Annotated in this window: 43 protein-coding genes, 1 rRNA gene and 1 pseudogene (1 of these 45 running past the window's edge); 21 read left to right on the forward strand and 24 right to left on the reverse strand. The window is 70.2% G+C overall.

All coding sequences use genetic code 11. The features are described 5' to 3' along the window. A 5S ribosomal RNA gene (gene rrf, locus ACIBK0_RS17365) occupies positions 1–84 on the forward strand; the annotation flags it as partial. A 136-nt stretch (positions 85–220) separates the two neighbouring features. Here rrf and ACIBK0_RS17370 read toward each other — a convergent pair. The 5 genes from ACIBK0_RS17370 to ACIBK0_RS17390 are packed head-to-tail and all read right to left on the reverse strand — an operon-like array spanning position 221 to position 5,822. Next, positions 221–1,531 (reverse strand): DUF58 domain-containing protein, encoded by a 1,311-nt coding sequence (locus ACIBK0_RS17370; RefSeq protein WP_399080454.1) that lies wholly within the window; start codon positions 1,529–1,531, stop codon positions 221–223. Further along, positions 1,531–2,520: an AAA family ATPase gene (locus tag ACIBK0_RS17375; RefSeq protein ID WP_399080929.1), complete on the reverse strand. Its 990-nt coding sequence runs from the start codon at positions 2,518–2,520 to the stop codon at positions 1,531–1,533. Before ACIBK0_RS17375 ends, ACIBK0_RS17370 begins: the two co-directional genes overlap by 1 nt. After that, positions 2,520–3,710, reverse strand: coding sequence for a DUF4350 domain-containing protein (locus tag ACIBK0_RS17380; protein ID WP_399080456.1), 1,191 nt, complete (start codon positions 3,708–3,710; stop codon positions 2,520–2,522). The genes ACIBK0_RS17375 and ACIBK0_RS17380 overlap by 1 nt, the downstream gene beginning before the upstream one ends. Continuing rightward, on the reverse strand, positions 3,707–4,453 hold the full coding sequence (locus tag ACIBK0_RS17385; protein ID WP_399080459.1) for a DUF4129 domain-containing protein: 747 nt from the start codon (positions 4,451–4,453) through the stop codon (positions 3,707–3,709). Before ACIBK0_RS17385 ends, ACIBK0_RS17380 begins: the two co-directional genes overlap by 4 nt. 4 nt (positions 4,454–4,457) lie before the next feature. Further along, positions 4,458–5,822, reverse strand: coding sequence for a glycerophosphoryl diester phosphodiesterase membrane domain-containing protein (locus tag ACIBK0_RS17390; protein WP_399080461.1), 1,365 nt, complete (start codon positions 5,820–5,822; stop codon positions 4,458–4,460). 140 nt (positions 5,823–5,962) lie between these two features. Here ACIBK0_RS17390 and mtnA point away from each other — a divergent pair, with 140 nt between their 5' ends. Continuing rightward, positions 5,963–7,108 carry an S-methyl-5-thioribose-1-phosphate isomerase gene (mtnA, locus tag ACIBK0_RS17395; protein WP_399080463.1) on the forward strand — a complete coding sequence of 382 codons (1,146 nt, stop codon included), beginning with the start codon at positions 5,963–5,965 and terminating at the stop codon, positions 7,106–7,108. A 51-nt stretch (positions 7,109–7,159) separates the two neighbouring features. Here the strand turns inward: mtnA and ACIBK0_RS17400 are convergent, their stop codons facing one another. Then, on the reverse strand, positions 7,160–7,510 hold the full coding sequence (locus ACIBK0_RS17400; RefSeq protein WP_399080466.1) for a hypothetical protein: 351 nt from the start codon (positions 7,508–7,510) through the stop codon (positions 7,160–7,162). A gap of 444 nt (positions 7,511–7,954) precedes the next feature. Here ACIBK0_RS17400 and ACIBK0_RS17405 point away from each other — a divergent pair, with 444 nt between their 5' ends. After that, entirely contained in the window at positions 7,955–8,065 is a 111-nt protein-coding gene (locus tag ACIBK0_RS17405; protein ID WP_399080468.1) for a hypothetical protein, read from the forward strand. 165 nt (positions 8,066–8,230) lie between these two features. Here ACIBK0_RS17405 and ACIBK0_RS17410 read toward each other — a convergent pair whose 3' ends face one another. Next, the gene (locus ACIBK0_RS17410) at positions 8,231–8,983 is read right to left on the reverse strand and encodes a PRC-barrel domain-containing protein (protein ID WP_399080470.1); all 753 of its coding nucleotides are present in this window, start codon (positions 8,981–8,983) and stop codon (positions 8,231–8,233) included. A 652-nt stretch (positions 8,984–9,635) separates the two neighbouring features. Here ACIBK0_RS17410 and mtrA point away from each other — a divergent pair. From mtrA to ACIBK0_RS17440, 6 genes are all read left to right on the forward strand, one after another. Next, entirely contained in the window at positions 9,636–10,325 is a 690-nt protein-coding gene (mtrA, locus tag ACIBK0_RS17415; RefSeq protein ID WP_015659998.1) for a two-component system response regulator MtrA, read from the forward strand. Position 10,326: 1 nt separating this feature from the next. Then, positions 10,327–12,417, forward strand: coding sequence for an MtrAB system histidine kinase MtrB (gene mtrB, locus ACIBK0_RS17420; RefSeq protein ID WP_399080472.1), 2,091 nt, complete (start codon positions 10,327–10,329; stop codon positions 12,415–12,417). Further along, positions 12,407–14,251, forward strand: coding sequence for an LpqB family beta-propeller domain-containing protein (locus tag ACIBK0_RS17425; RefSeq protein WP_399080474.1), 1,845 nt, complete (start codon positions 12,407–12,409; stop codon positions 14,249–14,251). The genes mtrB and ACIBK0_RS17425 overlap by 11 nt, the downstream gene beginning before the upstream one ends. A 275-nt stretch (positions 14,252–14,526) precedes the next feature. Next, positions 14,527–15,465, forward strand: coding sequence for a ComF family protein (locus tag ACIBK0_RS17430; RefSeq protein WP_399080476.1), 939 nt, complete (start codon positions 14,527–14,529; stop codon positions 15,463–15,465). A gap of 314 nt (positions 15,466–15,779) precedes the next feature. Further along, complete coding sequence (gene hpf / locus ACIBK0_RS17435) at positions 15,780–16,472, forward strand: ribosome hibernation-promoting factor, HPF/YfiA family (protein ID WP_399080478.1); 693 nt, start codon at positions 15,780–15,782, stop codon at positions 16,470–16,472. A gap of 205 nt (positions 16,473–16,677) precedes the next feature. Then, positions 16,678–17,424 (forward strand): response regulator transcription factor, encoded by a 747-nt coding sequence (locus tag ACIBK0_RS17440; protein WP_189184664.1) that lies wholly within the window; start codon positions 16,678–16,680, stop codon positions 17,422–17,424. Between the two features lie 47 nt (positions 17,425–17,471). On the opposite strand, the gene ACIBK0_RS17445 is transcribed toward ACIBK0_RS17440, so the two are convergent. Next, positions 17,472–18,662, reverse strand: coding sequence for a winged helix-turn-helix domain-containing protein (locus ACIBK0_RS17445; protein ID WP_399080481.1), 1,191 nt, complete (start codon positions 18,660–18,662; stop codon positions 17,472–17,474). A gap of 191 nt (positions 18,663–18,853) precedes the next feature. Beyond that, positions 18,854–19,438 carry a GNAT family N-acetyltransferase gene (locus tag ACIBK0_RS17450; protein WP_399080483.1) on the reverse strand — a complete coding sequence of 195 codons (585 nt, stop codon included), beginning with the start codon at positions 19,436–19,438 and terminating at the stop codon, positions 18,854–18,856. A 244-nt stretch (positions 19,439–19,682) separates the two neighbouring features. Between ACIBK0_RS17450 and secA the strand changes: the two genes are divergently transcribed. Continuing rightward, on the forward strand, positions 19,683–22,496 hold the full coding sequence (secA, locus tag ACIBK0_RS17455) for a preprotein translocase subunit SecA (protein ID WP_399080485.1): 2,814 nt from the start codon (positions 19,683–19,685) through the stop codon (positions 22,494–22,496). Between the two features lie 124 nt (positions 22,497–22,620). Here secA and ACIBK0_RS17460 read toward each other — a convergent pair whose 3' ends face one another. Next, positions 22,621–23,448, reverse strand: coding sequence for an Rv3235 family protein (locus ACIBK0_RS17460; protein WP_399080487.1), 828 nt, complete (start codon positions 23,446–23,448; stop codon positions 22,621–22,623). A gap of 345 nt (positions 23,449–23,793) precedes the next feature. Here ACIBK0_RS17460 and ACIBK0_RS17465 point away from each other — a divergent pair, with 345 nt between their 5' ends. Beyond that, entirely contained in the window at positions 23,794–24,309 is a 516-nt protein-coding gene (locus ACIBK0_RS17465; protein WP_399080489.1) for a DUF6912 family protein, read from the forward strand. Between the two features lie 113 nt (positions 24,310–24,422). Beyond that, on the forward strand, positions 24,423–25,088 hold the full coding sequence (locus ACIBK0_RS17470) for an HAD family hydrolase (protein ID WP_399080491.1): 666 nt from the start codon (positions 24,423–24,425) through the stop codon (positions 25,086–25,088). 160 nt (positions 25,089–25,248) lie between these two features. On the opposite strand, the gene ACIBK0_RS17475 is transcribed toward ACIBK0_RS17470, so the two are convergent. Continuing rightward, positions 25,249–25,815 (reverse strand): DJ-1/PfpI family protein, encoded by a 567-nt coding sequence (locus tag ACIBK0_RS17475; protein ID WP_399080493.1) that lies wholly within the window; start codon positions 25,813–25,815, stop codon positions 25,249–25,251. Positions 25,816–26,546: 731 nt separating this feature from the next. Here ACIBK0_RS17475 and ACIBK0_RS17480 point away from each other — a divergent pair. From ACIBK0_RS17480 to ACIBK0_RS17495, 4 genes are all read left to right on the forward strand, one after another. Then, on the forward strand, positions 26,547–31,487 hold the full coding sequence (locus ACIBK0_RS17480) for an NAD-glutamate dehydrogenase (RefSeq protein ID WP_399080495.1): 4,941 nt from the start codon (positions 26,547–26,549) through the stop codon (positions 31,485–31,487). Positions 31,488–31,628: 141 nt separating this feature from the next. Next, positions 31,629–32,138 carry a GtrA family protein gene (locus tag ACIBK0_RS17485; protein ID WP_399080497.1) on the forward strand — a complete coding sequence of 170 codons (510 nt, stop codon included), beginning with the start codon at positions 31,629–31,631 and terminating at the stop codon, positions 32,136–32,138. 37 nt (positions 32,139–32,175) lie between these two features. Next, positions 32,176–35,043 (forward strand): CDP-glycerol glycerophosphotransferase family protein, encoded by a 2,868-nt coding sequence (locus ACIBK0_RS17490; protein WP_399080499.1) that lies wholly within the window; start codon positions 32,176–32,178, stop codon positions 35,041–35,043. Next, positions 35,040–36,191, forward strand: a complete 1,152-nt coding sequence (locus ACIBK0_RS17495) for a glycosyltransferase (protein WP_399080501.1) — start codon at positions 35,040–35,042, stop codon at positions 36,189–36,191. The genes ACIBK0_RS17490 and ACIBK0_RS17495 overlap by 4 nt, the downstream gene beginning before the upstream one ends. A gap of 46 nt (positions 36,192–36,237) precedes the next feature. On the opposite strand, the gene ACIBK0_RS17500 is transcribed toward ACIBK0_RS17495, so the two are convergent. Together ACIBK0_RS17500 and ACIBK0_RS17505 are read right to left on the reverse strand one after the other, a co-directional pair. After that, positions 36,238–37,062 carry an ABC transporter ATP-binding protein gene (locus ACIBK0_RS17500; RefSeq protein WP_399080503.1) on the reverse strand — a complete coding sequence of 275 codons (825 nt, stop codon included), beginning with the start codon at positions 37,060–37,062 and terminating at the stop codon, positions 36,238–36,240. Continuing rightward, on the reverse strand, positions 37,055–37,975 hold the full coding sequence (locus ACIBK0_RS17505) for an ABC transporter permease (RefSeq protein ID WP_399080505.1): 921 nt from the start codon (positions 37,973–37,975) through the stop codon (positions 37,055–37,057). Before ACIBK0_RS17505 ends, ACIBK0_RS17500 begins: the two co-directional genes overlap by 8 nt. Before the next feature lie 159 nt (positions 37,976–38,134). Here ACIBK0_RS17505 and ACIBK0_RS17510 point away from each other — a divergent pair, with 159 nt between their 5' ends. Next, on the forward strand, positions 38,135–38,770 hold the full coding sequence (locus tag ACIBK0_RS17510) for a TetR/AcrR family transcriptional regulator (protein ID WP_399080507.1): 636 nt from the start codon (positions 38,135–38,137) through the stop codon (positions 38,768–38,770). 257 nt (positions 38,771–39,027) lie between these two features. Continuing rightward, positions 39,028–39,213: pseudogene (locus tag ACIBK0_RS17515) on the forward strand (response regulator); the annotation flags it as partial. 1 nt (position 39,214) lies between these two features. Here ACIBK0_RS17515 and ACIBK0_RS17520 read toward each other — a convergent pair. Both ACIBK0_RS17520 and ACIBK0_RS17525 read right to left on the reverse strand, forming a co-directional pair. Next, entirely contained in the window at positions 39,215–39,904 is a 690-nt protein-coding gene (locus tag ACIBK0_RS17520) for a class I SAM-dependent methyltransferase (RefSeq protein WP_399080509.1), read from the reverse strand. Positions 39,905–40,086: 182 nt separating this feature from the next. Next, positions 40,087–40,680, reverse strand: a complete 594-nt coding sequence (locus ACIBK0_RS17525) for a TetR/AcrR family transcriptional regulator (RefSeq protein ID WP_399080932.1) — start codon at positions 40,678–40,680, stop codon at positions 40,087–40,089. Between the two features lie 109 nt (positions 40,681–40,789). Between ACIBK0_RS17525 and ACIBK0_RS17530 the strand changes: the two genes are divergently transcribed. Beyond that, entirely contained in the window at positions 40,790–41,713 is a 924-nt protein-coding gene (locus tag ACIBK0_RS17530) for an oxidoreductase (RefSeq protein WP_399080511.1), read from the forward strand. A 34-nt stretch (positions 41,714–41,747) separates the two neighbouring features. Here ACIBK0_RS17530 and galE read toward each other — a convergent pair whose 3' ends face one another. The 3 genes from galE to ACIBK0_RS17545 are packed head-to-tail and all read right to left on the reverse strand — an operon-like array spanning position 41,748 to position 45,729. After that, complete coding sequence (gene galE / locus ACIBK0_RS17535) at positions 41,748–42,740, reverse strand: UDP-glucose 4-epimerase GalE (RefSeq protein ID WP_399080513.1); 993 nt, start codon at positions 42,738–42,740, stop codon at positions 41,748–41,750. 57 nt (positions 42,741–42,797) lie between these two features. Next, entirely contained in the window at positions 42,798–44,393 is a 1,596-nt protein-coding gene (locus ACIBK0_RS17540; RefSeq protein WP_399080515.1) for a glycosyltransferase family 2 protein, read from the reverse strand. 55 nt (positions 44,394–44,448) lie between these two features. Beyond that, positions 44,449–45,729, reverse strand: a complete 1,281-nt coding sequence (locus tag ACIBK0_RS17545; RefSeq protein WP_399080517.1) for a glycosyltransferase 87 family protein — start codon at positions 45,727–45,729, stop codon at positions 44,449–44,451. Between the two features lie 93 nt (positions 45,730–45,822). On the opposite strand from ACIBK0_RS17545, the gene ACIBK0_RS17550 reads away from it, so the two are divergent. Beyond that, positions 45,823–47,397 (forward strand): hypothetical protein, encoded by a 1,575-nt coding sequence (locus ACIBK0_RS17550; RefSeq protein ID WP_399080519.1) that lies wholly within the window; start codon positions 45,823–45,825, stop codon positions 47,395–47,397. Between the two features lie 228 nt (positions 47,398–47,625). On the opposite strand, the gene ACIBK0_RS17555 is transcribed toward ACIBK0_RS17550, so the two are convergent. Continuing rightward, on the reverse strand, positions 47,626–48,147 hold the full coding sequence (locus tag ACIBK0_RS17555; RefSeq protein ID WP_399080522.1) for a MarR family winged helix-turn-helix transcriptional regulator: 522 nt from the start codon (positions 48,145–48,147) through the stop codon (positions 47,626–47,628). 125 nt (positions 48,148–48,272) lie between these two features. On the opposite strand from ACIBK0_RS17555, the gene ACIBK0_RS17560 reads away from it, so the two are divergent. Next, positions 48,273–48,686 (forward strand): organic hydroperoxide resistance protein, encoded by a 414-nt coding sequence (locus ACIBK0_RS17560; protein ID WP_399080524.1) that lies wholly within the window; start codon positions 48,273–48,275, stop codon positions 48,684–48,686. Positions 48,687–48,787: 101 nt separating this feature from the next. Here the strand turns inward: ACIBK0_RS17560 and ACIBK0_RS17565 are convergent, their stop codons facing one another. The 5 genes from ACIBK0_RS17565 to ACIBK0_RS17585 all read right to left on the reverse strand — a co-directional run. Beyond that, on the reverse strand, positions 48,788–50,368 hold the full coding sequence (locus ACIBK0_RS17565) for a hypothetical protein (protein WP_399080526.1): 1,581 nt from the start codon (positions 50,366–50,368) through the stop codon (positions 48,788–48,790). An 84-nt stretch (positions 50,369–50,452) separates the two neighbouring features. Next, the gene (locus tag ACIBK0_RS17570) at positions 50,453–51,787 is read right to left on the reverse strand and encodes a hypothetical protein (protein WP_399080528.1); all 1,335 of its coding nucleotides are present in this window, start codon (positions 51,785–51,787) and stop codon (positions 50,453–50,455) included. Next, complete coding sequence (locus ACIBK0_RS17575) at positions 51,784–54,006, reverse strand: CDP-glycerol glycerophosphotransferase family protein (RefSeq protein WP_399080530.1); 2,223 nt, start codon at positions 54,004–54,006, stop codon at positions 51,784–51,786. The genes ACIBK0_RS17570 and ACIBK0_RS17575 overlap by 4 nt, the downstream gene beginning before the upstream one ends. A gap of 1 nt (position 54,007) precedes the next feature. Then, complete coding sequence (locus tag ACIBK0_RS17580) at positions 54,008–56,170, reverse strand: CDP-glycerol glycerophosphotransferase family protein (RefSeq protein ID WP_399080532.1); 2,163 nt, start codon at positions 56,168–56,170, stop codon at positions 54,008–54,010. Positions 56,171–56,293: 123 nt separating this feature from the next. Next, positions 56,294–57,671: the 3' portion of a CDP-glycerol glycerophosphotransferase family protein gene (locus tag ACIBK0_RS17585; protein WP_399080535.1), read on the reverse strand. It continues 890 nt past the right edge of the window; the window shows 1,378 of its 2,268 coding nt (coding positions 891–2,268); the start codon falls outside the window, past its right edge; its stop codon occupies positions 56,294–56,296.

Genomic DNA, 57,671 nt, shown 5'->3' on the forward strand with positions numbered 1-57,671 from the left:
TACATTCCGAACCCGGAAGCTAAGCCTTACAGCGCCGATGGTACTGCAGGGGGGACCCTGTGGGAGAGTAGGACGCCGCCGAACTAATTGTAGAGAAAACCCCCTTGCCATGCGGCAAGGGGGTTTTCTGCGTTCGGGATCATTCTCGAGATCACTTCCACGGGATCACTTCCAGGGGCCTCTTGTTTCAAGAGGCCCTTTTTTGCGTCCGCTCACAGCTTCACAGCTGTCCGGCGGCCTTGAGCGCCAGATACGCGTCCGCGAGAGCAGGGGCCAGGTCGTCAGGAGTCGCGTCGACGACCGTGACACCGTGGCGCCGAAGCTGTTCGGCGGTGCGATGGCGTTCCGTCTGGGCCTGGGCCGCGGCGGCTGCTTCGTACACCGCTTCGGTGTTTCCCCGGCCCTTCGCCATATGGGCAATGTGCGGATCGGCCACCGATGCCACCAGGACCGTATGGCGCTGAGTGAGGAGGGGGAGGACGGGAAGCAGGCCCTCCTCGATGGGGGCCGCGTCGAGGCTGGTCAGCAGCACGATCAGGGAGCGGCGTGGGGTCGTACGGAGTGCCGTGGCGGTGAGACCGCGGGCGTCCGTCTCGACGAGTTCCGGCTCAAGGGGCGCCATTGCGTTGACCAGGGATGGGAGGACGTCGCCCGCCGCGCGGCCCTGGACGAGGGCGCGTACTCGGCGGTCGTACGCAAGGAGGTTCACTCGGTCGCCGGCCCGGGAGGCCAGGGCCCCGAGGAGCAGAGCCGCGTCCATGGAGGCGTCGAGGCGTGGGGCGTCACCCACGCGGCCTGCCGAGGTGCGGCCCGTGTCGAGGACCAGAAGGATGTGGCGGTCGCGTTCCGGGCGCCAGGTGCGTACGGCGACCGTGGTCTGGCGGGCGGTTGCGCGCCAGTCGATGGAGCGAGTGTCGTCGCCGGGAACGTATTCGCGAAGGCTGTCGAATTCCGTGCCCTCGCCCCGCGTGAGGACGCTGGTGCGCCCGTCGAGATCGCGGAGCCGCGCCAGTTTGGAGGGCAGGTGCTTGCGACTCGTGAAGGGCGGCACGACTCGTACCGTCCAGGGGACTTTGTGGCTGCCCTGCCGGGCGAAGAGGCCGAGTGGGCCGTACGAGCGGATGGTCACGCGGTCCGCCTGGCGGTCGCCGCGGCGGGTGGGGCGCAGACGAGTCGTGAGGCGTCGGCGTTCGCCGGCGGGGACCGTCAGGCGATGTCGGGAGGCGGCTACCTCGGTGCCGGGTTCCCAAGTGCTCGGTGGCCAGGCGTCGCGGAGGTGGGCGCGCAGGGGGCGGCCGGAGGAGTTGGTGACGGTCAAGGTGACATCGGCGGTTTCGCCGAGGCGTACCGAGGTGTCGCCGGACCGGGTCAGGCCGAGGCGCCGCACGGGAGCCGCGAGGGCGGCGTCGCAGGCACAGGCCAGGGCCAGCGGCACGTTCACAGCGAGGATGCCCGTCCAGCTCGGCTCCCAGAGGCCTACGGGAAGTGTGCCGAGGGCCGCCAGGAGGGCGGCGCGTCCGGTGAGTGCCATCAGCGGGGGACGGGGACGTGGGCGAGGATCGCGTTGATGACGGAGTCCGCCGTGACGCCCTCCATCTCTGCCTCGGGGCGGAGTTGGATGCGGTGGCGGAGGGTGGGGAGGGCCAGGGCCTTTACGTCGTCGGGGATCACGTAGTCGCGACCGGTTAGCCAGGCCCAGGCACGGGCCGTGGCAAGGAGCGCTGTCGCGCCACGGGGGGACACACCGAGGGTGAGGGACGGCGATTCACGGGTGGCACGGCAGATGTCGACTACGTAGCCGGTGATTTCGGGGGAGACGGCTGTCTTGGCGACGGCGGCGCGTGCGGCTTCCAGGTCGGCGGGGCCGGCAACGGGGCGTACGCCGGCAGCGCGCAGGTCGCGCGGATTGAAGCCCTCGGCGTGGCGGGTGAGGACGTTGATCTCGTCCTGGCGGGACGGCAAAGGGATCGTCAGTTTGAGGAGGAAGCGGTCCAGTTGGGCCTCGGGGAGGGGGTATGTGCCCTCGTACTCGACCGGGTTCTGGGTCGCGGCGACCAGGAACGGCTCGGGGAGCAGGCGTGGAGTGCCGTCGACAGTGACCTGGCGCTCCTCCATTGCCTCGAGGAGGGACGACTGGGTCTTGGGCGGCGTGCGGTTGATCTCGTCGGCGAGGAGGAGATTGGTGAAGACCGGGCCAGGCTGGAAGGAGAACTCGGCGGTGCGGGCGTCGTAGACGAGGGAGCCCGTGACGTCGCTCGGCATCAAGTCGGGAGTGAACTGGACGCGCTTGGTGTCGAGTTCGAGTGCGGATGCGAGGGCGCGGACGAGCAACGTTTTGGCGACTCCGGGGACTCCTTCAAGTAGAACGTGTCCGCGGCAGAGGAGGGCGACGACGAGACCGGTCACGGCGGGGTCCTGGCCGACCACGGCTTTGGCGATCTCGGCGCGCAGGGCCTCCAGGGAGGAGCGGGCGGTGCCCGGATCCCCGGCGTACCCGGCGTTGTCAGTGGTCGGGTCCATCATGAACGGCGTACCTCTCTTTCGAGGGCGTCGAGTTGGTCGGCGAGGGCGATGAGGGCCGCGTCGTCGCGGGGCGGCGGCCCGAAAAGGAGGGAATGCAGGGCCTGGCCGTCCCCTTGGAGGTGGGCGGACAGGGCGGGGAGCAGGGCCTCGGGCGCGTGCGCCTGGGCGGGGGACACGCCGATGAGGGGGGCGAGGCGGGTGCGGGTGGTGGAGCGCAGACCGCTCGCCGCGCGGTCGCGGGCGTTGGCTTTGCGGTAGAGGCGGGCGCGGCCTTCGACGGTTTCGGAGGCGCGGATCGCGACGGGGAGGCGTTCGGGTACGAGGGGGCCGAGTCGGCGTGCCCGCCGGAGGGCGGCCAGGGCTGCCGCGATGAAGAGCTGCAGCGTGCCCCATAGCCAGCCCGAGGGGAGCAGGTCGAAGAAGCTCTGGTCGCCCGCGTCGGTGGCCGAGGTGTCGGAGAGCGAGGGGAGGTACCAGGCCAAGTGGGAGCGGGAACCGAGCAGTTGAAGGGCGAGCGAGGCGTTGCCCTGCTCGTCGAGGCGGTCGTTGTAGAGGATGTCGGGGGCGCCGAGCACGACGGTGTCGCCGCTCCCGGATGTTGCCGGGAGGCGCAGGAGTGTGGGCAGGCCGTCACTGGGGTAGCACGCGTCGGCGCCTTGAACGGTGGTGGTGTAGCGGACGCCGCCCGTGTCGGCGCTGCCCGCTCGCTGGGCGGCGGGCAGGGTGCAGTCGGGGGAGAGCGTCGAGTCGAAGCTGACCGCGGGATCGGCGGTGACCTTTGGAGCGAGGGTGCCGAGGGAGGGCGACCCGGGGGAGATCAGGATCGTACGTCCGTCGGAGTTCTCGGTCGCCGTGTGGAGGAGCGTCTGCTGACGTTCGGTCAGCAGGTCGGGGGCGGCGATCAGGAGAGTGGTGTCGGAGCCTGCCGCGGCGCGGGCCTCGTCCAGAGTGGTGACCAGGCGTGTGGACACGCCCCGTTCGGCGAGGAGTTCGGCGACGGCGCGGCTGCCGTAGGGGTCGGTGGAGCGCGGGTCGAGGCGGCCGTGCTGGGCATTCGAGCGGACTGCGGCGATCGCGACGGCGGCCGCCAGCAGGATCACGAGCGCGATGACGATGCCGCGGGCGCGGGTCCACACCTGGCGGCCGGTGGGCGAGGCCGAGGTGGTCGTGAGGGTGGCCTCGGTCATGAGGCGGCCCCCTGGCGGGGGTTGTGGGCCGTGCTCTGGGCGCTGTTGGCGAGTACGGGTTTGGTGCGGTCCAGGTCGCGGTCGAGTTCGGTGAGGCGTTGGTATGTGCGTGAGTCGGCGGACCGTCCGCCGTACGTGACGTCGTCGAAGTCCCGGGCGGCCGCGCGCAGTCGGTCCGTGTGGGAGGGCAGGGTGCGGCTCGCTTCGGCGGCTGCCTCGTCCGCTGTGCGGCCGGGGCGCGGATCGAGGAGGGCGCGCTCCTCCAAGGAGCGGACGACGGCGCGCATGCGTTCCTGGACGGCCTGGTTCCAGTGGCCCTGGGCAGCATGCGCCTCGGCGGCCGCGCGGTGTTCGGCGGCGCTCTTGGGGCGGTCGTCGAAGAGTGCGGCGGACGACGTGGGAGTGCGGTGGGGGGTGCCCAGGCGCCACCACAGGGCGGCGACGACCGCCACCACGGCCAGCACGATGACGACAAGTCCCAGCGTTCCGCCGGGCGTGGCGGCGGATGCGGCGCTCAAGAGCTTGTCGACCCAGTTCCAGAAGGCGTTCAGTGCGCGCTGGACCAGGCCGGGGTCGTTCTCGTGGTACATCCGTTTGGACAGCTCGCGCTTGGCTGCCTCCCGCGCGGGGTCGCGCGGGATTGTCACCGGTGGTTCGTCGCCGCGCGGCAGCGCGAGGACGGCTGAGGCGCCGGTGTGCGGCAGTGCCAGTACCGCCGTGAGAACTCCCCCCGCCGGACTCACCGCATCAGCTCCCCGGAGTGGTGCCGGGGGCGTCGGGGCTGTAGTCCTGGACGCCGGCGGCGCGGGCCAGGTCGAGGTCGAGCGCCTCGCGGCGGATGCGCTGGTCGATGTAGAGGAGCACGGTGACGCCCGCGGTGATCGGGAAGGTGAGCATGGATCCGATCACCGAGCCGATGCCGCTGACGATCAGGAACGTCCAGCCGAGATTGCCGCTGCCGCTGTTGAGGAAGCCGGTGACGCCGTCGCCGCTCAGGGCCGCGGCGAGGATGGCGAACGGGATCACGACGATCGACGCCACGATGTTGGCGATGATCGTGGCGAGCAACTGGATGCCGAAGACCCGCCACCACGAGCCGCGTACGAGCTTGGCGGAGCGGCTCATCGACTTCCAGATGCTCTGCTTCTCCAACATCAGCGCCGGCGAGGCGAGCGAGAAGCGGATCATCAGCCAGAGGGCGACGATGCCGGCGCCGAGTCCGCCGAGGACGGCGAGTGCGGCGCCCGCGTCGCCGGCGCCCGCCACCGCGGCGAGGACGCCCGGCAGAGTTCCGAGGGCGACGACCGCGATCGCGATGAGCGGCAGCAGGAAGGTCAGGCCGAACAGCTTCGGCAGCTGAGGACGTGCATCCCGCCAGGCCTCGGCCGTGGTCACCGGCTTGCCGAGCACGGCGCGGCTGGTCACGCTCGTGAGCAGGGCCGTCGCGACGATGGTGCCGAGCAGGGTGATGAGCAGGACGACGCCGGAGCTCAGCATCGTGTCGCCCAGGGCGCGGCTCAGTTCGCCGACGGTGGCGCTCGGGTCGTTGAGGGCGTCCGTGTTGGCGCGGTCCTTCAGGACGAAGCCTTGGAGCAGGACGACCGCGATCTCCGTTACGACGGCGACGGTCAGCGAGATGCCGAGGACGGTGCGCCAATAGGTGCGCATCGTGGAGACGGCGCCGTCGAGGATCTCGCCGACGCCCAGGGGGCGAAGCGGAATCACGCCGGGCTTGGCCGCGGGCGGCGGTCCGCCCCAGTTGCCTCCCCAGCCGGCGGGACCGCCGGGGCCGCCGTATCCGCGGCCGGGGCCTCCCCAGCCGCCGTTCCCGCCTCCCTGGCCTCCGCCACCAGCGGGGCCTCCGGGGTGCCCGCCGCCCCAGCCCGGTCCGGGCGGAGGTGGTGGCGGGGTGTGGCCGGGGCTCTGCGGGCTGGGAGCGGACCACTGGCCGGGCGGGGGCTGCTCCTTGGACCACTTCGAGGGCGGTTCCGGCTGGTCCGCGCCGCCCTGGTCCGAGGGCTGCTCCGTGGGCTGCGCGGCGCCGGAGGAGTCCGGCTCCTGCCCGTTGGAGGGGGCAGATCCGGGCGAGGCCCAGCCCGGAGTGTCTTTCATCGTCGCTCCTTCACGGTGCCCGTCCGCGTTCGCGGCGGCAGGTTGGCAGCCATCGTGCCACGGTGTGCCCGGCAAGGGACCGGGCACCGTATGGGCTGCGCACCTTCAATTGTCCGCCGGGTACGGGGCAGACTGGGCGGATGGCTGATCAGTACGCGCAATCCCACGATGACAGCGGGTCGACGGAGATACCGGTGCTCCGCTGGGAGGAGCCACCCGAAGGCCCCGTACTGGTCCTTCTCGACCAGACGAGACTGCCGGCCGAGGAAGTCGAGCTGGTGTGCACCGACGCTCCCGCGCTGGTGGAAGCGATCCGCACGCTGGCCGTGCGCGGGGCGCCGTTGCTCGGCATCGCGGGGGCGTACGGCGTCGCGCTCGCCGCCGTGCGTGGCTTCGACGTGGACGACGCCGCCCAGGCGCTGGCCGGCGCCCGGCCCACGGCGGTGAACCTTGCCGTCGGCGTGCGCAGGGCTCAGGCGGCGTACCGTGCCGTGCTCTCCGGCGGCGGTGACGAGCAGCAGGCTGCCGGGGCGGCGCTCGCCGCGGCTCGGGCGTTGCACCGGGAGGACGCCGAGGCCAGCGCCAGGATGGCCGGGCACGGCCTGGCGCTGCTCGACGAGCTGCTGCCGGGCGGCGGGCACCGGATCCTGACCCACTGCAACTCCGGGTCACTGGTGTCCGGTGGCGAGGGCACGGCGTTCGCGGTGGCCCTCGCGGCGCACCGAGCGGGGCAGCTGCGAAGGCTGTGGGTGGACGAAACGCGTCCGTTGTTGCAAGGTGCTCGCCTGACGGCGTACGAAGCGGCGCGCCACGGGATGGCGTACACCTTGCTCACGGACAACGCGGCGGGCTCGTTGTTCGCGGCGGGGGAGGTGGACGCGGTGCTGATCGGGGCCGATCGGATCGCGGCCGACGGTTCGGTGGCGAACAAGGTGGGGAGCTATCCGCTCGCGGTGCTGGCCAGGTACCACCACGTGCCGTTCATCGTGGTGGCGCCCGTGACGACGGTGGATCCGGACACCCCGGACGGAGCCTCCATCGAGGTCGAGCAGCGCGCGGGTCATGAAGTGACCGAGATCACAGCACCTCAGGTGCCGGTGGCGGGAGCGGAAGCGGGAGGCGGGATACCGGTGGCACCTCTGGGCACCCAGGCGTACAACCCGGCGTTCGACGTGACGCCGCCCGAGTTGGTGACGGCGATCGTCACCGAAGTGGGCGCCGTGTCGCCCGTGACGGCTGAGGCGCTCGCCGAGCTGTGTGACAGGTCACGCCAGGTAACGATTTAGTTAATGGGATGATGTCGACCTGATCGACGAGAACGGCCCCTCCACCTGCGGCTATTTGCCGGGCGAGGGGCCGTGACATCCAAGCGCTACATCAAGCAGCGTCTGAAGGCCTCTGGGCAGCTTCCAATTGCCGGATGAGCGCCGGTTGCCGTAGCAGCCTGTCGAGCTGTGCGACTGCCTCGATGACGTCGGGGTCCAGGGCCTGGTCAGCGCGACAGGGGTGCCCATGGCCAGCTCACCGGAGATGTCCGGCTCAGCGACCGTGACGGTCACGACCTCGGCGTTGCCGTTCATCACGAACAGCACGTCGACCGTGACGAGCGTGTGGCCGGTGTCGATGTCGGTGGCGATCTCGCCGGTACGGCGGTCCTTCACCTTGGGCTGCGGGGCCTGGGCGACCATCTGACGGCTCATTGGCCAGGAAACGGCCGTAGGGACATCCCCGGCTTGGGCGGGGCAGGTTGGAGGGCGGGACGTACACGTAAGAGCGGCCGCCCGGGTACCAGCCGTTGTTGATGACTAACAGGACTACGCCAGCCAGACTGAGGACGAGTCCTGTGCTGACGATCCAGGGGAAACGCCATTGGTGCCCGCGTACGCGGGTGCGCGGGCTACGCATGGAGACACGTTGACATTGAGCAGCGCGGTACAGCAATACGACGTTCTACGTGTTGAGTTGCCTGTGGCGCGACCTTCGAGCTGGCTCGGTCGCTGTTGCACTTGCGGTGTGCCGAGCGTGCGTTGGAAGGGGAGGAGGGGAAGAGGCGAAGCGGTGCGGCACATACCCTGCGAGCCTCCCGCCCGAAGACGCTGCACGGTTGACGGCGGCGGTTTGAGCAGGAGGGCATGCCCGGCCTGCTGGATCGCTCCCGGCGGCCGCGGAACAGCCCCACGCGCCTGTCCGCCGAGGTTGAAGCCGAGATCTGCCAGCTGCGTCGCCAGCATCCTCCCCGGTGAGGGTCTCCCGCCCGCTGGCTTTCTGAGGCGTCAGGCGGGCGCGCTCGACTGGTGCGGTCTCGTGCTCGGCCTCGGGGATCTCCGGCCCCGGACTTGGCCTGATCCGCATTGGCGTCGGTGATCGGCGCGCGTTCCACGCGGACTTCCTCGTGGCGCGGGGGCGGTCTACTGCTGCTCTTCGGTGATCACGTACTCGCGTAGCCGGGGCCGCCCTGTTTCACGGCGCTCGTGCATCTGCTCAGCCGAGTGCGTCATTGCCTCATCGTCTGGGGAGCTGTTGGAGCCGGCAGAGAGTGTGTCGACGTTCTCTCTGCCGCTGCGGGCGATGCCCGAGGCGGTGGTGTCGTCGTAGTCGCTCTGCGTGGCGGTGGTGTCGACGTGTTCTTTGCCGCTGCGGGCGATGCCCGAGGTCGTGGTGTCGTCGTAGTCGCTCTGCGTGGCGGTGGTGTCGACGTGTTCTTTGCCGCTGCGGGCGATGCCCGAGGCGGTGGTGTCGTCGTAGTCGAGCGCGGTGCCGTCAGTGGCGGTGTCGGTGGAGGGCCGGGGGCTGGTGTGGGCCCAACCGCCGCCGGGCTGGTTGGCCTGTTGCCAGGCTTCGTCCCAGGCGATGCCGTAGTGCTCGTACAAGCGGTGTTCCTCGTCCTCAGAGAGGTGGGCGCCGGCGTCGACGTCGACGTTGGGGGCGTCTTTGACTGTGTCCTTGGCGTAGGGGACCTCGAGGTGGTCCTCGACCATGGTGGCTTCACGGATGGGGACGAAGGATTCACTGGTGCCGAACAGGCCGGTCTTGACGCTGACCCATTCCGGCTGGCCGGTGACCTCGTCGAGGAAGACATGCTTGGCGTCGCCGATCTTGTTCCCCTCGGCGTCGTGGACGGGATGGTCCAGCACGGCTGGAATCTGTTCTTGGGTGATCATCTCTGCTTCCCATGTGTTGATCGTTCGCGTAACCCGCAGAACTGCACGGAAACACCCTTTTGTCTAATTATCGCCCTGATGGGGGTGGGTGAGTCATCGTGAGCCAGGGCCGGATTGGAAGTGCGGGATGCCTGGTTTGGGTCGTCCTGGACCTGTTGGAGGGCGAGTTACGCGATGCCGACCGAGGCGCCCGGAAGCGGTCCAGGCGCGTTCGGGGCTGGGCGGTCACCGGCGGGCGCCGAAGACGAACTCGCAGTCAGGCCCCGCAAGAACCCCGGACCGATCACCAAGCTCTACGTCAAAGGCATGGGCCCCCAGAGGGCCGGTCAAGCATCTCCCGACGACAAACCGTCAAGGAAGTCCTGAGACCCCACATCGAGATCGGCCGACCGAACAGCAGTCGACCGCGTAGTCGCGTGATCGCCAAATGAGGCGAGGGCGGGGTGAGAGGTCATGATCACTCGCCCTATGGACGGCTCCCGCCTGAAGCCGTTCCGCCGACCGTGTGGTCACGCTCAGCTAGCCAGCAGCTGACATCCGTTACTGACATCAACGGCCACGGACGAGGGCAGACAGTGACGGCTACATACGACTATCGTCACGGGCCGGTGACCTTGTTCACCACTGCCTTCGCCACCGTTACGAGAATGGGATGATGTCGTTTATGAAGGGACGAGTCCTTGTCGTCGATGACGACACCGCACTGGCCGAGATGCTCGGCATTGTGTTGCGTGGTGAAGGTTTTGAGCCGTCTTTCGTAGCCGACGGCGACAAGGCGCTGGCCGCTTTCCGTGAGACCAAGCCCGATCTGGTGCTCCTGGACCTGATGCTTCCCGGCCGGGACGGCATCGAGGTGTGCCGCCTGATCAGGGCGGAGTCCGGGGTGCCGATCGTGATGCTCACGGCGAAGAGCGACACCGTCGATGTCGTGGTGGGCCTCGAGTCGGGCGCCGACGACTACATCGTGAAGCCGTTCAAGCCAAAGGAGCTGGTGGCGCGGATCAGGGCGCGGCTGCGCCGTTCGGAGGAGCCGGCGCCCGAGCAGCTGGCCATCGGCGATCTCGTCATCGACGTGGCCGGTCACTCTGTGAAGCGGGACGGGCAGTCGATCGCGCTGACGCCGCTGGAGTTCGACCTCCTGGTGGCGCTGGCCCGTAAGCCGTGGCAGGTCTTCACGCGTGAGGTCCTGCTGGAGCAGGTGTGGGGCTACCGCCACGCGGCGGACACCCGCCTGGTCAACGTCCATGTCCAGCGGCTGCGCTCCAAGGTCGAGAAGGACCCTGAGCGGCCGGAGATCGTGGTGACCGTCCGTGGTGTCGGTTACAAGGCGGGACCGAGCTGACATGTCACGGGACAGTGCCGCTTCGGCGCCCGGTGAGTCGGGGGTCCGTGCGGGGCGGCCTGTCGGCCGGAAGATGACGGGCTCCCGCTGGGGACGGTTCATGGAGGGCGGGCTGCTGCAGGGCGGAGTCCAGGGCAGCCCGGTCCTTCGGTTGTTCATGCGCTGGGTGCGCCGGCCGCTGCTGCCCGTGATGCGGCTGTGGCGGCGCAACATCCAGCTCAAGATCGTCGTCACGACACTGCTGATGTCGCTCGGCGTCGTGCTGCTGCTCGGCTTCGTGGTGATCGGGCAGGTGCGCAACGGGCTGCTGGACGCCAAGGTGAAGGCGTCGCAGAGCCAGGCCGTGGGCGGGTTCGCAGTCGCCGGCCAGAAGGCCGACAGCGCGGCGAGCGCGAGCGGCGGCGACGACAACTCGGGCTCCGACGGCAACCCCGTGCAGAACATCAGCGGATGGATGAGCGACCTCGTGGACTCGCTCTCCAGCGGTGGGCAGGGCGCTTTTGACGTCGTGACGCTCAGCACCACCGCCGCGGACAACGAGAACAGGGGCCTGGGGGCCCGCGCGTCGGGGTTGGTCGAACCGACCCTCAGCGTGCCGGAGGACCTGCGCAAGCGCGTCGATGCCGGCACCGGCGCGGCCCAGAGCTACACGCGCATCACCTACACCGACCATCGGGCGACCCAGCCCGCGCTGATCATCGGCAAGCAGGTCCACGACCCGAACGGTGACCCGTACCAGCTGTACTACCTCTTCCCGCTGACGCAGGAGGAGAAGTCGCTGAGCCTGGTCAAGGGGACGCTGGCCACGGCCGGACTGTTCGTCGTGGTGCTGCTCGGGGCCATCGCGTGGCTCGTGGTGCGCCAGGTCGTCACGCCGGTGCGGATGGCGGCGGGGATCGCCGAGCGACTGTCCGCCGGGCGCCTCCAGGAACGTATGAAGGTCACCGGCGAGGACGACATCGCGCGGCTGGGCGAGGCCTTCAACAAGATGGCGCAGAACCTGCAGCTGAAGATCCAGCAGCTGGAGGACCTGTCGCGGATGCAGCGACGGTTCGTCTCCGACGTGTCGCACGAGCTGCGTACGCCGCTCACGACCGTCCGGATGGCGGCCGACGTCATCCATGACGCGCGCGTGGACTTCGATCCGATGACCGCTCGGTCGGCCGAGCTGCTCGCCGATCAGCTGGACCGTTTCGAGACGCTGCTCGCGGACCTGCTGGAGATCAGCCGGTTCGACGCGGGTGCGGCGGCCCTGGAGGCCGAGCCGATAGACCTCCGCGAGGTCGTACGGCGGGTCGTCAGCGGGGCCGAGCCGCTCGCCGAGCGCAAGAGCACGCACATACGTGTCGTCGGCGACCAGCAGCCGGTGGTCGCCGAGGCGGACGCCCGGCGCGTGGAGCGGGTGCTGCGCAATCTCGTCGTCAACGCCGTGGAGCACGGCGAGGGCAAGGACGTGGTCGTCAAGCTCGCCGCGGCGGGCGGGGCGGTCGCGGTCGCGGTGCGCGACTACGGCGTCGGGCTCAAGCCCGGCGAGGCGACCCGGGTGTTCAGCCGCTTCTGGCGGGCCGATCCGGCACGCGCGCGTACCACCGGCGGAACGGGGCTCGGGCTGTCCATCGCGCTGGAGGACGCACGCCTGCACGGCGGCTGGCTGCAGGCGTGGGGTGAGCCGGGCGGCGGTTCGCAGTTCCGGCTGACGCTGCCGCGGACGGCGGACGAACCGCTGCGGGGGTCGCCGATACCGCTGGAGCCCAAGGACTCCCGGCGAAATCGTGGACTCAATGACGCCGGTCTGCCGCTCGGCGGCAGCGGCAAGCTCGCCACCGTGCCTGTGCAGCAGCCCGTGGGCGGCAATGTGCCGCCGATACCGCGGCGCGCGCCCATCGTGCCGCGACTGGCCGGGGTGTCGCCCACGGCCGACCCGACGGCGCTGCCGGGCAACGGCGCGCGCGTGGTGCCGCGGCCCGCCGGGTCCGCGAGGCGGCCGGACGACACACCTGCCGCGGGCGGGGAGCTGACGGTGGAGGAACGCGGGCCCGACGGCGGGGAGCCGGAGGAGCTCGGACAAGGGGAGGCATTTCGTGGGCGCTGACCGCGAGAGGTGCGGCGGCCGTGGGCGTCCGGTGCGGGTGGGGGCGTACATCTGCTGTGGTGCGCTGCTGCTGACCGGATGTGCCTCGATGCCCGACAGCGGGGGTCTGAGCGGGGTCGAGTCGACGCCGAGGCAGGACGCCCTGGTCCGGGTGTTCGCGAAGCCTCCGCGTCAGGGAGCCTCGCCCGCAGAGATCGTCCAGGGCTTCCTGGAGGCGCTGACCAGCGATGATCCCGACTATCAGACGGCGCGCGAATATCTGACGGCGAGTGCCAAGAAAGCGTGGAATCCGAACCGGTCCACGACCGTGCTCGCGGAGGGGCCGAACGCCGATTCGGTGCCCTCGGGGGTCAGGGAAGGCTCCGATGACTTCCTGTACCGGTTGAGCGGCACGAAGGTCGCCTCGGTGGACGCGCAGCACGCGTACGCGCCGGACTCGGGCTCGTACAGCAGGACGGTGCATCTCACGCAGGTGAAGAAGACCAACGTGTGGCGCATCGACGGGCTGCCCCAGGGTGTCGTGATGGGCAGGACCGACTTCCAGCGCAACTACAAGTCGGTCAACAAGTACTACTTCGCTTCGAACGTGTCCGCCAGGACGGGCGGGCAGCTGGAGACCGTCGCCGATCCGGTCTATGTGCGCAAGCAGGTGGACCCGATGACACAGATGGTCCGCGCCCTCCTCAAGGGCCCCACGCGCTGGCTGGACCGGGGGGTCGGTTCGAGCTTCCCCTCGGGCACGGAGCTGAAGAAGGGCGTCAAGTCGCTGTCGCCCGACGACCGCAACAGGGTCACTGTGCCGCTGAACGAGAAGGCCGACCACGTCGGACAGGGGCAGTGCTCCAAGATGGCGGCCCAACTCCTTTTCACGTTCAAGGATCTGACACCCACCGGGGTGGACGAGGTGGAGTTGCAGAAGTCGGACGGTTCGCAGCTGTGCGTGCTCACCGAGGTCCAGGCCGAGGGCATCGCCTCGAACGGTACGAAGCGCCATGCCGACTACCAGTACTTCATCGACGACAAGCAGCGGCTCGTGCGGATGCCCAGCAGCGGCAGCGACAAGAAGCCCGAACCGGTGCCCGGTGCGCTGGGCGAGGGCGACAAGAAGCTGCGGGCTGCCGCCGTGTCGCGGGACGAGAGCAGCGCGGCCGGGGTGTCGACCGATGGCAGTTCGCTGTACGTGGGGTCGCTGGTGTCGGGCGGTTCGCTCGGCGAAGCGGTGCTGCACAGCCAAGGCAAGACGACGGACGACCGGCTGACGACGCCCAGCTGGGACGGGCAGGGCGACCTGTGGGTGGCTGATCGCGACCCGAAGAACCCCCGGCTGCTTCTGCTGCAGAAGGGCGCGGGCGATCCGCTGGTGGTCCAGACGCCGAATCTCAACGGGCGCATCGAGGCCGTACGGGTGGCTGCCGACGGTGTGCGGGTCGCGCTGATCGTCGAGAAGGACGGCAAAAGCTCGCTGCAGATCGGGCGTATCGAGCGGGACACCAAGTCCGGTGAGCCGCCTGCCGTCTCCATCCTCGATCCGCGCTCGGTGGCACCCCAGCTGGAGGAGGTCGCGGCCATGTCGTGGGCCGGGGACAGCCGGCTCGTGGTGGTCGGGAGCGAGAAGGGCGGCCTGCAGCAGATGCGGTACGTCCAGGTCGACGGCTCCACTCCGGTGGGCACCGCGCCCTCCGCGCTGACAGGCGTCAAGGAGATCGCGGCGTCCGAGGACGAGCGGCTGCCACTGGTGGCGCACTCGGAGGAGGACGGGATCGTCCGGCTGTCGTCCGGGGAGCAGTGGCAGAAGGTGGTCAAGGACGGGACCGCGCCGGTCTATCCCGGATAGGTCCGTGCGTCTGTCCCGGGTGGGCCTGGGCGTCTTTCTCGGGTGTACGTGCGCGTCCTGTCCGGGCGGAACTGTTCGCTTGCTCCGGGTGGGCCTGCGCACTGGCCCTGGGGAAGCCCGCCTGTGGACCCGTCCCGGGCAAGTGTGCTTGTTTCCCCGGTAAGTCCGCTCGTTTTCCGGGTGGGCCTGGCCGCGTGCGGCGGCTGCGGAAGTTATCCACAGGAAGTTATCCACAGGTGTGGCCGGTCGACCCGTGCCTTGGCACAGTGGTGGACATGCGGGGGTGGTGGCAGGACTTCACCGATCTGGTGCTGCCGGCCGAGTGCGGAGGCTGCGGGAGGCCTCGCACGGTGCTCTGCCCTGAGTGCCGTGCCGCCCTGAGTGGGGCCGCACCGAGCCGGGTGCGACCGGTGCCGGAGCCGGCTGGGCTTCCTGTGGTGCATGCGGCGGCTCCGTACGAGGACGAGGTGCGGGCGGCGCTGCTCGCCCACAAGGAACGGGGCGCGCTGGCGCTCGCGGCGCCGCTCGGTGTGGCGCTGGCGGGGGCTGTGCGGGCGGGGCTGGGGCACCTACGACGTCCTGGTCCGGACGGACGGCCAGTGGCTCCCGAGGGGCGGCTGGGGCCCAGGAGGGGGCAACTGCGGGACGAAGACGGTCGGCCGGGGTCGGGCGATGGACAGCCGATGCCGGCGAAGAGCGGACGGGGCCGTCCGGGGACCGCTGCCGGAGCCGTCCCAGGGCCCGTGCTGCTGGTTCCGGTGCCGTCGTCGCGGCGGGCGGTGCGGGCGCGGGGGCATGATCCGGCGCGACGGATCGCGCTCGCGGCCGCGGGTGAGCTGCGACGTACGGGAACGCCGACCCGGGTGCTGAGCGTGCTGGTGCACCGGCGGGCCGTGGCCGACCAGTCCGGGCTCAACTCCCGGCAGCGGCTGGACAATCTCGCGGGTGCCCTGGAGGTGGCCGCCGGGGGCGCCCGGCTGCTGGCGGACGGTGGCTGGGTCGTGCTCGTGGACGACCTGATGACGACGGGCGCCTCGTTGACAGAGGCGGCGCGGGCCGTACAGGCTGCGGAGGCAAGGGCGGAGGGGGCGGATGTGACAGAAGTGGTGCGGCGAATGGCGGGTACGGGTGAAGTTGCAGACACCGGCCACGACGCGATCTGCGCGGCCGTGGTCGCTGCTGCACCGGACGCTTTCGAAACAAACCGGAACTGACTGAGAACTTGCATCGTTGCAGGTAATGAGAGGGTCAATTCACCTGAATGGAGGTACGCCTCGGTAGAGGGTGACGACATCCGTCCAGGCGAGATATGTTCGGTTGTGAGGCAATGGCGCTGGCCGTACCTCGCGAATCCGAATGCTGTCCTGCGGGTTTTCTCAATCACCCGCCTCGGTGGGGTGTAGATCTTGTCCTTGGGGGAGGAGGAGGTGAAAGTCACCGAGTCCGAGGTTCCGGGACACACCGGAGCCTGGTGCAAAAGGGAGATGCTCCGCCAGTGGAGCGGAGCTATCCGGGAACGGAGTTCTGCGTGGACATCGTCGTCAAGGGCCGCAAGACCGAGGTGCCTGAGCGGTTCCGCAAGCACGTGGCCGAGAAGCTGAAGCTGGAGAAGATCCAGAAGCTCGATGGCAAGGTGATCAGCCTCGACGTCGAGGTGTCCAAGGAGCCCAACCCCCGACAGGCCGACCGTAGCGACCGAGTGGAGATCACGCTCCGCTCCCGCGGTCCGGTGATCCGGGCGGAGGCAGCGGCAAGCGACCCCTATGCAGCACTCGACCTGGCCGCGGACAAACTCGAAGCTCGGCTGCGCAAGCAGCACGACAAGCGCTATACCCGCCGTGGCAACGGCAGGATCTCGGCCGCCGAGGTCGCCGACCACGTCCCGGGTGCCGCGACGCTGAACGGCAACGGCAGCGTCGTCCACGACGAGGAGCCGGAGGGCGTGCCGACCAAGAAGATCGGCTCCCTCGAGATCATGGGGGAGGGCCCCTGCGTCGTCCGCGAGAAGACCCACGTGGCCGCCCCGATGACGCTCGACCAGGCGCTCTACGAAATGGAGCTGGTCGGGCACGACTTCTATCTGTTCATCGACTCCGAGACGAAGGAACCGAGTGTCGTCTACCGGCGGCACGCGTACGACTACGGCGTCATCCACCTCAGCACGGACCCGATGGTCGCCCAGGCCGGAGCGGATGCGCCGGGCGGTGCGCTCGGCGGCTGACCCTCCCCGGTGACGGCTGAGCCGGTGCCCCTGGAGCGCGCGTGCGCCCCCAGGGGCACCGGTGTGCGACCACTTCGCGGCCCGCTCTGTCACCGCACTGGCGTCCGGGCATGAAATCATGGCCGCACCGGCCCAACCGGTGGGCTGTTGCCTTGGGTTGGCGAGGACACAGAAACACAGGCCACGGCCTTCAGGGGGAGGAACGATGGCGGACAGCTTCGGACCGATGCGTGACGAGGATGCCGACGACGGCGTCGTCGGCATGGGCCCGGACGCGGGCACTCCACGCAAGGAGCCCATCAGGGTCCTTGTCGTGGACGACCACGCCCTCTTCCGCCGCGGTCTGGAGATCGTGCTCGCGGCCGAGGAGGACATCCAGGTCGTCGGCGAGGCGGGCGACGGGGCGGAGGCGGTCGACAAGGCCGCCGATCTGCTGCCCGACATCGTGCTGATGGACGTACGTATGCCGAAGCGGGGCGGCATCGAGGCGTGCACCTCCATCAAGGAGGTGGCCCCCAGCGCGAAGATCATCATGCTGACGATCAGTGACGAGGAGGCCGACCTCTACGACGCGATCAAGGCGGGCGCGACGGGTTATCTCCTCAAGGAGATCTCCACGGACGAGGTGGCCACGGCCATTCGCGCCGTCGCCGATGGCCAGTCGCAGATCAGTCCCTCGATGGCGTCGAAACTGCTCACCGAGTTCAAGTCGATGATCCAGCGGACGGACGAGCGCCGGCTGGTGCCCGCGCCGCGGCTCACCGATCGCGAACTAGAGGTCCTCAAGCTCGTCGCCACGGGGATGAACAACCGGGACATCGCCAAGGAGTTGTTCATCTCCGAGAACACGGTGAAGAACCATGTGCGCAACATCCTGGAGAAGCTGCAGCTGCACTCCAGGATGGAGGCCGTGGTGTACGCGATGCGGGAGAAGATCCTCGAAATCCGCTAGCCGCGCGGCCGGCCTCGCCCGGGGTGCTCGGCCGGCCCGGCCTGTGGCTACGCGAGGGCGCGGGACAGCTCTCTGGTGAGCGGCTCGCGCAGTTCCGGCGCGTCCACCCGTTCCACCCGCACGTCCGTGCAGTCCACCCAGCTTGCTGCCTCGACCAGGGCCTGGGCCACGGCCGGGACAGCCTTGGCGCCGTCCAGCGTGACCTGCTTGGCGACCAGGGTGCGGCCCTCGCGGGCGGGGTCCACGCGGCCGACGAGGTGACCGCCGGCCAGGACCGGCATGGCGAAGTAGCCGTAGATCCTCTTCGGCTTGGGTGTGTACGCCTCCAGGCGGTGGGTGAAGCCGAAGATCCGCTCGGTGCGGGCCCGCTCCCAGATGAGTGAGTCGAACGGTGACAGCAGGGTCGTACGGTGGCGACCGCGCGGGGCCGTCTCCAGCGCCGCCGGGTCGGCCCACGCCGGCTTGCCCCAGCCCTCCACCGTCACCGGGACCAGGCCCGAGTCCGCGATCACCGCGTCCACCTGCTCGCCCTTGAGGCGGTGGTAGTCGGCGATGTCCGCGCGCGTGCCGACACCGAGGGACTCGCCCGCGAGGCGGACGAGGCGGCGCAGGCACTCCGTGTCGTCCAGCTCGTCATGGAGCAGCGTCTCGGGGATGGCGCGCTCGGCGAGGTCGTACACCCGCTTCCAGCCGCGGCGTTCCGTGCACACCACCTCGCCGTACATCAGGGCGCGCTCGACGGCGACCTTGGTGCCCGACCAGTCCCACCACTCGCTGGTCTTCTTCGCGCCGCCCAACTCCGTGGCGGTGAGAGGGCCTTCGGTGCGGAGCTGCTTGATGACCTGGTCGTAGGTGCCGTCCGGCAGGGCGTGGTTCCAGTGCGGGCGGGCTCTGTAGGCGCGGCGGCGGAAGGCGAAGTGGGGCCACTCCTCGACGGGGAGGATGCAGGCTGCGTGGGACCAGTACTCGAAGGCGTGCGGTGCGCCGTGCGAGCCGGGCGTCCAGTAGGCGTCGTCGACCGTCTTGCGGCCCACCGCTCCCAGGCGGGCGTACGGGATGAGCTCGTGGGAGCGGGCGAGGACGGAGATGGTGTCGAGTTGGACCGCGCCCAGGTGTCGCAGGACTCCGCGGACGCCGGCCCTGCGGTCCGGGGCGCCCAGGAAGCCCTGGGCCCGGAGGGCGATGCGGCGGGCTTCGTCGGTGGAGAGTTCGGTGGTGGGACGCGGGAGACTCGACATGCCCACACGGTAGGCGGTGCCACTGACAACGGGGGCCGGCCTGGGGTTCGGGGTCCGGGCCGGAGACCGTCCGGTTCGCGTGCGGCCCGCGTGGGTGTCACCCCAGGAGTTTTCGCCCCCTCCGCGCCACCTGTCCCGTACCGGGGGCTGCCGCCTGCAGCTCCCCGTTATCGGCCTTGACGGCCTCGTCCTCAAACGCCGGACGGGCCGGTTGGTGTCGGCAGGTATGGGGCCGTCGACGGGATGCCCAAGTCCGAGGGGAGCAAGGAACCCACCCAGCAGTCTCGGCGTACTCCCTTGTTGTTGATGGCGGAGCGGAGAGTGCCTTCGACGGTGAAGCCGGCTCGTTCGGCCACCGCGCGGGAGCCGGTGTTGCCGACCTCGGCCCGCCATTCGACGCGGTCGATGGACAGGTCCGTGAAGGCCCAGCGGGAGGCGGCGGTGGCGGCTTCCGTGATGTAGCCGTTGCCGCGGTGTTCCTTCACCGTCCAGAAGCCGATCTCGCCGACGCCCAGCGAGCGCATGGTGATGGCGAGCATGCCCACCAAGTCCCCGGAGGGGACGAAGACGCCGAAGGTGAACATGGAGCCGTCCGACCAGCCGTCGGGCACCATCTGGTCCGTGAAGCTCACCGCGTGCTCGCGCAGATAGGGCGACGGGATCGTGGTCCAGCGCTGGATGTCGGGGTCCTGGACGGCGTCGTACACGGTGTCCGTGTCGTGCGGGCCCACGGTGCGCAGGACGAGACGGTCGGTGGTCAGGGTGACGGGGTCCATCGGCCGATTCTGCTCGGACAACCGGAAGGACGCCATTCCTTTGCTGTGAGTGAGTGGGGCGTTACTTTTCGCAACGGGGACGCGGCACCTTCAGCATCCCCTGTCCGTTGTCCTAGTGGCTGTCACGGGCAGACCTCCCGGCGCGGTGTGGTCCTCGCTTACGATGGCCGTTGCTCAAGCTGTGATTTGTAACTGTCATTGAAACCGACCGTCCCAGGCCCGACCGGCAAGGAGACAAACCCCCGTGTCCGTCCTCTCGAAGATCATGCGTGCAGGCGAAGGCAAGATCCTGCGCAAGCTGCACCGCATCGCGGACCAGGTCAACTCCATCGAAGAGGACTTCGTCGACCTCTCCGACGCCGAGCTGCGGGCCCTCACCGATGAGTACAAGCAGCGGTACGCCGACGGCGAAAGCCTCGACGACCTGCTGCCCGAGGCGTTCGCGACCGTCCGTGAGGCGGCCAAGCGCGTGCTGGGCCAGCGTCACTACGACGTGCAGATGATGGGCGGCGCCGCCCTTCACCTCGGCTATGTCGCCGAGATGAAGACCGGTGAGGGCAAGACGCTCGTCGGCACCCTGCCCGCGTATCTGAACGCCCTCTCCGGAGACGGCGTTCACCTCATCACGGTCAACGACTACCTGGCCGAGCGCGACTCCGAAATGATGGGTCGCGTCCACAAGTTCCTCGGGCTGAGCGTCGGCTGCATCCTCGCCAACATGACGCCGGCCCAGCGCCGCGAGCAGTACGGGTGCGACATCACGTACGGCACGAACAACGAGTTCGGCTTCGACTACCTGCGCGACAACATGGCGTGGTCGCAGGACGAACTGGTGCAGCGCGGCCACAACTTCGCGATCGTCGACGAGGTCGACTCCATCCTCGTCGACGAGGCCCGTACGCCGCTGATCATCTCCGGCCCGGCAGACCAGGCCACCAAGTGGTACGGCGACTTCGCCAAGCTGGTCACCCGCCTGAAGAAGGGCGAGGCCGGCAACCCCCTCAAGGGCCTCGAGGAGACCGGGGACTACGAGGTCGACGAGAAGAAGCGCACCGTAGCCATCCACGAGCCCGGCGTCTCCAAGGTCGAGGACTGGCTGGGCATCGACAACCTCTACGAGTCGGTGAACACGCCGCTTGTCGGGTACCTGAACAACGCCATCAAGGCCAAGGAACTCTTCAAGAAGGACAAGGACTACGTCGTCATCGACGGCGAAGTCATGATCGTCGACGAGCACACCGGCCGTATCCTCGCCGGCCGCCGCTACAACGAGGGCATGCACCAGGCGATCGAGGCGAAGGAAGGGGTGGACATCAAGGACGAGAACCAGACGCTCGCCACGATCACCCTGCAGAACTTCTTCCGCCTCTACGGCAAGCTCTCCGGCATGACCGGTACGGCGATGACCGAAGCCGCCGAGTTCCACCAGATCTACAAGCTCGGTGTCGTCCCGATCCCGACCAACAAGCCGATGGTCCGCAAGGATCAGTCGGACCTGATCTACCGCACCGAGGTCGCCAAGTTCGACGCGGTGGTCGACGACATCGCCGAGAAGCACGACAAGGGCCAGCCGATCCTCGTCGGTACGACGTCGGTGGAGAAGTCCGAATACCTCTCGCAGCAGCTCTCCAAGCGCGGCATCCAGCACGAAGTGCTGAACGCAAAGCAGCACGACCGTGAGGCGACGATCGTCGCCCAGGCCGGCCGCAAGGGCGCCGTGACCGTGGCCACGAACATGGCCGGTCGTGGTACGGACATCAAGCTCGGCGGCAACCCCGACGACCTCGCCGAGGCGGAGCTGCGTCAGCGCGGCCTCGACCCCGAGGAGCACATCGAGGAGTGGGCCGCCGCGCTGCCCGCCGCTCTGGAGAGGGCCGAAAAGGCCGTGAAGGCGGAGTTCGAGGAGGTCAAGGAGCTCGGCGGGCTCTACGTCCTCGGCACCGAGCGGCACGAGTCGCGCCGTATCGACAACCAGCTGCGCGGTCGTTCCGGCCGTCAGGGCGACCCGGGCGAGTCCCGCTTCTACCTGTCGCTGGGTGACGACCTGATGCGCCTGTTCAAGGCGCAGATGGTCGAGCGCGTCATGTCGATGGCGAACGTGCCCGACGACGTGCCGATCGAGAACAAGATGGTCACGCGCGCCATCGCGTCCGCCCAGTCGCAGGTCGAGCAGCAGAACTTCGAGACCCGTAAGAACGTCCTGAAGTACGACGAGGTCCTCAACCGGCAGCGCGAGGTCATCTACGGCGAGCGCCGCCGCGTCCTGGAGGGCGAGGACCTGCAGGAGCAGATCCAGCACTTCACCGACGACACGATCGACGCGTACATCGCGGCCGAGACCGCCGAAGGCTTCGCCGAGGAGTGGGACCTGGACCGGCTGTGGGGCGCCTTCAAGCAGCTCTACCCGGTGAAGGTCACCGTCGACGAGCTGGAGGAGGCGGCCGGCGACCGTGCCGGTCTGACCGCCGAGTTCATCTCCGAGTCCATCAAGGACGACATCCGCGAGCAGTACGAGGCCCGTGAGAGGCAGCTCGGCTCCGAGATCATGCGTGAGCTGGAGCGCCGGGTCGTGCTGTCGGTCCTGGACCGCAAGTGGCGCGAGCACCTCTACGAGATGGACTACCTCCAGGAGGGCATCGGCCTGCGTGCCATGGCGCAGAAGGACCCGCTGGTCGAGTACCAGCGCGAGGGCTTCGACATGTTCTCCGCCATGATGGACGGCATCAAGGAGGAGTCCGTCGGCTACCTGTTCAACCTGGAGGTCCAGGTGGAGCAGCAGGTCGAGGAGGTTCCGGTCGAGGACACGGTGCCTTCCCTCCAAAAGGAGGACGTCGTCCCCGCGGGTGCGCGGCCGGAGATCCGCGCCAAGGGTCTCGACGCCCCGCGGCGCCCCGACCGGCTGCACTTCTCCGCGCCGAAGGTGGACGGCGAGGGTGGCATCGTCGAGGGCGACTTCATCGACGACAACGGCGACGAGCCCGTGCGCTCCGAGGCGGACGGCCTCACGCGTGCGGAGCGCCGCAAGCAGCAGAAGGGCGCGCGTCGGCGCAAGAAGTGACGGTCGGCGGCGCCGGTGGTAGCGCCGGTCACGGCCGCTTGTGAGGGCCGGGCACCTTTGGGTGCCCGGCCCTTTGCGTTGCCTGGCGGACGACTGAGCCGGACGGCTGAGGCGGAGGGTCGGTTCAGTCCTCGTCCGCGCGGGGCATGCGCGGGCCGCCGAGCTCCACCGCCGTGCAGCGCCAGCGGAGGTCAGGGCCCTGTTCCAGGCGGAACGCCATGGCGCGCAGCTGTTCGCCGGCGCCGATGCGGGCGAAGGCCTCGATCGCGCCCGGGCGCGGTACGTAGTAGCCGATGTCGCGGACGACCGGTCGGGTGCCGCGGGCGCGCAGGGGGCCGCGCTCGGCGAGCCAGGCCAGTTCGTCGTATGCGCGGCCCGCGGTGTGACGCAGCATGCAGTGGACGGGACGCTGGCCGCTGAGGACGGCGAGCAGACGGTCGGCGAAGAGGTCGGTGGGGCGGGGTTGCGGAGCGGGCCTGCGCGGGGCGGCGGCGGGGGCGGTGGGAGGCGAGGCTCCGCCGCCTGGGAACAGCGAGGGCGAGGTGTCGCCCTGTGCCGGGCTGTCGCCCTGCGGCGGGCGGCGCAGGGGGCCGCGGGTGGGCGTGGTCAGCAGGGTGGCCGTCGGTGCCTCCAGGGACGCCACTGCGCCCGGTGAGGTGGGCCGTGTCGCGCCTGCGCCTGGTGAGGTGGGCCGTGACGTGCCTGCGCCTGGTGAGATGGGTCGTGACGTGCCTGCGCCCGGTGGGGTCGGTTGTGAGCCACCCACGCCCGGTGGGGTCGGCCGAGGTGCGCCTGTGCCGGGCGGCGCCGACGGTGGGTTGTCGCCCGGGGTCCTGCGGGGTGCTCCCGCTCCCGGCGTGCGGGGTGGCGCGCTGCCCGGGCGGCGGGTGTCCTGGCGGCCGGGTGGGCGGGTGCCCGGGTGGCGCTTCGTCCTGGTCATCACCTTGTTCATGCGTCGTCCCCGCTCGCTGGAGCCCGGTTGATACCGGGCGGTAACTTTCGTGTTGGGGATCTTGTACGAGGCGGCAGCGGGCCTGTGCAAGGACGCCGGACGCGCGCCGGAGCGGTCGGAAGGTTCACCTATCAGGGTGGCCGGACGGTGCGCGGGCCTTGGTGGGAGCGCGGCGTACCGGGTGAATCCGTGGCCGGGGGTGGACGCCTCGGAGGGTGCGGTCGGGGGCTCGAAAGGGGACGCCCGCACGTATCCTGAAGGCCCTCCCGGGAGGCGCGGGACCGCCCTCCTCGGAGCCCTCCGACTACGAAAATCGGAGCCCTCCGACTACGAAAGTGGCCAGCCATGCGCGTCTACGTCCCCCTGACCCTCTCCGGTCTCGCCGAGGCGTACAAGACGGGAGAGCTGGAGGCGGGACCTTTCGTCGCGTACGCCGTCACGCCCGCGTTGCGTGAGTGGTACCTCTCCGACGACATCGAGGAGCTCGAGTACGCGGCGCTGAACCGCGCCGCGCTGGCCTCGCTGCGGCTGCTCGCGGTCGACCCCGGGGCCGTCCGGCGGCGGGTCGTCGTCGCGGTCGACGTCCCGGACCGGGACGCGGTAGCCGATCCCGACCGGGGTCTTGATCCCGCGGCGCTCGGTGAGGTGCGGGTCTCCCAGACCGTGCCGCTGGCCAAGGTGGCCGCCGTGCACGTCGACTCGGCCGATGCCGGGACGGATGTCGCCGCCGCAGCGGATGCGCTGGGCGCGGCGGACGTCGGGGACGACGACGCCCAGTTCATCGTCGACGGGGCCGAGGACCACGAGCTTCTGTGGTTCGCCACCCAGGAGATTCCCAATCTGGTGGGGCTGGGGGACTGACGCCGCCCTGCCGTTTCCGGTCACCGGCGTCCTTGACCCCTGGCGCCCCATGCGCTTTCGCGTGCCTCCGGGCGATGGGGGCCGTTGTCAGTGGTTGCGGGTACGTTCTTGTCATGGGGATGAACGGAGCTGCGCACATTGTGTGGGACTGGAACGGCACGCTGTTCCACGACAATGACGCGATCATCGGGGCGACGAACGCGGCGTTCGCCGAGCTGGGGCTGGAGCCGATCACTCTGGAGCGGTACAGGGCGCTGTACTGCGTGCCGGTGCCGAAGTTCTACGAGCGACTCATAGGGCGGCTGCCGACGGATACCGAGTGGCAGGTCATGGACGAGACCTTCCACCGGTACTACGCGGAGCACCGGACCGCGTGCGAGCTCACCGAGGGCGTGCCGGCGCTGCTCACCGAGTGGGGGGCGGCGGGGCGCAGCCAGTCGCTCCTGAGCATGTACGGGCATGACGAACTGGTCCCGCTGGTACGGGGGTTCGGGATCGAGCCGCACTTCATACGCGTCGACGGGCGGACGGGGCCGTCCGGCGGCAGCAAGGCCGAGCACATGGTGCGGCACGTGGGCGCGCTCGCCGGTGTGGAGCCGTCCCGCGTGGTGGTGATCGGCGACGCGGCCGACGACGCGGTCGCCGCGCGGCACGTGGGGGCGCAGGCGATCCTCTACACCGGGGGCTCCCATGGTCGCGCCAGCCTGGAGGAGGTGGGCGTGCCGGTGGTGGACAGCCTGGCGGAGGCGGTCGAGGAGGCCGGGCGGCTGGCGGCCTGACCGGGGGTGGCGCCGGCAGCGCCGTGGGCGTCTCGTCCTCGTTGTCCGCCCGTGCGGAGGCGCGACGGCCGCCCTCGTCGGTGCGGCAGCCGCCGCTCAGGTGGACCGGCTGAGTGAACCCAGGGCGGTCGCGGTCCGGCTCAGTGGGGCCTCGGGTGGTTCAGGTCACCGGCGCCTTCGCGCGCAGCACTGTCAAGAACTCGCGCATCCAGCTGGAGTGGTCCGGCCAGGCGCGGGAGGAGACCAGCATGCCGTCGACCACGGCTTCCGCGTCGTGGAAGGTCGCGCCGGCCGCCTGCATGTCGAGTTCGAGCGCGGGGTACGCCGTGACGCGACGGCCGCGCAGGGCGTCGACGGCCGCCGTCAGGAGGGGGCCATGGCAGATCTGGGCCACCGGCTTGTCGGTGTCGAAGAAGGCCTTGAGGATCTTGCGGAGTTCGGGGTCGTTGCGGAGGTACTCCGGGGCTCGGCCGCCGGGGATGACCAGCGCGACGTACTGGCCGGGGTCCACCTCCGCGAACGAGAGGTCCGCGGGCCAGGTGTAGCCGGGCTTCTCCGTGTAGGTGTCGAAGCCGGGTTCGAAATCGTGGACGACGAACTGGAGCTGCTTGCGGGTGGGGGCTGCGATGTGAACTTCGTAGCCTTCTTCGCGCAGGCGCTGGTAGGGGTACAGGACCTCCAGTGACTCCGCCGCGTCGCCGGTCACTATCAGGATCTTCGTTGTCATGTCTGTCCCGCTCCCCTCAGCCTTGCCTGAGCCGTGCGTCAGCCATGCCTCAATTGTGCTGCGGTCTCCGATGGGCGTCCTGGTCAACTTGCCTCGGGCGAGGAGCTCTGCCAAGGGGGCGTGCCATCTTTCGGGCACTCGGCGTCGCCGCTGCCGTCTCCGTGGGCGCAGCTGCGACGGAATGGCGGGACGCCGCTGACGAAGGGCGGAACGCCCGTGACGGAAGGGTGGGACGCCGCCCCGAGCGGCACACACGCCCGCAATCGCCCCGGCTACGTACGGGATCCCCGTCCCTTTCGTCCCTGTGCATACTGTCAAACTTCCACCCCTGGTTTTGTACACATACGGCTCATGACGGCCCCCGGGTAGGTGGCGATAGCCTTGTGGCGTGATCAGCGCGATATCTCGCGGGGGCATCGTCGCCCCTGCCCTGCGCCCGGAGAACACGGACGACATCCGTGACCGGGCGGCGGTCGCTGGTCTTCGCGGGCGGGTCGGGGCGGCGGAAAGCGCACTCCGGACGTCGATGACACCCCGGGAACGGACGTTGCCGAGAGCAGCGTCACAGTCTCCAGGGGCGCCGAAAATGGCCGATAACCCCCCGCTCATCTCACCTTGCGGCATAGCGTCGAAGCAGACCGGACACCCCGCGTCGTGGCGTTACGTCGGAAGAGAAGAGACCGTACTTCCTTCAACGTCACGCAACGGCGCGCGACAGGAGCCAGAGGACAATGCAGACCAAGCTGGACGAAGCCAAGGCCGAGCTGCTCGAACGGGCTGCCCGGGTAGCTGAGAACAGCCCGGTCGGGGGGCACCTACCGACTGGGACGACGGGCGAGGGCACCCCTGACAAGGACACCGTGCTCGCGTTCCTCCAGCGCTACTACCTGCACACCGCCCCGGAGGACCTCAGCGATCGCGACCCGGTCGACATCTTCGGAGCCGCCTTCTCGCACTACCGGCTGGCCGAGAACCGCCCGCAGGGCACGGCCAACGTGCGGGTCCACACCCCGACCGTCGAGGAGAACGGCTGGACCTGCAGCCACTCCGTCGTCGAGGTGGTCACCGACGACATGCCATTTCTCGTCGACTCGGTCACCAACGAGCTCTCCCGCCAGGGCCGCGGCATTCATGTCGTCATTCACCCGCAGTTCGTCGTACGGCGTGATCTGACCGGCAAGCTCATCGAGGTGCTGCCCGGTCGGCCCACCGCCGAGCAGCTTCCCCACGACGCCCATGTCGAGTCCTGGATCCACGTCGAGATCGACCGCGAGACCGACCGCGCCGATCTGAAGCAGATCACCGCGGACCTGCTGCGCGTCCTGTCCGACGTCCGCGAGGCCGTCGAGGACTGGGAGAAGATGCACGACTCGGCGCTGCGCATCGCGGAGGAGCTGCCGAAGGAGCCGACCGCCGACGACCTGCGCGACCAGGAGGTCGAGGAGGCCCGCAACCTGCTGCGCTGGCTCTCGGACGACCACTTCACTTTCCTGGGGTACCGGGAGTACGAGCTGCGCGACGACGACTCGCTCGCGGCCGTGCCCGGCACCGGACTCGGCATACTGCGCTCGGACCCGCACCACGCCGGGGAGGACAGCCACCCCGTCAGCCCGTCGTTCGAGCGGCTGCCCGCCGACGCCCGCGCCAAGGCCCGCGAGCACAAGCTGCTGGTGCTGACCAAGGCGAACAGCCGGGCGACCGTGCACCGGCCGTCGTACCTCGACTACGTCGGCGTCAAGAAGTTCGACGAGAACGGGAACGTCGTCGGGGAGCGCCGCTTCCTCGGACTCTTCTCGTCCGCCGCGTACACCGAGTCCGTGCGCCGGGTGCCCGTCATCCGCCGCAAGGTGGAGGAAGTCCTCAAGGGCGCCGGGTTCTCGCCCAACAGCCATGACGGCCGCGACCTGCTCCAGATCCTGGAGACCTACCCGCGCGACGAGCTCTTCCAGACCCCGGTCGACGAGCTCCGCTCGATCGTCACGTCCGTCCTGTACCTGCAGGAGCGGCGGCGGCTGCGGCTCTACCTGCGCCAGGACGAGTACGGGCGCTACTACTCCGCCCTCGTCTACCTCCCGCGCGACCGCTACACCACCGGCGTACGCCTGCGGATCATCGACATCCTCAAGGAAGAGCTGAACGGCACCAGCGTCGACTTCACGGCCTGGAACACCGAGTCGATCCTGTCCCGGCTGCACTTCGTGGTCCGCGTCCCGCCGGGCACCGAGCTGCCGCAGCTGTCCGACGCCGACAAGGAGCGCATCGAGGCGAGGCTCGTCGAGGCCGCCCGCTCCTGGGCCGACGGTTTCGCGGAGGCGCTGACCGCCGAGTGCGGCGAGGAGCGCGCCGCCGAGCTGCTGCGCCGCTACGGCAACGCCTTCCCCGAGGGCTACAAGGCCGACCACAATCCGCGCGCCGCGGTCGCCGACCTGGTCCACCTCGAAGCGCTCACGCGTGACAAGAGCAAGGACTTCGCGCTCAGCCTGTACGAGCCGGTGGGCGCGGCGCCCGGTGAGCGCCGTTTCAAGATCTACCGCACCGGTGAGCAGGTCTCGCTCTCCGCGGTGCTGCCCGCCCTCAACCGCATGGGCGTCGAGGTCACCGACGAGCGCCCGTACGAGCTGCGCTGCTCGGACCGTACGACCGCCTGGATCTACGACTTCGGGCTGCGGCTGCCCAAGTCCCTCATCGGCAACGGCGACTCCCTCGGAGACGACGGCCGCGAGCGGTTCCAGGACGCCTTCTCCGCCACCTGGACCGGGCAGGCCGAGAACGACGGCTTCAACGCCCTCGTGCTGAGCGCCGGGCTGACCTGGCGGCAGGCGATGGTGCTGCGTGCGTACGCGAAGTACCTGCGCCAGGCCGGTTCCACCTTCAGCCAGGACTACATGGAGGACACCCTCCGCAACAACGTCCACACCACCCGGCTCCTGGTGTCGCTCTTCGAGGCGCGGATGTCCCCGGACCGCCAGCGCGCCGGTGTCGAGCTGACCGACGCGCTGATGGAGGAGCTGGACGCCGCGCTCGACCAGGTCGCCTCGCTGGACGAGGACCGGATCCTGCGGTCCTTCCTCAACCTCATCAAGGCGACCCTGCGCACGAACTTCTTCCAGGAGGCGCTGGGTGCCAAGTGGCACGAATACGTCTCCATGAAGTTCGACCCGACGGCCATCCCGGACCTTCCGGCGCCGCGACCGGCGTACGAGATCTGGGTGTACTCGCCCCGCGTCGAGGGCGTGCACCTGCGCTTCGGCAAGGTCGCGCGAGGAGGCCTGCGCTGGTCCGACCGGAAGGAGGACTTCCGTACGGAGATCCTCGGCCTGGTCAAGGCGCAGATGGTGAAGAACACCGTCATCGTGCCCGTCGGCGCCAAGGGCGGCTTCGTCGCCAAGCAGCTGCCCGACCCGTCCGTGGACCGCGACGCCTGGCTGGCCGAGGGCATCCGCAGCTACAAGACCTTCATCTCGGCGCTGCTCGACATCACCGACAACATGGTGGCCGGTGAGATCGTGCCGCCCCTGGACGTCGTCCGGCACGACGAGGACGACACGTACCTCGTGGTTGCCGCCGACAAGGGCACCGCGACGTTCTCGGACATCGCCAACGAGGTCGCGGAGAGCTACAACTTCTGGCTCGGCGACGCCTTCGCCTCCGGCGGCAGCGCCGGTTACGACCACAAGAAGATGGGCATCACCGCGCGCGGTGCCTGGGAGTCCGTGAAGCGGCACTTCCGGGAGCTGGGCGTGAACACCCAGAAGCAGGACTTCACCGTGGTGGGCGTCGGCGACATGTCCGGTGACGTGTTCGGCAACGGAATGCTGCTGTCCGAGCACATCCGCGTGGTCGCCGCCTTCGACCACCGGCACATCTTCATCGACCCGAACCCGGACGCGGAGACGTCGTACGCCGAGCGCCGCCGCCTCTTCGAGCTGCCGCGCTCCTCGTGGGCGGACTACAACAGCGAGCTGATCTCGGGCGGCGGCGGTGTGTTCCCGCGTACCGCCAAGGCCATCCCGATCAACGCGCACATCCGTGACGCCCTCGGCATCGAGGCCGGCGTCGCCAAGATGACCCCGGCCGACCTGATGAAGGCGATCCTCAAGGCGCCGGTCGACCTGCTGTGGAACGGCGGCATCGGTACGTACGTGAAGTCGTCCGCGGAGTCGCACGCGGACGTCGGCGACAAGGCCAACGACGCGATCCGCGTCGACGGCGCCGATCTGCGCGTGAAGGTCGTCGGCGAGGGCGGCAACCTGGGCCTGACCCAGCTCGGCCGGATCGAGTTCGCCCAGCACGGCGGAAAGATCAACACCGACGCCATCGACAACAGCGCGGGCGTGGACACCTCCGACCATGAGGTGAACATCAAGATCCTGCTCAACGCGGTGGTGGCCAACGGCGATCTGACCGTCAAGCAGCGCAACAAGCTGCTCGCCGAGATGACCGACGAGGTCGGCGCCCTGGTCCTGCGCAACAACTACGCGCAGAACGTGGCGATCGCCAACGCGCTGGCCCAGTCCGGGAGCATGCTCCACGCCCAGCAGCGGTTCATCCGCCACCTGGTGCGCGAGGGCCACCTCGACCGTGCCCTTGAGTTCATGCCCACCGAGCGGCAGATCCGCGAGCGGCTGAACAGCGGGCAGGGCCTGACCGGTCCGGAGACGGCCGTCCTCCTCGCGTACACGAAGATCACGGTCTGCGACGAGCTGCTCTCCACCTCGCTGCCGGACGACCCGTATCTGCAGAGCCTGCTCTTCGCGTACTTCCCGACGGCGCTGCGCGAGAAGTTCCGTGAGCAGATCGAAGCGCACGCGCTGCGCCGCGAGATCGTGACGACCGTCCTGGTCAACGACACGGTCAACACGGGTGGTACGAGCTTCCTGCACCGCCTGCGCGAGGAGACCGGTGCCTCGCTGGACGAGATCGTCCGGGCGCAGACCGCGGCCCGCGCCATCTTCGAGTCCAGCAAGGTGTGGGACGGGGTGGAGGCACTCGACAATGTCGTCGCCGCCGACGTGCAGACCCGCATCCGGCTGCACTCGCGCCGGCTCGTCGAGCGCGGCACGCGCTGGCTGCTCAACAACCGGCCGCAGCCGCTCCAGCTCGCCGAGACGATCGGCTTCTTCAGCGACGGCGTCGAGCAGGTCTGGTCCGAGCTGCCCAAGCTGCTGCGCGGCGCGGACCTCGAGTGGTACCAGCAGATCTACGACGAGCTGTCGGGCGCCGGCGTCCCGGACGAACTCGCCACCCGCGTGGCCGGGTTCTCCTCGGCCTTCCCGACGCTGGACATCGTCGCGGTGGCCGACCGCACGGGCAAGGACCCGATGGCCGTCGCCGAGGTCTACTACGACCTCGGCGACCGCCTCGGCATCACCCAGCTGATGGACCGCATCATCGAGCTCCCGCGCGCCGACCGTTGGCAGTCCATGGCCCGCGCGTCGATCCGCGAGGACCTGTACGCGGCTCACGCGGCACTCACCGCCGACGTCCTGGCGGTGGGCAACGGCACCTCGACTCCCGAGCAGCGCTTCAAGGCCTGGGAGGAGAAGAACGCGGCGATCCTCGGCCGAGCCCGCACGACGCTGGAGGAGATCCGGGGCTCGGACTCGTTCGACCTCGCGAACCTGTCGGTGGCGATGCGAACGATGCGGACGCTGCTGCGGACGCATTCGTAGCCCGTACGGGGATGCGGTCCATACCGCATGTGGGGGCGCCCCCGGTCTTGATGACCGGGGGCGCCCCGTTTTTCTTGTCGATCTCTGGGGGAAACCGAAGCTGAAATTTACCTATTGCTGATAAAAGGGACAATTGTGACTGTGAATCTCTCCGAGGGGCGGGCCCGTGTGGGCCGTCAGGCCCCCGCGCCGACCCCCGTCCCGCCCCTCGCCAGTCCCAGTCCCGGAGTGGTCGCGCGAACGCGGCGGATCGCTCTCGAGGTGGCCAAGTTCGGGGTCGTCGGCGGCAGCGGAGTCGCGGTCAACCTCCTTGTGTTCAACCTCCTGCTGCATGGCCTGAAGTGGGCCCCGATGGCCGCCACGGTGATCGCCAGCTGCATCGCCATGGGCACCAACTACCTGGGATTCCGTTTCTTCGCGTACCGCGACCGGGACTCGCGCACCAAGCGGCAGATCGTCCTCTTCTTCGCGTTCAGCGGGCTCGGCGTCCTCATGGAGAGCGGACTCTTCTACGTCGGCTATCACGGCCTGGGGATGAGCAGCCCGCTCGGCTCGAACATCGCCAAGGCGCTGTCGATCGTGCTGGCCTCGGCCTTCCGGTTCCTGGTGTACCGGACGTGGGTGTTCCAACACACCAAGCACGGTCGATAACACGGCGCAGCCGAGAGGTATGTCTAGGATTAATAGGATGAATGTGGATCAGCGCTGCGCCCCCGCCGTGTCCGTGGTCGTCATCGTCTACAACGACGCCGCCCGGCTGCCCACGGCCGTGCGCTCCGTCCTCGACCAGACGCTGCGCGGCGTCGAGGTCGTCATCGTCGACGACCGGAGCACGGACGGTTCGTACGAGCTGGCGCGGCAGCTGGCCGCCGAGCACCCCGACCGTGTACGCGCCTTCCAGCTGCCGGAGAACAGTGGCGGCTGCGGCGCTCCCCGCAACCATGGAGTCGGCCGGGCCCAAGGCGACTACGTCCTCTTCCTCGACAGCGACGACGTACTGGAGCGCAACGCCTGCCGCAACATGCTGGAGGCCGCCGAGAACACCGGCGCCGACCTCGTCGCCGGCCTGTGCGTCCGGGTGCACGTCGATTCGCGCACGGGCAAGGAGGTCAAGTGGTACCCCTGGCTGTACGAGCGCACCCGCACCCTGGAGTCGATCTCCGAGCTGCCGGACCTGCTGGTCTTCGACACGCTGGCCACGAACAAGTGCTACCGCCGGCAGTTCCTGCTCGACGAGGGACTGGAGTTCCCCGTCGGCATCCACTACGAGGACCTGCTCTTCTCCGCCCAGGCGTATGTGGCCGCCCGCCGCATCACCCTCATCCCCAACCGGGTGTACGACTGGCGGGTCGTGGAGAAGTCGGCGGCGAAGTCGATCAGCAACCGCCGCGACGAGATCGCCAACTTCACGCACCGGATGGAGATCCACCGCCGGGTCGACCAGCTCCTCGCGGACAACGGCCTGCTGGAGCTGAAGTTCGCCAAGGACGTCAAGTGGCTCAAGCACGACCTCGTGCTGCATCTGCGGGAGCTGCCGTTCCGGGACGCGTGCTATCGCCAGGAGTTCGCCGCGATCGCCCGGGAGTACCTCGAGTCGATCGACCGAGCCGCCTTCGACGAGACCGAGCCCATCCACGCCATCTGTGCCTATCTGCTGCAGAAGGGCGACTGGGACAACCTCCTGCCCGCCGTGGACACGCTCACCAACCGCGACAAGGTCTCCTCTCCGCTCATCGAGCGAGACGGGCGTGTGTACTGGTGTGCCCAGCACCTCGACGAGGACGACGCCTTCGGCCGCCACGTCCTGGACGTCACCGAGCTCGGTTACCACACCAAGCCGGTCGAGAAGATGTTCCTGCGCAACGTGCTCACCTCCTATGAGGAGGTCCACGGCCAGGTGCGGCTGGCCGGGCGGATCACCAACCCGCTCGGCGTCGTCCCGCCCGGCGCCCTGCTCGCCGGGGAACTGGAGTTCTACGCTCGCCGTCCGGGTGTGCGCTTCCAGACCTTCCGCTTCCCCGTGGCGCAGGTGCGGCACGAGGGCGTGGCCCTTGTCTGGGAGGCCACCGCGGACCTCGCGGCAGTCAGGCCGCTGGGCATCGTGGACGCCGTGTGGGACGTCCGACTCCGCCTCGACGTCGACGGCGCACGCACCACGAGCCGGCTCACGGTCGCCGAACCCGACCTGACCGGCGGCCAGTTGCCCGTACGGCCCCGCCTCACCCGGCTGGTCGCCGACCGCATCGAACCGATGGTCTCCTCGCGCGGCCACCTGGCCTTCCGGCTCGTCCCCGACAAGAAGGCGAACGAACTCGTCCAGCGGGGTGTGCACGGCCGGGCCGGCACGCTCGCCAAGTCCGGCTACCGCAAGGCCAGGGCGCTGCGCAAGCAGCTCACCTCAGGCGACACCAAAATCCGGCTGTACCACGAGGTGTTCAGCCGGCTGCCGGTCAAGAAAGGGCTGGTCGTCTTCGAGAGCCATCTGGGCCGGCAGTACAGCGACAGCCCCAAGGCGATCTACGAGGAGATGCGCCGCCAGGGCCTGGAGTTCGAGGCGGTGTGGGCGTACGCGGACGGGCCGGAGGGATTTCCGGCCGACGCCACCCTCGTACGCCGCTGGTCGCTGCCGTATCTCAAGGCCCTCGCGCAGGCCGAGTTCTGGGTCGACAACCAGAGCTACCCGCTGAAGCTCACCAAGCGGCGGGAGACGACGTACATCCAGACCTGGCACGGCTCCGCGCTCAAGCGGATGGGCTTCGACGAGCCGGAGTGGAAGCTCAAGTCCCGCGAGCGGCAGGCCGAGCAGCAGCGCACCCTCGACCGCTTCGACCGGTTCCTGATCCGCTCCGAGCACGATGTGCGCACCCTCGCGCGGGCTTTCCGGCTCCAGGAGCGGACGCTGCTGCGGGTGGGATACCCGCGCAACGACGAACTGGTGCAGGCCAGGGAGCGGGAGGAGGCAACCGGTCGCCGTGAACGCGGAGCGCTCGCCGCCCAGTTGCGCATCCCCGAGGGCAAGCGGGTCCTGTTGTACGCCCCGACCTTCCGTCGGCGCGGCGGTGGGCAACGGTTCGAGCTGCCCTTCAACGTGGAGCGCTTCGCCGAGACCTTCGGTGACCGCTACGTCCTGCTGGTCCGCTCCCACTACCTCAACCACGTCGTGCTGCCGCCGTCCGTGCGCGGCCGCGTCATCGACGTCACCGCCCACCACGACATGACCCCGCTGCTGGCACTGGCCGACGGCCTGATCACGGACTACTCGTCGGTGATGTTCGACTATGCCCTCCTCGACCGGCCGATGTTCTTCTTCGCCTACGACTACGAGGAGTACGTGCACGAGGGCCGCGGGACCTACTTCGACCTGTTGGAGAGGGCGCCCGGTCCCGTCGTACGCAGTGAGGACGAACTGCACGCGGTGCTCGGCTCGTTGGAGGAACAGATCACCAAGTACGCAGCCAAGCGGGAGCAGTTCACCGCGGAATTCGGCGAGTACGACAAGGGCACCGCGGCCCGGAGCATCGTCGAGCAGTTCTTCGCACAGTGGAGGCGTGGATGACCGAGTATCCGCAGCGGGACATCTTCTTCGTCTCCAACAGCGTCGACGAACTGGGCGGGGTGACCAGCTGGTCGCACCAGATGGCCCGCCTGTTCACCGACCGCGGCCACCGCGTCCACGTGGTGGGCATCACCGAGCCCGCGGTCGTCCAGGTACTCGGCGAACTCCCGTACCCCACCACGACGTTGTACGACGTCCATCCGCCGCGCGTCGGCTCCGCGCGCGGCATCAAGGGGCGGCTCAATGTGGCCGAGCGGAAGGTGCGTGCCGCACGTGCGGCGGGGATGCGGGAACAGGCCGCCAAGCTGACCGCGCTGTTCCGGGCCGCGCGCCCCGGCGCCGTCGTGATCGTCACGCAGGTGTGGGCCATGGAGTGGGTGGAGCTTGCCGACACGACCGGGCTGACCGTCATCGGCATGAGCCACGAGTCCTTCGCGTACTGCAAGAAGACCACGCGTTTCCGGCGGGTGCTGAAGCACTACAAGGCCGTCGACCGGATGCTGGCGCTCACCCGAGAGGACGCCGACCGGTGGATCGGGCAGGGCATGAACAACGCCTCGTTCATGCCGAACCCCATCCCGTTCCTGCCCGAGGTGCCCTCGCCGCGCACGGAGAACGTCGTCCTCAGCGTCGGCCGGCTGCACGACCAGAAGGGCATCGACATACTCCTGGACACCTGGGCGGAGGTCGCGCCGTGCCACCCCGACTGGCGCCTGCGGATCTACGGCTCCGGCGACGACGAGGAGATCCTGAAGAAGCAGTGCACGGCGCTCGGACTCGACGACTCCGTGGAGTGGATGGGGCGTACGAGCGACGTACCCGGCGCCATGCGCGGCGGCTCCGTCTTCGTGCTGTCCTCACGCGGGGAGGGTTTCCCGCTCGTCCTCATGGAGGCCATGGCGACCGGCCTCCCGGCCGCCGCCTTCGACTGCGCCCCCGGTGTCCACGAGATCATCCAGGACGGCGAGGACGGCCTCCTCGCCGTCCTCGGCAACACCGGCGAACTGGCCCGCAGACTCGACACGTTGATGTCGGACAAGGGGCTGCGGGACGCGATGGGGGAGGCGGCCCGGGTGAACATCCAGCGCTATACGGCCGAGAAGATCGTACGGCGCTGGGAGGAGCTGTTCGCCTTCCTGGAGAGGTAGGAGCGCCCTCGCCGAGGGGGCTGCCCCTCGGCGAGGGCACGGCCCCCTACTTGCCCGTGAACTTCTCGTACTCCTTGAGCACGTCCTCCGTGAGCCCGTCCATCCGCAGCTCCCCCCGCTCGAGCCACAGCACCCGGTCACACGTGTCCCGGATCGACTTGTTGTTGTGGCTGACGAGGAAGACGGTGCCCGCGGACTTGCGCAGCTCCCGGATCCGCGCCTCGGAGCGCTTCTGGAAGGAGCGGTCCCCGGTCGCCAGGGCCTCGTCGATCATCAGCACGTCGTGGTCCTTCGCGGCGGCGATGGAGAAGCGCAGCCGCGCCGCCATGCCGGAGGAGTACGTCCGCATGGGGAGGGTGATGAAGTCGCCCTTCTCGTTGATGCCGGAGAAGTCGACGATCTCCTGGTAGCGCTCGCGGACCTGCTCCCTGGACATGCCCATCGCGAGGCCGCCGAGGTAGACGTTGCGCTCGCCGGTGAGGTCGTTCATCAGAGCCGCGTTGACGCCGAGCAGCGAGGGCTGGCCGTCGGTGTAGATCTTGCCGTTCTCCACGGGGAGGAGGCCGGCGACCGCCTTGAGCAGGGTGGACTTGCCCGAGCCGTTGGTGCCGATCAGGCCGATGGCTTCGCCCCGGTACGCCGTGAAGGAGACGCTCTTGACGGCGTGCACCCTGCGGACGCCCGCGGCCTGCTCGGCCTTCTTGCGGCGCAGGATGCGGTTGAGGGCGGCGGTGGCGCTGCCCTTCCCGGCGCCGGTGCCGTTGACGCGGTAGACGATGTCGACGCGGTCGGCGACGACGGTGGGGATGCGCGCGTCCTCGATACCGGCCACGGTCGCGGGCCGGATGTCCTGCGTGATGGTGTCAGCCACGTCCGTACGTCTCCTCGGCCTTCCAGAAGTAGATGAAGCCGCCGACCCCGGCGACCAGCGCCCAGCCGACCGCCAGTGCCCACACGTGGTGCGGCAGCTGGTGTGCGTGGAAGCTGTCGATCAGCGCGAAGCGCATCAGGTCGATGTAGACGGCGGCCGGGTTGCTCGCGAGCGCGATCTCCACCCAGTGCGGCACGCTGCTGTTCTTGAGCATCTTGTCGATGCTCCACATGACACCGGAGACGTACATCCAGGTGCGCAGGAGGAACGGCATGAGCTGCGCGATGTCCGGCGTCTTGGCGCCCATCCGGGCCATGACCATCGCCACGCCGGCGTTGAAGGTGAACTGCAACGCCAGGACGGGGACGGCGAGCAGCCACGACGCGCTCACCGGAACGCCGAAGCAGAGCAGGATGACGACCAGCGCGGCCATCGAGAACAGCAGCTGCTGGAGCTGCTGGAGGGCGTACGACACCGGCAGCGCGGCCCGCGGGAAGTGCAGGGCGCGGACCAGGCCCAGGCTGCCGGAGATCGCCCGGGTGCCCGCCATGATCGAGCTCTGGGTGAAGGTCCAGATGAAGACGCCGGTGACCAGGAACGGGATGAAGTCCGGCACACCGTGGCTGGTGCCGAGCAGCACACCGAAGATGAAGTAGTAGACCGCCGCGTTCAGCAGCGGGGTCATCACCTGCCAGACCTGGCCCAGCTTCGCCTGGCTGTACTGGGCGGTGAGCTTGGCGGTGGCGAAGGCGGTGATGAAGTGGCGACGCTCCCACAGCTGCCGGACGTACGCGGGCAGGGACGGGCGGGCGCCGCTGACGGTCAGGCCGTACTCGGCGGCGAGCGCCGCGGCGTCGTCGGCGGGGGGGCCCGGTGTCGCTGTCGGGGGCGGTGTGTGGAGGACCTGGCTCACATCCGCTGCTTTCGCTCGGGGGTGGAGTGCGCGGGGTCCGTCCTTAACGTTTCTTACTGCGCCTTTGCCGGCTTCTTACGTCGGGACGGGTCCGTATCGTCGCAACGCGAGCGTAGGGCTTTTGGACGTCGGAACGCAACCGTTTCGTCGTAACGGCCTATGCTGGTCGGCATGACGAACGCCGATGCCCCCAAGACGCAGCCGCGCCGACGGGCCCCCGCCGGGGCGGCCGTCCTCCGGGAGGATGTGACCGAGGCCATCCGCGCCGCCGTCTTCGAGGAACTCGCGGCCGTCGGCTACGCCCGGATGTCCATCGAGGGCATCGCGCGCCGCGCGGGCGTCGGCAAGACCGCCGTCTACCGGCGCTGGCGGTCCAAGCTGCACCTGGTGCTCGACCTGGTCTCGGCCGTCGCGGTCCAGGGATTGCCCGCCCCCGACACGGGCTCCCTGGAGGGCGATCTGCGGCTGCTGTACGAGGTCACCTCGCGCGCCCTGCGCCACCCCGTCGCCGGGCAGATCATCCCCGACCTGCAGGCCGAGGCGGCCCGCAACCCCGACATCGCGGACGCCATGCAGAAGGCGCTGCGCGAGGGGCAGCAGGGCGTCGCCAGCGGGATCGTCACGGCGGCGGCCGTGCGGGGTGAGGTGCGCGAGGGCGTCGATCTCGAACTCGCGCTCGACCTGATGTCCGGCCCGCTGTACTGGCGGGCGGTCGTGGTCCGCGGGCCCAAGCTGCCCAAGGGGTACCTGGCGAGTCTGGCCCGCGCCACGGCGGCGGCGCTCAAGGCGTTGTGATCACGCGGCGGCCTTCGAGGAGGGCCGCACCGTTGCCCGGCGGCCCGTGACGAGACTGACGCCGGCTCCCAGCGAGACGACGCCCATGCCGACGGCGGTCATGACGCCCTGCGTGCCGTCGACCACGAAGGGGGCGGCCGCGGCGATGGCATGCGGCGACGGGTGGCCGCCCTCGACGGGACATTGAGGTTGACCAGCCCCGCAGGAGGGCCGACGGTGATCGAAGTGGAGCTGCCGTGCGTGCGGTGAGGCGAACAATGACCGCCGAGGACAACGCCCTGCTGCGGGAGGGGCTGGTGCTGCTGCTGACCTCGGCCGGGCACGAGGTCGTGGCCGTCGCGGGCAGCGGGCCCGAGGTGCTCCCGGCCCTCCTGAAGCATCGCCCGGACATCGCTGTCCTCGACGTCCGGATGCCGCCCGGCTTCCGGGACGAGGGACTGCGACTCAGCGGTCGTCCTGGCTCTTCACGGCGAGGAAGCCGAACAGGTCGGGCACGCCGCCCGGCCCCGCCTCGGATGTGCGCACGATTCGCGGGCCGGCCGCGGTGGCGGCGTTGAGGAGGTCCGCGAGCGGGAGGTGCCAGGCGCCGACACGGGCCCGGACTCCCGCCGGGTTCCACGCGTCGAAGCTGCGGGACCGGTCGGCGTACCGCTCGTCGAGCAGCACCCTCGGCCGGTCACTCCAGTCGGCGAACGCCCCGATGAAGCATGGATGCACCCCCACGTGCACGAACCGGCCTCCGGGCCGCAGTACCCGGGCGACCTCCCGCAGCACGGCCGCGTAGTCGGGCACGTCGGTATGGGCCAGCACGCACGCGACAGCGGGCACGGCCCCGTCCCCGAACGGCAGCGCCGTCGCGTCACCCGCGACCACGGGCAACCGCCCCGCCGCATGCCGCAGTTGACCACCCGACAGATCCACCCCGACGGGCGTCCACCCCAGCCCGGCCAGCGGGGGCGCATGCGCCCCCGTACCGCAGCAGACGTCCAGACACGTCCCCTCGCCCGGGCCCGACAACTCCTCGATCGCGGCATGCACCCGCTCGATGTACGCCCCCGCCGCGCCGGCCGACATGAAGTCGTTGTACCAGTCGGCATGTTCGTCATACGCCGCTGCGCTCGCCCCTGGTCCCATGCCCTTGATGCCAGGGAGACAGCGCCCAGGGCCGCACGGTGCTGTTCGCTCAGGGCATGACGCCGCCCGGCTGCCCGGCCAACCTGTGTGCGAGGCCGGTGAGTTCCGCCGCCCGCAGGTCAGGTCACGCCTGGAGACCCGCCCCCCTGTACACGGCGCCGTAGTCACGGGAGTTACGGGCCCTACTCCGGCGCACACCCCCGCAGCATGTGTGCGATCACGTCATCGAGGCCGTGCTCGAGGGCCTCGGCCGGCAGCATGTCGCTCACCGCCAGGCTCGCGAAGCCGTGCAGGGTCGCGAAGAGCGGCAGGCCGACGCGTTCCATCGGGCCCTGCCGCACCTCGCCCCGGTGTTGTCCCAGCGCGATCAGCTCCACCAGCTGCTCGCCCCACCGCTGCGACGCGGCGACCAGCGCTTCGGACGCCGTCGGGTCGTGCTTTTTCGCGTACATGAGGTCGAGCAGCTCCGCGTTGGCGGTCGCGAAGTCCACGTACGCGCGGGCCATGGCGCCGAGCTGCTCGGCGAACGTCTCGCCGATTCCCTCCTGCGATGCCGCCAGAGTTTCGGCGAGCCGGTCGAAGCCCGTCAGTGCCAGCGCGTCCAGCAGGGCCTGCTTGTCCTTGAAATGGCGGCTCGGTGCGGCGTGGCTGACGCCGAGCTCGCGGGCCAGTTCGCGGAGGGACAGGGTGGCGGGCCCCTTCTCCCGGAGCGTCTCCTCGGCACGGGTGAGCAGCGCGGCGCGCAGGTCTCCGTGGTGGTAGCGGCGGGTCTGCATGGGCGTCATGGCCGTCAGTGTATCGGTCATGTAATCACCGACTACATTGTTGGCGCTGTCAGCATTGTTGTCATTGACAGCATTGTTGGCAGCGCCTACATTCGGGGTCATGGCTACTGAACAGACGAAGTGGAACATGAGTGACATTCCCGACCAGACAGGCCGCACGGCTGTCGTCACCGGCGCCAACAGTGGGCTCGGCATCGCCACCGTCGACGCCCTGGCCCGCGCGGGCGCGCATGTGGTGCTTGCCGTACGGGACCCCAAGCGCGGCGAGGCCGCCGCTGCCACGGTGCAGGGACGGGGGAGCGTCGAGGTGCGCCGGCTGGACCTGGCCGACCTCGCCTCCGTGCGCGAGTTCGCCGCCGGCTGGCAGGGCGACCTGGACCTGCTGATCAACAACGCCGGCGTCATGAACATCCCCGAGGCCAGTACCAAGGACGGCTTCGAGATGCAGTTCGGCACCAACCATCTGGGGCACTTCGCCCTGACCAACCTGCTGCTGCCGCACGTCACCGACCGCGTCGTGACCGTGTCCTCAGGCGCACACAAGATGCCGGGCAGGCCGTACATCCACTTCGACAACCTGAATCTGACCGGCGAGTACGCCCCCATGACCGCTTACAGCCAGTCCAAGCTGGCCAACCTGCTGTTCACTCTGGAGCTGCAGCGCCGCCTCGCCGAGGCCGGTTCCCCCGTGCGCGCTCTCGCCGCCCACCCCGGCTGGGCCGCCACCAACCTCCAGAGCCACGACGGCAGCGCCCTGCGCCGCGCGTTCATGCGCGTGGGCAACCGCGTCCTCGCCCAGGACAGCAAGGCGGGCGCCCTGCCCACGCTGTACGCCGCGGTCGAGGACCTCCCGGGCGCGAGCTATGTCGGACCCGACGGCCTCGGCGAGATGCGCGGCGGCCCGACGCTGGTCGGCCGCTCGGCCGCGGCCAGCGACCCCGCCTCGGCGCGCCGCCTGTGGACGGCCTCCGAGGAACTGACCGCCGTCATGTTTCCCGAACTGTCCGTATCCGTACGGAGTTAAGGCCCGTCCTGCGGGTCATGCCGGAGACGCGGGGTCAGCTCCGAGCCGCCTCCGGATGCAGGCGCACCCAGCCCGCCCAGGCCGACGTGATCATGTCCTGGACGTCGTACTTGGCCTTCCAGCCCAGTTCGGTGGCGATGCGGTCGGCGGAGGCGACGACGCGGGCCGGGTCGCCTGGGCGGCGGGAGGTGGTGACCGGGGGGCGGTCGTAGCCGGTGAGGGCGTTGATGCGGTCGATCATCTCGCGGACCGAGACGCCTTCGCCGCGGCCGATGTTGAGGGTGAGGTCGCTGCCGGGGGACGTGTCGAGGGCGCGGGCCACGGCCACGTGGGCCTCGGCCAGGTCGACCACGTGGATGTAGTCCCGGACGCACGTTCCGTCGGGGGTGGGGTAGTCGTCGCCGAAGATGCGTGGGGGCGCGTTCTCCGTGAGCTTTTCGAAGACCATGGGGATGAGGTTGAAGACGCCCACGTCGGCCAGTTCCGGGCACGCCGCGCCCGCCACGTTGAAGTAACGGAGGGAGGCGGTGGACAGGCCCGTGGCACGGCCCGTCGCGCGGACCAGCCACTCGCCGGCCAGCTTTGTCTCGCCGTACGGACTCATCGGCACGCACGGCGTCTCCTCCGTCACCAGCGCGTCCCCCCGCGCGGCGGACGGCATGCCGTACACCGCCGCGGACGAGGAGAAGACGAACGAGCCGACCCGCGTGGCCGTCACCGCTTTCAGCAGCACGCGCAGGCCCTCGACGTTCTCCCGGTAGTAGTGCAGCGGGAGGTCCACCGACTCGCCGACCTGCTTCTTCGCCGCCAGATGCACGACACCGGTGACGGAGTGCTCGGTGAGGGTCCGGGACACCAGCTCGCCGTCCAGCGTCGAGCCGACGACCAGCGGGACATCGGCGGGTACCCGCTCCGCGATCCCCGTGGACAAGTCGTCGTAGACCACGGCCTGTTCGCCCGCGTCGAGCATCGCGCGGACGACGTGCGCCCCGATGTAGCCGGCGCCGCCGGTGATCAGCCAGGTCATGTGCGCCCGTCCCCTCGTCAGTGAGCCCTGGTGGTGCGTGTGTCGTGCGGTCGCGTATCAGTGAACCAGGCGCTTGAGACGACGGTGCACCACATCGGTCATTCCTCTCCATCCGGACGCCGTGCGCAGCGCCAGCGCCCCCGCGTGCGTGCGGTACGGCTGCACCAGCAGGACACCGCGGCGGGCGTCGGGGACGGCGCGGCGGCGCAGCAGACCGGGGCCCGCGAGCGCGTGCGCCGTGGCCTCCCGGCTGGTGCCGTCGCGGAAGCGGAGCTCCAGCCGGAGATCCCACGTTCCCGCGCCCAGCGCCGCCAGGTCCACCGGCGTCCGGGCCGTCCAGACGTCGCCGTACCGGTCCGGCAGGAAGTTCACCTCGCGGCGCAGTCCCACGTGGCCCTCCTCCCGGTGCACGAACTCCACGTCCACCGACGCCGGACCGGCTTCCGCCATCCGCCCGTACAGCTCGTGCAGGCGCAGTCGCAGCCAGGTGCCACGCGCGCGTGGCCGCAGCTCGGCATCGACCGCGGCCGGCAGCAGGTGGGCGGAGCGCGTCAGGAAGTGGTCCAGCGTGACCTGGGGGAGGTCGTCCGACCAGATGGGTGTGGCGTCGGAGGCGCGGGCGTACGGCGGGAGCAGCCGGGCCGGGCGGGCCGCGAGCTCCTTGAGGCGGGGCAGGTCGCGGGGCGCGGGGGAGGCCAGGACGACGCGGGCGACGAGGCGGCCGGGGGCGGTCGGGTTGACGGCGAGGTCGGTCGCGTCGAAGGACGAGAGATACGCGCGCGTGAGCTCCCACCAGGCGCGCCGGTACTCCGGGTCGCGCAGTTCGAGTTCGCGCGTGTATATCCGCAGCTCGTGGTCGAGGAATTTGGCGTGCACCGCCCGCGCGAGCCCCTTCTCGCCCGCGCCGAGCAGGATCTCGTACGCGGCCCGGTTCGCCTCGGTCCTGGCTCGCCAGTTGGCGATGTCCGCGCGGTCGAGCGAGATCGAGAGGTGAGCGGCCTCGCGCCGTACGTGCCAGACGTACACCGTGTCCGGGATGAGCGCGACACGCGGCCCGGCGGCCAGCACGCGCGCGGTGAACACGAAGTCCTCGTAGCGGAAGCGGCCCTCGGGGAAGCGGATCCCGTGCTTGCGCAGGAAGTCGGTTCGGTACAGCTTGTTGACGCAGAGCGTGTCGCGCACCAGGCGGATGCGCCGAGCGGGGTGGGAGACGAGGGCGGGCTCCGCGTAGAGGGCGCGCTCCCAGGGGACCTCGCGGCCCGAGGGCAGCTCACGGCGCACGCACAGACCGGCCGCGACCTGTGTGTGCTGCCCGGCCGCCGCCGCGAGCAGCGCGTCCACCGCGCCGGCCGGCAGCACGTCGTCGCTGTCCAGGAACATCACGTACGGGGCCGTCGCCGCGTCGATTCCGTCGTTGCGGGGGCTGCCGCAGCCGCCGCTGTTGACGGCGCGGCGGATCACTCTCAGGCGCGGTTCGGCGGCGGCGAGGCCGTCGAGGAGGGCGCCGCTGCCGTCCGTCGAGCAGTCGTCCACGGCGATCACCTCATGGACGGCCGGGCCCTGCGCGAGCGCCGAGCGCACCGCGTCCGTCACATGGGCGGCGTCGTTGTACCCGATGACGACCACACTGACCTGCGCGTGCTGAGAGTTCATGGGATCCACGGGCCGAAACGGTAGGTGTTACGAGTAATTTTCCGTTAAGAGGCGCTTAGTGTCTTGTGCGGAAGACGGCATGAATCGGGTGCGGGTTCCGTGGAGACCCGTCGGATGTGACCCGGTCTGTCGTATCTGTCATGGCCGGAGGAAGGCCCGACCGCCACAGCCGCACGTACGAGAGCCCCGCGGCCGTCGCCAGCAGACCGTTGCGTACGAGCATCAGCAGACAGCCCGTCCAGGTGCTGTGGACGACTTCCCTGTAGAGGCCGGGGTACGCCACCGAGCTGACCGCCGTAGCCGCCACGATCAGCGAGGCCACGGGGCGCTGTGTGGTGTGCCGCGAGGTCAGGCACACGGCGGACAGGCCGAGCAGCCACACCATGTACTGGGGGCTGATCACCCGGCTCGTCACCGTGAACAGCAGCACGGCCGCGAGCGCCGCGTCGTACACGGTCGCCGCCGTCCAGCGCCGCGCCCGGACCCGCCACAGCAGCAGGAGCCCGAACGCGGCGACCGTGAGGGCCAGTGAGACGGCGGCCACCGCGGAGACGTACGGGCCCACGAACTCCATCGCTCCGTACTGGTAGCGCGCCGTGCCCGGCCACCCGGCGCGGCGCGCGAAGCCCAGGACCGTACCCCCGAGCGACTCGATCTGCACGCCCCGGCCGCCCTGCTGGCGCAGGAAGTCGAACGGGTCGCTGAAGGCGGCCGTCAGCAGGGCGAGCAGTGCGACCGCCGTGATCACCGCCGACGTCCAGACCTCCCGGGTCGTACGGCCCCGGGGGATCCCGATCAGCGCCAGTGCGGGCCAGACCTTCACCAACGCCCCCAGTGCGGCGAACGCGCCGCACGCACGCGTGGAGCGCGACAACGTCAACAGCGAGATGACGGCGAAGGCGGTGACCTGGACGTCGTACCGGGCGAGCGGGATGTGCAGGAGCAGGGGGAGCCCACAGGTCCACAGGGTGGCGCCGTGCAGGCTGCGCCCGGGGCGCAGCCCCGCGCGCGTGAGGGCGTAGGTGATCCCGGCGTCCGCGAGGAGCGTGAGGGTCACGAAGGCCGTGAAGTACGTCAGCGTCGGCAGCAGGGCGGGCGCGAGCAGCACCGGGCCCGCGCCCGGCGGGTACTGCCACAGGCGGTCGCCGACCGGAAACGTGCCCTGCGACAGGACGCCGTACCAGCGGAAGTACAGGTGCCCCACCTCGCGGGAGACCCCGCCCCGGCCGAGCGCGGCGAGGCCGTCGTGGGCGAGCAGCCACAGCATCAGGGAGCGGGTGGCGAGCCAGGCGGCGGCAAGGGCAAGCGGGCGGCGGGGTCTCTTCGAGGCGCTCATCAAGCCCGGATCGTAAGCCGCATGGATGCCTCACAGCAGTTGATACGCCGTCAATCACCCGCAAACGTTGGTTAATAGCAAAAAATCGGTGCCATGGTGAGCGCGTGGCTGAGGTGGTCCGGTGCCGGGCGTTCGGGGGTGGCGGCCGTCCTGCTGCCCGTGTCCGCCATGCTGGCGATCGGGCTCTGGGGGCTCGACCGCGGCGGCATGTGGCGGGACGAGGCGGTGACGTTCCAGGTCGCGCGGCGCTCGGTGCCGCAGATCTGGCAGCTGCTGCACTCCGTCGACGCGGTGCACGGCCTGTACTACCTCCTGATGCACGCCGCCCTGGCACCGCACCCCGGCGAGGTCGCCCTCCGGCTCCCCTCGGTCTGCGCCGCCGCCACCACCGCGGGCCTCGTCGCGGCCCTCGGCGTCCGACTGTGCCGCCCGCGGGTCGGCCTGTGGGCGGGGCTGCTGTACGCCGTCACGCCCATGGCCGGGCACTTCGCACAGGAGGGCCGGTCCTACGCGCTCGTCGCGGCCGGGGCGGCGGGGGCGACCGTTCTGTTGGTCCGGGCCATCGGGGCCCCCGCTGGTCGGGCGGAGTCGAGAACTTGGGGGAGGGCGGGGGGCTGGTGGGCGTACGCGGCGGTGGTCGCCGTCACGTGTCTGCTGCACGAGCTGGCGGTGCTCCTGCTGCTCGCGCACGCGGGGACGCTGGCGCTCGTGCGGGTACCGGCGCGGGTGTGGTGGCGGTGGGGGTGCGCGGCCGGAGCCGCGGTACTCGGGCTGACGCCGCTCGTCCTTGTCTCGCGGGGGCAGTCGGCGCAGGTCGCGTGGCTGCCGCGGCCCGCTGCCGGGAGCGTGGAGCGACTGCTGGCGGCGTTCACGGGTTCGACGCTACTGGTGGTCGTGCCGTACCTGGTCCTCGCCGCCCTCGCCGCCCTCGCCGTGCGGCCGCCGTTCGTGCGCCGGGGTGAGCTGTCGCTCCCGGCGGTCGCCCTGCCTCTGATGGTGGTCCCGCCTGCGGTGCTGATGGCCGTCTCGCAGTTCTGGCCGCTGTACGACGACCGTTATGTGCTGTACGCCCTCTCCGGGGCGCCCCTGCTCGCCGCGGCCGGCGCCGAACGGCTGGTGGGCCTGATGCCCCGGCTGCGCCCCACCGTCCCCACCGGACCGCGCATCACCCTCACCGGCGTCCTGACCATCGCCCTCGCCTTCGCCCTGCAGCTCCCCCTGCTCCGCCAGGACCGCACCGCGGGCCACCGCGCCGACAACCTCGCCGCCGTCTCCGCCACCGCCCACCGCGAACTGCGCCCGGGCGACCCGGTGCTGTTCCTGCCGTCGATCGTGCGGCGGTCGGCGCTGGCGTATCCGAAGGGCTTTCGCGGGATCCGGGACGTCGCGCTCAGCACGCCGGGGCCGGCGTCCGGAACGCTGTACGGGCTGGAGGCGGACCCGGGCGAACTGCGCCGCCGGCTGGCCCGGCTCGACCGGGTGTGGGTGGTCGCCGAGCCGTTCGCGCTGCGCCCGACCTGGTATCCGGCCAGCCCGACCGAACAGGTCAAACTCACCGTGGTCGACGAGGAGTTCGTGGCTCGGCAGGAGGTCGTGCGGAAGGGCGTGACCCTGCGCCTGTATGTGCGCAGGGCACCCATGCAGGGCATCGGCCGGGTGGTCGACTAGGGCCTGTCCTTCGGATCGCGCCGACTTCGGGTCGCGGTGCCCACCACTGCCGGTGAGCGGGGCTCGGTGCGTGCAGCGACAAGGCGAAGGAGGGAGTCGACGCGATGGGGTCCCCCCCCGCGCGCGAGCGAAGCCGAGCGTGGGGGAGTCGGCGGCTGACGACAACGCCGCAGATGTGCGTGCCGAGCCCTGCGGCCCAGGCGTGATACGAAAGGCAGGCGCCAAGGCCTAGACGCAGCCCGGCGTCTCGTCCAGTGCCGCCTGGTCCAGTGCCGCCGTCAGGCGGTCCAGGCGGGCCCGGAGGTCGCGGATCTCTTCGAGGTCGGCGCCCGTCGCCGCGGCGATCCGGCGCGGCACGTGCAGGGCGCGCTCGCGCAGGGCGACGCCCTCGTCGGTGAGGTGGACGTGCACGGAGCGCTCGTCGCGGGCGTTGCGCTCACGTCGGACGAGACCGGCCGCCTCCAGACGCTTGAGCAGCGGCGACAGCGTGCCGGAGTCGAGCCGCAGGTGCTCGCCGACCTTCTTGACGGGCAGCTCGCCGTGTTCCCACAGCACCAGCATCACCAGGTACTGGGGGTAGGTGAGCCCGAGGTCCTTGAGGATCACGCGGTAGACGCCGCCGAAAGCGCGCGAGGCGGCGTTCAGGGAGAAGCAGATCTGCTGGTCGAGGCGGAGGTAGTCCCCATCGGACGGCGCGGACGGCGCGGACGGGGCCTCGGGGCTCGGGGTGGGCGTGGGCGTGGCGGTCATGGCTCCAGGATAGCTCTTGTGAGCCATTGAGTTGTGTGCAATTGAATTGCGTGCTCTAATTAAGTCCGTGAGGCGGTCGGACCGGCCGCCCCGGCAAGGACTTTGACTTGAGAGGGACGGTCTCCATGGACGCGATCTACACCGCTGTCGCCACCGCCACCCACGGCCGCGAGGGCCGCGCCGTCAGCTCCGACGGCAAGCTCGACCTGCAGCTGGCCCCGCCGGTGGAGCTGGGCGGGAACGGGCAGGGCACCAACCCCGAGCAGCTCTTCGCCGCCGGTTACGCCGCCTGTTTCGCCAGCGCCCTCGGCCTCGTCGGCCGCGCGGCCAAGGTCGACGTCAGTGAGTCCGCGGTGACCGGTGAGGTCGGCATCGGCAAGCAGGGCGAGGGCTTCGGCCTCAAGGTGACGCTGCGCATCGAGCTGCCCGACTCCGTCGACGAGGCGACCGGTCGCAAGCTCGTCGAGCAGGCCCACCAGGTCTGCCCCTACTCCAACGCGACCCGCGGCAACATCCCGGTCGAGCTCGTCGTCGAGTAGTTCCGGCTGTCGTGAACCATGCTCAGTGCCCCGGGCCCGTAAGGGGCGCGGGGCACTGAGCGTTCGGCCCCCACAGGCCCGCAGGGGCCGAACGGCCTTTTTCACGGGCGGACCCGTGCCAGCACCTCCCCCGTCTCCCGGCTCCAGGCGACCACCGTCGCCTCCTCCGGAACCCGCCGCCAGCGCGTGAGCAGCAGCCAGTGGACGTGATACCGCCGGGCGACGGCGGAGCGCTCGGCGCGGGTCGACGCCGGGTCGAGATAGGCGCGAACCGCGGCCAGCCGCCGCTGCCGCTCCCTCTCGTCGAGCGCGAGGTCGGGCCAGGCGGGCGCGGCGAGGTCCGATCCGTAGCCCGCGATCAGGTGGACGGAGTAGTACCCGTCCGTGATGACCGCCTGGCCGGGCTTGATGTGCCGTGCCGCCCACGCGTACGTCGGCCAGTGCGGCGGCTGGTCGAAGCCGATCGGGTCGAGCGCGCGCGGCACCACCGCCCCCGCCTGCACGGTGAGGAAACCGACGCACGCCCCGGCGACCGCCGCCCAGCCCAGCAGCCGACGCCCGAACCCCCACGGCCGTGCCCCCGCCAGCTCCACCCCGAGCGCGAACTGCAGCGGCACCAGCGTGAGCCCCAGGATCCTGCCGTATGTGTAGTGCCCGCTGACCCAGCCGTACGCCACCGCCAGGCACTCCAGCGCGAACATCAGCACCAGCGGATCCCGCCACCAGTGCCCTTCGCTCCGCCCGGCCCGCCGCGCCCGCAGCCACAGGGCGGGCACCCCGATCAGCGCCAGCCAGAAGTGCCCGGGCATCCCCTCGTAGAGCCGCTCGTGCATCGCGTCCACGCTGCGGTCCCCGGTCAGCGCGAAGACGTCGAAGTACGGCCAGAAGGACGCGACGAGCAAGGCCGTCGCGCCCGCCATGGCCCACCGGCCCACGACGGCCGGCCGCCATCCGCGCTGCCATCCCGCCACGAACGCCACCGCCCCGAGCACCGCCGCGATGGAGGTGATCGGGTGCACGAGCAGGATCAGGCCGTACAGGGCGCCTAGCCCCTTGTACCCCCACAGGCTCCGCAGGCCGCTCGGGCCGATGTACCGGACGGGTCCGTCGGTGCCTCGCGCGTGCCTGCCCGTCAACGCCCAGGCCCAGAAGGTCAGTCCGATGGCGAACGTCGACGGATAGCCGAGGTTCCCCGTCATCGACATCAGTCCCAGATACCCGCTCCACCAGGCCCGCTCGGTGCCCCACAGCAGCACCATCGCGAACAACCCGAGGACCGGGGCCCATGGGCGAGGGGTCAGGACACGGACGAAGCGGCCGATTCCGGTCAGTAGGACCAGCAGGTTGAACGGGCCGGAGAGCCGTACGACCTCCCAGCCGCCCAGGCCTGTCAGCCGGGCGAAGGCTCCCTGGGCGAGCGCGTACGGGGAGTAGTACGGGCTGCCCGCGCCGGGCAGATCCGCCATCGGGTGGAGAGGGTGGAGGAGATGCGCCTTGAGGCGCTCGACGACCGCCGCGTGCTGGCCGGCGTCGCAGCACAGCGGGACGCGCCAGTACGCGAGCGACATCACCAGCCAGAACAGGGCGCCGAAGAGCTGGTACGGGGTCGGACGCCGGGCGGCACCGCCGCGCAGCGCGGTGGCGCCGCGCAGGGCCCGTCGGACCAGGACGTCGGCGCTCATCGGGCGGAGAGGGGGGACTGGGTGACGGTTCGCAGCATTTGCCGTATATGCCCACCAAGGTCACATGCCTAGCCGGATATCACCTCATCGAGCGACCTCGGTGTGCCGCTTGAGGGGGCCCGGCACCGTACCCGAGGCCTCCACCCGTGGCCGTACGACCCCCTCCAGCAGCAGCGGAAGCCCCACCACCGGCAGCAGCCATGCCAGCACGATCAGCCGGTCGCCCCAGATGTTGATGTCGGGGTGTCCCGCCTGGTTGAGGACGCCGGTGAACGCGACCGCGAGCAGGAACGCCGCGAAGGCCGGGCGGCGGCGGAGCGCGCCCCACGCGGCGGCCACCAGAGTCGTCAGGAACAGCGGCTCCCAGAACTGTCGGCGCAGCCACTCCACCCAGAAGCTGAGCTCCAGATGGAGGAACTCCGACCACAGGTGGGTGCGGTCGGGGCGGGAGAAGTGGGCCGTGAGCAGGTCCTGCAGGCTCTCGGACTCGGATGGGTAGTGCAGCACTTTCGCTACGGCGACCGCGGCAACCGCGGCGCAGCCCGCCACCGTCGCCAGGGTCCGCAGCGGACCTGTGAGCCCCCGCAGTGGCCGACGCGGCCCCCCGCGCCGTACGCCGATCACCGCGCACGCGCCCGCCAGGCACAGCCCGAGGAACAGCGCGTGCGAGTGCTTCACCGTGAAGAGCAGTGCCAGGGACCCGCCGACCAGCCAGGTTCCGGCCCGCGCGCGGCCCTCCAGCACCAGCGCACAGCCCCAGAGTGCCGCCAGGGTCAGAGTCAGCAGCAGACCCTCGGTCATCGGACGCATCGCCGTCGTGCCGCACGGCAGCACGTAGAAGAGGGCCTGCCCCGACAGGGCCGCGATCGTGGGGGCGCGCAGGGTGCGCAGCACCAGGAAGGCGAGGACGCCTCCGGCGACCGTGATGAGGACGCTCGACGCCCACAGGCCCCACTTCACGCCGAGCACCGTGATGAAGGGGACCAGCAGCGCCGGATACCCCGGCCGCACCTCGAAGATCCGCATGAAGCGGAGCGGCATGAACGGCACGGTGTGCCCCGCCGTCTCCCCGGCCGCGAGCCGCTTCGAGACCCCCCGCCACTGGTCGCGCCGGCACTCCTCCATGACCCGCTTCGTGGGGCTCGGCCGGTGGAAGTGCACCACGTTGACGCTCTGGTTGCGGCGCGCGATGGACGCCTTGCCGGCGCAGGCGTAGTCGATCGTGAGCGCGGCGGCGTCGTGCTTGCTCTCGCCGCGCAGACTCAGCGCGTACGAGAGGTAGTTCTTGGTGTCGGGGGTGTCCCGGCCGGTGACGTTCGCCAGTTGGAGGACGGCGAAGACGGCGGCCAGGACGATCACCCAGAACCGCGGGGAGCGCGGCGACCGGGGCCCCGCGACGGAGCGCACAAGCACGCTCACGACGACGCGAGGACGTCGTGCCCCGCCTGCGCGGGCACCGGGACGACGGGGGCCGGCTCCTCGGCCTTCTCTCCGAGCATCAGTGTCCGCACCACCCGCTCGGCCGCCCGCCCGTCGTCGAACTCGCAGAACCGCGCCCGGAAACCGGCCCGCAGCCGCTCCGCGTCCGCGTCCTGCCACGCCCCGGACGCGAACAGCCACGCCAACTCCCGGTAGGAGCCGGCGACATGGCCGGGGGCGTCCGCCGTGATGTCGAAATAGGCGCCCCGGCTCGCCGCATACGCGCCCCAGTCGTCGGTGTGCAGCACGATCGGGCGGTCGAGGTTGGCGTAGTCGAACATGAGGGCCGAGTAGTCCGTGACCAGGACGTCCGAGGCGAGCATCAGGTCCTCGACGTGCGGTTCGTCGGTCGCGTCGACCACGACCCCGCGGCGATGCAGCTCGGACAGGCCCATCCCGCGCGCCGGGCCGTCCGCCAGCGTGGGATGCAGCCGTACGACGAGGGTGTGGCCCTCGCCGAGATCGTCGGCGAAGCGGGCGAGGTCGATACGGTCGGTGTGGCCGCCCCGGACGTAGTCGCGGCGCGTCGGCGCGTACAGCACCACCCGGTGGTCGGCGGGGATGCCCAGGCGCGCGCGGACGGCCGAGCCGTCCTCCGGCCGTGCCCGGACGAGGACGTCGTTGCGCGGGCTGCCGCTGCGCAGTGAGGTGAAGTGGCAGGGGTAGGCGCGGTCCCAGACCAGCTCGGAGTGGCGGTTGGCGACCAGGCTGTAGTCCCAGCGGTCGGCGCGGCGCAGCATCTGCGGTACGTCGAAGCCGTGCCGGGCGCCCGGCTTGTCGAGCAGGTCGGCCGCCATGTACTTCAGCGGGGTGCCCTGGTGGGTGTGGACATGGACGCTGCCGGGGCGTTTGACGAGCGTGCCGGGCCAGTTGACGTTGTTGACGAAGTACGTGGCCCGCGCGGTGACCTGGCGGCAGCTCAGGGAGTCGAGGAGCACGTGCTCGACATCCTTCGGAAGCAGTGCCGCCTCTTCTTCGCCCCGCACCACCCACACCCCGCGGATGTGCGGGGCGATCTCCCGCGCCTTGTAGTACACGGCCGCCGGGTCGCCGAGCACCCCTCGGTGCGAGAACGCCGAGTACACCGCCAGGTTCGGGTCCAGCGACCGGTGTTCGTGCACCACGGACCAACCCCGCTTGACCCGCGTGGCGGCCGCCTTGCGCACTTGCTGCCCGCGCAGGCCGAGCTCCCTGCCGAGGCGGCCCGCCTGCCGATGGGCCCGGTAGCGCGCGAAGCCGCCCTCCAGGACGCGCAGCTCGCGAGGCACCGGTTCGGTGGTCCGGTGCTTGCGGAAGAGTGCGGCTGTCAGCCGGAAGAACTCGCCCTTGTCGGACTCGGGCAGCCGGTCCGGCTTGGAGAGGATGTCCAGACAGTGCTCGCCCATCTTGCGGTGCAGATACGGGCGCCAACTCGCCAGCCGCGGGCGGGAGTCGAGGAACGCGAAGACCCGCTCGTACTGGTCGTGGATGTCGAAGTGCTTGCGGCTGGTGGTGGACAGGATGTTGCCCTGGCGGCGCTGGCGGTAGGCCAGGCAGATCCGGTCCAGCGTGACGATGCGCTCCGCGCTGAGCATCACCGGGAACGTCCAGGGCGTGTCCTCGTAGTACCCGGGCGGGAAGGCGAAGCCCTCGCGCTCGACGAACTCGCGGCGGTAGACCTTGTTCCACACCACCATCAACAGCTCGAGAATTTCCGGGTGTTCGGCGGCCGTGAAGGTGCCGTCACCCGCCTCCGTGAGCACTCGCGCGAGGACGTTCCTGCGCGTCCCCCCCCACCAGTACGTGCGCGCGTAGTCGAAGACGAGGACGTCGGGGTCGTCCGGGTCGGCGGTCTCCTCCAGCCGGTCGGCGATGGCGCGCAGGGCCCCCGGGGTGAGCGTGTCGTCGCTGTCGAGGAAGAAGAGGAAGTCTCCGGTGGCGTGCGGCATTCCGGCGTTCCGGGCCCGGCCGAGTCCCACGTTCTCGGGCAGGTGCACCACGCGTACGCGAGGATCGCGGGCCGCGTACTCGTCGAGGATCGCACCGCAGCCGTCCGGTGAGCAGTCGTCGACGGCGATCACTTCGAGGTCCGTGTACGACTGCTCCAGGACCGAGTCGAGGCACTCGGCCAGAAAGCCCTGCACCTTGAAGACGGGGACGATGATGCTGAAGCGGGGCACGTCAGCTCCTTACGAGGGGGGACGCGGCGGGAGCCGGAAGACGCTCGGCGAGCGGCACCACGGGCGGGATGGCCTCGGGCGGTTCACCCAGGAGCACTCTTCGTACGACCCGTTCGGCGGCCCTTCCGTCGTCGAACTGGCAGAAGCGCTCGCGGAATCGGGCACGCAGTGCCGTGGACTTGGGGTCCGCGTAGGAGCCCTCGGCGAAGACCCGGGCGAGGTCCTGAGGGGTGCGGGCCACCGGCCCCGGTGGCGCCTCCATCACGTCGAAGTAGACGCCCCGCGTCTCCCGGTAGATGTCCCAGTCGTCCGCGTACACGACGATCGGCCGGTCGAGGTTGGCGTAGTCGAACATGATCGACGAGTAGTCCGTGATCAGCGCGTCGGCGGCCAGGCAGACGTCTTCCGAGGAGCGGTGCGCGGTGACGTCGATGATCCGGCCGCCGCTCCTGCGCGCGGCGCCCTCGTCGTAGAAGTAGTGGGCGCGCAGCAGGACGACGAAGTCCTCGCCGATCTCCTCGCAGAAGGCCTCCAGATCGAGCCGGGCCTCGAAGCCGGTGCTGTAGTCGCGGTGCGTGGGCGCGTAGAGGAGGGCGGTTCTGCCCTCGGGGACGCCCAGGCGTTCGCGCACGCGGGCCACGTCGTCGGCGGTCGCCGTGTAGTAGACGTCGTTGCGCGGATAGCCGTACTCCAGCGCCTCGTACGTGCCGGGGAAGGCCCGCTCCCACATCTGGGTGGAGTGCCGGTTGGAGGAGAGGTTGTAGTCCCAGCGGTCCACCCGGGTCAGCAGCTTGGCGAAGCTGCCGGTCGCGGCCGCCACCACCGGGTACGTGGACTGGTCGACGCCCATCTTCTTCAGGGGGGTCCCGTGCTGGGTCTGGACATGGACGCTGCCGGGGCGTTTGACGACGCCGTCCGCGAAGTTGGCGTTGTTGATCAGGTACTTGGCGCGGGCCAGCACCTCCCAGGAGCGGCGGCTGCCGATCACCGCGTGGTCGATGCCCTTCGGCAGCGCGTCCACCGCTTCGGGCTCGACCAGGAACACCGAGCGGATGTGTGGGGCGAGTTCGCGGGCCTTGGCGTGGATGGCGGCCGGGTTGCAGGCGTAGCCGCGGCCCCAGTACGCGCAGTACACGGCGAGGTTCTCGTCGAGGGCGCGACGGCGGTGGGCCGCGTAGAGCGCGCGGGTGCGCAGCATCCTCGGGTGCGGCACCCGCTGAGCCGCCTTAGCGGCCGCCTGGTTGGCTCCGCGCAGTGCCCGGAACGCGCTGTAGGCGCCGGTCGCGAGCAAGCGGTGCTGCACCCCGAGACTGCCCGACGGCGGCCGGAACCCGGCCGGGCGGTGGCGTCGGTAGAGCCTGCCCGCGCGGCGGAAGAAGGCCCGGCGGCGGCGCGCGGGCACCCGCGTCGGATGGGCCGCCGTCTTCAGCACGATGGCGAAGAGCTGACCGAACAGCGCGTGCGACTTGGCCGCGGACACGGTCTGTTCGGATACGCGGGTGAGCACCGATTCGACCTGGTCGAGGAGTTCGAACTGGTGCTCACCCGGAGTGTTGAGGCGCCTGCCCTGGCGGCGCAGGTGATGACGTACGCAGACGGTGTGCAGCACCGCCGCGCGTTCTGTCGCGAGGGTCACCAGGCCGCTCCAGCCAGCGTCCGTGAAGTGCCCGCCGGGAAAGGTGAGTCGGTGCTCGGCGAGGAAGGCGCGACGGTAGGCCGCGCTCCACGCGGGGGCGTGTGCGCCGAGGACCTCCGGGTCCCTGTCGAGCGGGGGCCTGCTCGACTCGCCCTCCCACCAGTGCACCCGCTCGTGTCCGAAGTAGAGGACGTCGGTGTCGGCCCGCAGCTTGGCGTCCAGGGCTCCCAGCGCGCCCGGCACCAGTTCGTCGTCGCCGTCGAGGAAGAGCAGATACGTGCCGTTCGCCGCCGCCATCCCGGCGTTGCGCGCCGCGCTCAGCCCGCCCGACGGCGGCGAGTGGACCGGAGTGACCCGGGAGTGCCGCGCGGCGTACGAGGCGGCGACCGTCCCGGCCGGGGAGTCGGGCGCGTCGCAGACCGGGATCAGCTCGAAGTCGCCGAAGGACTGGGTGAGGACCGAGTCCAGCGCTTGGGCCAGTCGCCCGGCGACTCCATGGGTGGGCACGATGACGCTGAAGCGGGGCATTCTGCTCTTTCTCTCAAGGGGCACTGAGCCGGGGTTTCATCGCCCCGGTCGCCCGGCGGGCCGCCAGGTGGCCGGCCGGGTGGGAGTGGGCCGCGACGGGCTGGAGGGCACGCGGACTCCGGTTCAGAGGTTCTCGGTGACGGGGACGGCAGCGCCGGGCGGCGGCACGGTCGCGAGGGGCGTGGCAGGGAGGGCCGCGGCCGCCGACGGGACCGGGTGGCGTTCGCCGAGCGGGATGAACGGCGGTAGACCGGCGCTCTCGCCGAGGACCACACGGCGTACCACCCGCTCCGCGGCGCGCCCGTCGTCGTACGGGCAGAAACGCTCGCGGAACGCGGCCCGCAGTTGCGCGGAGCGCGAGCCGCGCCAGTGCCCCGACGCGAAGATGTCGATCAGCTCGTCCTCGCTGCGCGCGACCGCGCCCGGCGGGAACGCGCGCAGGTCGAAGTAGGTGCCGCGGGCCGCCTCGTACGCCTCCCAGTCGTCCGCGTGGATCACGATCGGCCGGTCGAGACCCGCGTAGTCGAACATCAGGGACGAGTAGTCGGTGACCAGCGCGTCCGAGGCGAGGCACAGCGACTCGATGCTCGGATGGCCGGACACGTCGATGAGACGGCCACCGGAGGCGCTCGCCGGCGGGGCCTCGTACGCGTGATGGGAGCGGGTCAGCACGACGAAGCGCGGGCCGAGTCGGCGCAGCACGCGTTCCAGGTCGAGGGCTTGGCGCTGGGTGCGGCGGTAGTCGCGGTACGTCGGCGCGTACAGCACGGCGACCGCGCCCTCGGGGATGCCGAGCAACTCGCGCAGCCGGGACACGTCCGCCGAAGTCGCCTGCTGGAACACGTCGTTGCGGGGGAGGCCGTACTCCAGCGTCGTGTACGAGGACGGGAAGACGCGCTCCCAGACCAGGGTGGAGTGGCGGTTGGCGGACAGGCAGTAGTCCCACTTGTCGACGCTGCGCAGCAGCTCGGCGAAGTCCGTGCCACGGGCGGCCGCCGGGCGGTCCTGGAGGTCGAGGCCCATGCGCTTGAGCGGGGTCCCGTGCTGTGTCTGGATCATGATCTGGCCGGGGCGCTTGACCAGCCGCCGGTCGAAGTTGACGTTGTTCACCAGGTACTTGGAGCGGGCGAGCGCCGTCCAGTACGCGGCCGTCCCGGGGCGCAGCCTGCGCGTCGAGGCCGGGATCGTGTGGTGGTGCTCGGCATGCGCGATCCACGTGGTGGTGATGTGCGGGGCCCAGGTGCGGAAAGCGGACTCCAGGGCGCCCGGGTTGCAGCCGTGGCCGCGGCCCCAGTAGCTGGAGAACACGGCGCGGTCGGCGCGCAGCGGGAGGCGGAGCTGGACGCGGTAGTGGAGTTGCAGCGCGGCGCCGCGGGTCCTGCGGAGCAGCGTCTTGGTCCGGCGCACGGTCTGTCTGTGGATGCGGGACGCCAGTGACAGCAGGCGGTACGCGCGGTGGGTGCCCAGCTTGACCAGCGCGTGCCGCGCGCGGGTGCGCAGC

The organism is Streptomyces sp. NPDC050564, assembly GCF_044457265.1.
GTDB lineage: Bacteria > Actinomycetota > Actinomycetes > Streptomycetales > Streptomycetaceae > Streptomyces.

Excerpts from the sequence above, each read along its gene's own strand:
- ACIBK0_RS17460 (WP_399080487.1), bottom strand. The coding sequence starts at position 23,448 with ATGAACAAGGTGATGACCAGGACGAAGCGCCACCCGGGCACCCGCCCA.
- ACIBK0_RS17380 (WP_399080456.1), bottom strand. The coding sequence starts at position 3,710 with ATGACCGAGGCCACCCTCACGACCACCTCGGCCTCGCCCACCGGCCGC.
- mtnA (WP_399080463.1), top strand. The coding sequence starts at position 5,963 with ATGGCTGATCAGTACGCGCAATCCCACGATGACAGCGGGTCGACGGAG.
- ACIBK0_RS17430 (WP_399080476.1), top strand. The coding sequence starts at position 14,527 with ATGCGGGGGTGGTGGCAGGACTTCACCGATCTGGTGCTGCCGGCCGAG.
- ACIBK0_RS17465 (WP_399080489.1), top strand. The coding sequence starts at position 23,794 with ATGCGCGTCTACGTCCCCCTGACCCTCTCCGGTCTCGCCGAGGCGTAC.
- ACIBK0_RS17555 (WP_399080522.1), bottom strand. The coding sequence starts at position 48,147 with ATGACCGCCACGCCCACGCCCACCCCGAGCCCCGAGGCCCCGTCCGCG.
- ACIBK0_RS17470 (WP_399080491.1), top strand. The coding sequence starts at position 24,423 with ATGGGGATGAACGGAGCTGCGCACATTGTGTGGGACTGGAACGGCACG.
- ACIBK0_RS17560 (WP_399080524.1), top strand. The coding sequence starts at position 48,273 with ATGGACGCGATCTACACCGCTGTCGCCACCGCCACCCACGGCCGCGAG.
- ACIBK0_RS17410 (WP_399080470.1), bottom strand. The coding sequence starts at position 8,983 with ATGATCACCCAAGAACAGATTCCAGCCGTGCTGGACCATCCCGTCCAC.
- ACIBK0_RS17370 (WP_399080454.1), bottom strand. The coding sequence starts at position 1,531 with ATGGCACTCACCGGACGCGCCGCCCTCCTGGCGGCCCTCGGCACACTT.
- ACIBK0_RS17390 (WP_399080461.1), bottom strand. The coding sequence starts at position 5,822 with ATGAAAGACACTCCGGGCTGGGCCTCGCCCGGATCTGCCCCCTCCAAC.
- ACIBK0_RS17475 (WP_399080493.1), bottom strand. The coding sequence starts at position 25,815 with ATGACAACGAAGATCCTGATAGTGACCGGCGACGCGGCGGAGTCACTG.
- mtrA (WP_015659998.1), top strand. The coding sequence starts at position 9,636 with ATGATGTCGTTTATGAAGGGACGAGTCCTTGTCGTCGATGACGACACC.
- ACIBK0_RS17405 (WP_399080468.1), top strand. The coding sequence starts at position 7,955 with ATGCCCGGCCTGCTGGATCGCTCCCGGCGGCCGCGGAACAGCCCCACG.
- ACIBK0_RS17450 (WP_399080483.1), bottom strand. The coding sequence starts at position 19,438 with ATGGACCCCGTCACCCTGACCACCGACCGTCTCGTCCTGCGCACCGTG.
- ACIBK0_RS17440 (WP_189184664.1), top strand. The coding sequence starts at position 16,678 with ATGGCGGACAGCTTCGGACCGATGCGTGACGAGGATGCCGACGACGGC.
- ACIBK0_RS17400 (WP_399080466.1), bottom strand. The coding sequence starts at position 7,510 with ATGGTCGCCCAGGCCCCGCAGCCCAAGGTGAAGGACCGCCGTACCGGC.
- ACIBK0_RS17565 (WP_399080526.1), bottom strand. The coding sequence starts at position 50,368 with ATGAGCGCCGACGTCCTGGTCCGACGGGCCCTGCGCGGCGCCACCGCG.
- ACIBK0_RS17510 (WP_399080507.1), top strand. The coding sequence starts at position 38,135 with ATGCTGGTCGGCATGACGAACGCCGATGCCCCCAAGACGCAGCCGCGC.
- ACIBK0_RS17375 (WP_399080929.1), bottom strand. The coding sequence starts at position 2,520 with ATGGACCCGACCACTGACAACGCCGGGTACGCCGGGGATCCGGGCACC.
- galE (WP_399080513.1), bottom strand. The coding sequence starts at position 42,740 with ATGACCTGGCTGATCACCGGCGGCGCCGGCTACATCGGGGCGCACGTC.
- ACIBK0_RS17550 (WP_399080519.1), top strand. The coding sequence starts at position 45,823 with ATGGTGAGCGCGTGGCTGAGGTGGTCCGGTGCCGGGCGTTCGGGGGTG.
- ACIBK0_RS17545 (WP_399080517.1), bottom strand. The coding sequence starts at position 45,729 with ATGAGCGCCTCGAAGAGACCCCGCCGCCCGCTTGCCCTTGCCGCCGCC.
- ACIBK0_RS17480 (WP_399080495.1), top strand. The coding sequence starts at position 26,547 with ATGCAGACCAAGCTGGACGAAGCCAAGGCCGAGCTGCTCGAACGGGCT.
- ACIBK0_RS17580 (WP_399080532.1), bottom strand. The coding sequence starts at position 56,170 with ATGCCCCGCTTCAGCGTCATCGTGCCCACCCATGGAGTCGCCGGGCGA.
- ACIBK0_RS17530 (WP_399080511.1), top strand. The coding sequence starts at position 40,790 with ATGGCTACTGAACAGACGAAGTGGAACATGAGTGACATTCCCGACCAG.
- ACIBK0_RS17520 (WP_399080509.1), bottom strand. The coding sequence starts at position 39,904 with ATGGGACCAGGGGCGAGCGCAGCGGCGTATGACGAACATGCCGACTGG.
- ACIBK0_RS17540 (WP_399080515.1), bottom strand. The coding sequence starts at position 44,393 with ATGAACTCTCAGCACGCGCAGGTCAGTGTGGTCGTCATCGGGTACAAC.
- ACIBK0_RS17445 (WP_399080481.1), bottom strand. The coding sequence starts at position 18,662 with ATGTCGAGTCTCCCGCGTCCCACCACCGAACTCTCCACCGACGAAGCC.
- mtrB (WP_399080472.1), top strand. The coding sequence starts at position 10,327 with ATGTCACGGGACAGTGCCGCTTCGGCGCCCGGTGAGTCGGGGGTCCGT.
- ACIBK0_RS17525 (WP_399080932.1), bottom strand. The coding sequence starts at position 40,680 with ATGCAGACCCGCCGCTACCACCACGGAGACCTGCGCGCCGCGCTGCTC.
- ACIBK0_RS17490 (WP_399080499.1), top strand. The coding sequence starts at position 32,176 with ATGAATGTGGATCAGCGCTGCGCCCCCGCCGTGTCCGTGGTCGTCATC.
- ACIBK0_RS17495 (WP_399080501.1), top strand. The coding sequence starts at position 35,040 with ATGACCGAGTATCCGCAGCGGGACATCTTCTTCGTCTCCAACAGCGTC.